Below are 49509 nucleotides of genomic sequence, written 5' to 3' on the forward strand. Positions count from 1 at the left end.
CAGCCCCTTTCTATTAAAAAGAACCTCTCAGAAGACGAAACGCTTCAGGAGGTTCTTTACCCAGTTTTATTACACTCTATCTGTTATTTACGAAGTACAATAATATTGACCCTTCGGTTGGCTTCTCTGTGTGCGGGTGTATCATTTGGATAAACGGGCTTATACTCACCATATCCTACGTAGCGAAGCCGGGCCGGATTGATCTGCTTGGTTTGCAGGTAATGAACAACGGATAATGCCCTTGCACCCGATAATTCCCAATTGGAAGGAAACTTTGCCGAGTGGATTGGCTGATTATCGGTATGTCCTTCAATGATAATAGGATTATCAATTGTTTGTAACATCTTGGCAATATTATCAAGGATCGGAAGGAAATTCGGTTTTAATTGCTCACTGCCCGAATCAAAAATAATCCGATCCTTTAACGTAATTTGGATGCCTTCTTGTAATTGGGTTAATTGAATCTCCGCGTTTAATTGATTTTGATCGATATAGGCCTGCATTTTTTTCATAAATTCCTGCAGTTTTTGCTCGTTTTCATTTACGGCGGTATTTTGGTTTGCATTTGGCAGTTGCTTCGGATTTCCGTTTGGATTATGTTGTGGTGATACTTTGTTCATCGTATTGGATGAACTGCTTGGCGTTTGTCCCCCACTGTTTGTATCAAAAACAGAAACCGTATTAAAAGCTTTGTAAAGGGATTCCATCAGGGCATCCATTTTGGCTTTATCCTCCACACGCATTGAAAATAATACAATAAATAAAGCAAGGAGAAGGGTAAGCAAATCAGAATAAGGGATCAGCCAAGTTTCATCAATATGTTCCTCTTCCTCATGATGATTATGACGTTTTCTCCTAGCCATGGGATTCCTCCAGTTGATGATCTGCTTGATTATTTTTCGCCTTTAGTTCGGCAGGACTCAAATAGACGGTTAATTTATGTTCTAACTGCCTGGAGTTCATTCCCTCTTGTAATGCTAACAGCCCTTCAACCATGATTTGCCGGATTTCAATTTCTTTTTTGGAAATTAATTTTAATTTGTTGCTCATCGGATGCCACAAGACATAACCTGTAAAGATCCCGAGCAAGGTGGCAACAAATGCCGCTGCAATGGAGTGTCCTAATTTTGCATAATCGGATAAATTTCCTAATGCCGCGATCAGTCCGACGACTGCTCCTAAAACGCCGAGGGTTGGAGCATATGTACCTGCCTGAGAAAAAATTAAAGCCCCTTTGCGGTGGCGCTCTTGCATTGCGCTTATTTTCTCTAATAATACATCTTGGGTAAATTCTGTATCAGTCGTATCAATGATGAGCTCTAATCCATCTCTTAAAAAAGGATCTTCAATATTCTCAAGCTCATTTTCAAGACCTAGTAAACCTTCTTTTCGCGCAAGCATCGCCCACCTCGAAAACATCTCAACGATTTCCGCTTTTGATGGGAGTTTCGGAGCACCGATGAAAATAATTTTGATTAACTTTGGGAATTTTTTTATTTCTGACATGGGAAAACTGACAAATAATGTTGCCGCAGTTCCTCCCAGAATAATTAAAAAGGCAGCTGGATTGATTAATGCAGTTAAACTGGCTCCTTTCAAAACCATTCCAACTCCAACAGCCAAAAGGGCCAGAATAATCCCTATGACCGAAGAAGGTTCCTTCATGGCAATTCCTCCCTAACTAAACATCTATGAAACTTGCATATGTATTATTGTATTGGATATTTAGACTATTGACAACGAAATGTTTGATGAAATGAAAATATTCATCAAAAAACAAGATATTTTGATCATAGTCGTTTTTTTGCATTAAACCATTCATCAAAATCTCCGAAAATAAATACATATCTATAAGTTTTTCAGAAATCTATGGTAAAATGGGAAAATTAGATAACCGTGCATTTGGTTTTCATATATTGGATTGGCAGGGGGAATCTTCATTGGATTTAAATCATTATTTGGAGCTGTTTATCGAAGAATCAAAAGAGCATCTCCAGACGATCAACGACGAGCTTTTGAAATTGGAGGCAGAACCGGAAAATCTAACGGTTATTCAAGAAATATTCCGTTCCGCTCATACACTGAAAGGGATGGCAGGTTCAATGGGCTTTGAAGATTTAGCTTCATTGACCCATCAGATGGAAAATGTATTAGATATGCTGCGGAATGCCAAATTAAAGATCACTTCTGAAATCATGGATTGTATATTCCAATGTGTAGATTTAATCGAAACGATGGTGGACAGTATAGAACAAGGCGGAGATGGGAAAGCGGACGTATCAGAAGTCGTGATGAAGCTTGAGCTTATTCAAGATCCATCGAGAGCTGGTCACCTTAATCCTATAAATCGTGAAGCAGCAGCAACACAAAAATTGTTGGTTGATGAATATCAATTATCTGTTATCGATGAAGCGAAAAAAACAGGCAATCATCTTTATCAAATGACGATCACGCTGGATGAAAAATGTATCATGAAATCGGTAAGGGCCTATATGGTTTTCCAAGCGGCGGAGGAATTTGGCGAGATCATTCAAACGCAGCCGGCTGTCGATCAAATTGAGGAAGAGAACTTTGAGCAATCTTTTACACTCTTGCTATTGAGCGAGAGCGGGATCCAAGATATTCAAAAACAGTTATTAAATATTTCCGAAGTGAAAGAAGTAATTGTGATAGAAAAAACAACACAAGAATTAGAGAAGAATAGAAAATCGGCTGCTAGAGATGAGGGAAACCCAACCCAATCAAACAACAATTCAAGTGGAGAAAAGAAGAAACCCCGTTCAAAATCAATCCGTGTGGATATTGATAAACTAGATCAGCTGATGAATCTTTTCAGTGAATTGATTATTGACAGAGGAAGGCTGGAACAGATTTCCCGCAGCTCACAAATTCTGGAATTATCAGAGACTGTCGAACATATGACCCGCATCTCCACTGATTTGCAGGGGCTGATTTTAAATATGCGGATGGTTCCGGTGGAACAGGTGTTTAACCGCTTTCCAAGAATGGTGCGCGATTTGGCGAAAGAGCTGGATAAGAAAGTACATTTGTCAGTTGCGGGCGAGGAAACAGAATTAGACCGTACGGTAATCGATGAAATTGGTGATCCGTTAGTCCATCTGCTCAGGAACGCTTTAGACCACGGTCTTGAAACGACGGAGGAGAGAATTGCCGCAGGTAAGCCGGAGGAAGGCAATGTTTTATTGAAAGCATACACCAGTGGAAATCATGTGTTTATAGAAGTGGCGGATGACGGAAAGGGAATAAACCGGGATAAAGTATTACATAAAGGGCTGGAACGCGGTATTGTATCACAAGAAGAAGCGAAAAAACTAACCGATCAACAAGTATATTCCTTGATTTTTTCTTCCGGTTTCAGTACTGCCGATACCATTTCCGATATATCAGGTCGAGGTGTCGGTCTCGATGTTGTGAAAACGAAAATTGAGTCTTTAGGGGGCTCGATTATGATTCAATCTACACCTGGTAAAGGTTCCATTTTTCGTATTCAGTTGCCGCTCACCCTATCGATTATTTTGTCCATGCTGGTGAAGGTCGAGGAAGAAACTTATGCCATTCCATTCAGCTCCATTGTGGAAATTACGAAAATTACCAAGGAGCAAATTGCAACCATCCATGGACAAAAAGTGATTCAATTCCGCGGACAGGTCGTTCCATTAGTCTTTTTAAAAGAAATCTTTCATGTACCGTCAGTGGAGAACCATTTTGCCGGTGAGGGCTTATTTATTGTCATTGTGAAAAGGGGAGAACAAACTGCAGGACTTGTGGTCGACTCTGTTCTCGGCCAGCAGGAAGTCGTGTTGAAATCACTTGGAGGATATTTAAATAACATCTATGCTATATCTGGCGCGACGATCCTCGGTAACGGAGAAGTAGCGTTAATCATTGATTCCAATCAATTTATTCAATAGAAAGGACGGGCCATAATCATGGATATGTTGAAAATAGTTGCGTTTAAAATTGGCAATGAAGAGTATGGATTTGACATCAACCAAGTCCAATCGATCGAACGGATCCAGCCAATCACAAGAGTTCCGAATGCCCCGGCCTTTGTTAAAGGTGTGATGAACCTGCGCGGGAATGTCACACCGATTATCGATCTCAGCAAGAAATTAAATCTCGGTGAAACCCAATTTACGGAATCAACCAGAATCATTATGACGAGATTAGAAGAAATCGAATTAGGCTGGATTGTTGATAAGACGAGTGATTGTCTAGATGTACCACAAGAAGCGTTGGAAACTGTTTCTTCCACGGTATTGAATCGTGAATATTTTTCAAGCATCGCTAAGTATGAAGGCCGATTGATCATTCTCTTAAAGTTAGAGGAATTGATGAAGCCTGAAATTACCTAGACAAAATCGGTGGAAAAAGAGGGAATCATATGATCGACGAAACCATTGTTGAAGACTATAAAGCACTTATTTTTAAAATTGGCAATGAAGAGTATGGCGTACATATCAACCAGGTAGTTTCCATTGAAAGGATGCAGCAAATCACTTCTTATCCTAACCGGCCACTGTATGTGCTGGGAGTTACCACCATTCGGGATGTCGTCATCCCTGTTGTCGATTTACGGGCAGCATTGACCGGAAAGGCTCAAGCTGATGCTGATGGGACGAGGATGATCATCGTTCAAGTACATGATCAAGAAATCGGCCTTGTCGTAGATGCGGCAACCGATGTGGTAGACATATTCCCGGAAACCATTCAGTACCCAAGAGTTTATGAAACGAAAACGATTTCATATTTACAAGGAATATCAAAATTACCAGACCGTTTGATTATTCTATTAGATATAGAAAAACTACTGGAAGATCTAACAAACTTGGATGAGTTGAAAGACATAATAAATGAACTATAAATCGAAGAGAGGATGTTACAATTGGCCAAAGCGTTGAAATTAATCAGCACAGTAAAAAAGAAGTCACAATTCATCACAATGGGGGCTAAATTATGGGGAAGCTTTATCATTATTCTAATATTCCTCACCTATGTTTCCGCTATATCCTTAAACAGTATCCAACTGTTACGCAAAGACATTGATCAAATCGGCAATACACAAGTGCCAAAAATCGAATTGATCGGTAATTTGCAAGCATCAATGGATAAGATAGGAATGGATACGACAAGGCATGCCTATAATCATGATGCAGATCAGAAGAATTTAATAGAGAAATCAGTAAATGATGAAATTGCTTCCGTCCGTAAAAATACGAAAAAACTGGACAGCCTGCTCACAACGGCAGAAGCCAAAAAAGAAATGAAAGAGTTTAATAAAAACTTTGATGCTTATACGGTGATCATTCCATCCTTGTTCGCGGATTCGAGAAACAATGATTATAATTTGATCATGTTGGAATTATCAGAATTAGATAATCTAAGTGCCAATGCCAATTATTCTCTTACAAAATTATCTGATAATATTTATAAAAATAATGAAACCATGATCAAAAACGCAGAAAACAATGCGACCAATTCAACAAACATGAATATTATTACTTCCATCCTAGCTGATTTGTTTGCCATCTTCATTGCTTTCTTTATGACAAGAATCATTAGACGCTCAGCGAATGGAATTATTAAAAATGCAGACATTACAGCATATGCTGTGACTGAAATTAAAAGATCGATCGATCAAGCCGCTGCAGGTTCCAAAGAACTTGATGCGTCTATGAATAAAGCAAAGAATTCCGTGAATGAGCTGGTTGCCTCTATTCAACAAGTTGCAGGAAACACGAATATTACCTCTTCTGGTGTGGACGAAATTTCTGCTGCTGTAGAAGAAATGAGTGCATCGATTAGCCTGGTAGCACAAAGCGCAGAGAATTTGGCCACTTCAGCAGAGGAATCTTCTTCTGCCATTGGGCAAATGATGTCTTCCATTGAGCAAGTAGCGATCCGAGTTGGGACCGCCAGTGAGAGTGTGGATGAAATTTCTGCAGCCATTGAAGAAATGAGCAAATCGATTCAAGGTGTCAGCGCATGCGCCGACAGTTTAACAGATAAAGCCGGCCAGACTTCCGCAACCGTTGAGGAAATGGTAGCCTCTATTAAGCAGGTCGCAGCCAGTGCCCAAACGGTGAATCAGCTGAGCAATTCTGTCAAAAGTGATGCCCAAGAAGGAATGAATTCATTACACGCAACATTAAATGGTATGAAAGCCATTTCTCATGTTTTCGATCAAGCAAGCAACGTAATGGAAGATTTGGGGAAAAGTTCGCAGGAAATTGGCAGCATTACCGAAGTGATTGATGATATTGCCGATCAAACCAATTTACTGGCACTGAATGCGGCAATTGAAGCAGCACGGGCAGGGGAACATGGAAAAGGCTTTGCTGTGGTGGCTGAAGAAGTGCGAAAGCTTGCAGAACGCTCTGCAAAAGCCACAAAAGATATTGCCATGCGGATCAAAGAAATTCAAAATGAAACGGCTGCAGCTGTTAAGTCGATCAAAGAAGGGGCCATCAAGGTAGAAGAGGGCAATCAATTGGCAGAAAAAACTAACCAGGCCATCGAGAAAATTTCAAATGGTATTACGCAAGTAACAGAGGAAATGAATCAAATTGCCAAAGCGACGGAAGATCAAACAAAAAATAGTGAATACTTTGCCCATGCCGTTGAAACGGTGAGCAAACAGGCAGCCGAAATGATGTATTCTGCAAAAGAACAAATATTGACAGCAGAGGAAATTGTGAAGAGCATTTTGAATATTAAAGATCAAATCCAGCATATCTCGATTGCGACGGCTGAACAAGCACAAGGAAGTACTGCCGTTGTCGCAGCAGTTGAGAATGTGACCAATCAATCCAATGCTGTCACCAACGCGACGAAAGAACAGGCACTCACAGCCGAAGAAATTGTACGAAATATTAACAAGATCAAAGAAATGGTTCAGCAGATTACCGTTGCAACAAATGATCAGGCCAAATTCGGCCATGTCATCGCACTGGAGGTTGAAAATGTGATGAAGCAAACCGAAGAAATGAATGCCAGCATTGAGATCCAATCAAAAGAAGTGGAAGAGGTCGTACAAGCGATCACGAATGTTAATAACCAAATTAAAAAATTAAAATAAGTTGCAACTAGCCTAGGTGTAAAGATTCATCTGTTAGAAGGAGTGTAAATATGACCCGTAAAGTGCCAATGAGTGTGAAACAATGGGGTAGCAATATCGTCATGATTCTATTATTCTTGTCCGTAACATTTGTTTCGTACAACAATATCAATCGCTTAAGTGAGCAAATGCAATACCTTGGGAAAGTCCAAAATCATAAAACGGCATTAGTCGTAAATCTGAAAGAAACATTTACCTTGATTCGTCTGAATGCAACCAAGTATGTTTATTCGTCCAATCCGGATGATAAAAGCGGATTAGAGCAAGCGATGAATGAAGAAGTTGCAGAAATTAAGAAAGACATAAATGAGTTTAACAGTTTGCCAAAATCGAAGAACGATCATCAATTATTAAACAATTTCAGCACAAGCTTTAATGATTACTTTACAAAATTAAACGCAAATATTTTGAAAACGACCATTGATCCCAAAGCGGTCATGTCCATAGGGATCGAATTGGAACCGATTAGAAATAAAGCCATAGCAAATTTGGATGCCCTTGTGAAAGAGGTAGATCAAAATTCGCAAAGTCTAGTAAATTCTGGAGAGCAAGATCGCATCAAATTTCTTACTGATATCGTTGCAGTGACCGTTATCGCATGCTTGTTTGGTCTAATTATTTCGTTTTATATGGCAAGACTGATCCGGCGCTCTGCCTTAGGAGTCATACAAAACGCTCAAACGACGGTGAAATCTGTCCAAGAAATTAAAAATACCATTGATCAAACAGCTGCAAGCGCCACCAGTTTAGATGCATCGATGACGAAAGCAAGAGATTCCGTTAATGATTTAGTAGCTTCCATTCAACAAGTTGCCGGGAATACGAAAGAAACCTCTTCAGGTGTAGATGAAATCTCTGCCGCTATTGAGGAGATGAGTGCTTCGATTCGTCTAGTGGCAGATAGTGCGAATGTTCTCTCGCATTCTGCTGAAGAAACTTCTTCCGCCATTCAGCAAATGCTTGTTTCCATGGAGCAAGTCTCAGGCAATACCGATAATGTCGGGGCCAGTGTGGAACAAATCTCTGCTGCGATTGAAGAAATGAGCAAATCGATTATCGGTGTTAATGAAAGTGCAGTTGGATTAACCGAGAAAGCGGAACAGTCCTCCAAAACAGTTGAGGAAATGGTTCAATCGATCAAGAAAATTTCCAACAGTGTACAAACAGTAAATGGTTTGAGCAATTCCGTTAAACAAGATGCACTCGAAGGAACAAATTCATTAAATGAAACACTGAATGGAATGAGGGAAATATCACAGGTGATTGAGCAAGCTAGTGAAGTGATGGTAAGACTTGGTCATAGCTCGCAAGAAATTGGCACGATTATTGGTGTCATTGATGACATCGCCAATCAAACTAATTTATTGGCGCTGAATGCCGCGATTGAAGCGGCTCATGCAGGTGAACATGGTAAAGGATTTGCCGTTGTTGCGGACGAAGTTCGTAAATTGGCGGAACGTTCTGCAGAGGCAACAAAAGAAATTGCTGGCCTGATCAAAGGAATCCAGGAAGAAACAGCTGCTGCCGTAACATCGATCAAGACAGGGGCCGATAAAGTAAAAATCGGCAACCAATTGGCAGATCAAACAAACAAAGCTATTCAAAAAATTTCACAAGGTATTTCTAAAGTAACAGAGGAAATGAACGAAATTGCCATCGCGGCAGAAGTTCAATCGAAGAACAGTGAAACTTTTGCGCAAACGGTTGAGAGTGTTGCTAAGCAAGCAACCGAAATGACGCATTCAACGAAAGAACAATCCATTACAGCAGAAGAAATCGTAAAAGGGATTATGTCGATCAAAGAGAAGGTAGAAGAAATTATGATCGCAACTTCTGAACAGGCTCAGGGCAGCCGTTCCATCATGGCAGCTGCCGCAAATGTGACGAATCAAGCGGGAGCCGTTACCAATGCAACGAAGGAACAGGCATTAACAGCAGAAGAAATCGTCCGCAATATTAACGCTATCAAAGAAATGGTGCAGCAAATGACCATCGCCGTGAATGATCAGGCGAAATATGGCGAAGAAATTGCACAGGAAGTAAGGAATGTCCATTTCCAAACAGAGACATTGAAATCAAGCACTGAAACGCAAACGAAAGAAGCAGATGAAGTCCTTTATGCCATCACGAACGTTAACGAACAAATCAAACATTTAAAATAATGGTTTCAAAGAAAACGCCTCTATCCAGTTATGGAGGCGTTTTTTAACTATTATCCTATTTTTATTTAATGTATAATAACTACATGATATTGATTGTTTTTGATTATATAGAAATTGTTTGGTCAACAAGAGGAGGTGATCCTATTTGAAAATCCAGGATATTCCAATAGTAAATCTGAACGATGTGAAGAAATCTACAACCGAGAAAATGACCGACACTCGAGCGGCTTTTCAAAAAATGATCAGCTCTTATACCAAAGATCTTACAGAAGATCGTCTTCAACAATTACTTGAAGACATTGACCAGCAAGGACAAGCCCTTAGTAAAAGCCCGACATTCAGCGAACTGCACAAATATAAAGATTTAGTGAAACAGTTTATGCGTGAAGTTACGAACAAGGGAATCGGTGTTTACCAAACGGAAACATGGGATCCGTATGAAGGCAGCAAGAGATTGCAAACGGTCAGAACGCTGGACCGCAAATTAATAGAATTGACAGACCATGTCATCCGTGGACAGCATAGCAGTCTATCGATCCTCGATCGGATTGGAGAAATTAAAGGTTTATTAATTAACCTCTATACATAATCAACGAATTAAAGGGGAAAAAGGAATGAAATTGTATGTGAAATCGCTTCTCATCATGGCGGGTATTACGGTCATTGGTGCTGGAGGGTTTTTTGCCCAGTATCACTTTGTCCATCAAGGAGAAAAATTGGTAAAAGCAAAGGACAAACAGCCATCGGTTGACGAGATCATTCATGAATCGGTCGATACGGATTCGATTACAACCAATTTTGCCGACGGCGGATATATCAAAACAAAATTTAAGCTGATCACCACATCGCCAAAAGATGCGGAAGAAATCAAAAAGCTTGAATTCCGAATACAAGATACTGTCATTCAAACGATCAATCAAATCAAAAAAGAAGATGCGGTCGGGCCAAATGGATTTACCTTGATTGAAAATAATGTTAAAAAGGACCTGAACAAAGCATTAGGCGGCAACTATATCACTCGTGTTTATTTGGTCGACAAATTAATTCAATTGTAGGAGACGAAAATGCTGACCATTCTTACGATATCACTTCTCGTTTTAAACTTTCTTGGAATGATTTTTTTGATGGTGAAAAACTTTTCGTCCAAAACATCACCGGATCATCGAAAAATACTTGAAACCCAAAAACTGCTGACCCGTGAAATGGCAGAGTTGACAATGGCAATCGACCATCTTCATCAGTCCATTCAGCAAGAGGCCGAACAATTGCGGACGGAAGTACAGTCGATCCAATCTTCTATTAAAGGGAATGTTCAGCAGGAATTATTATTGAAGGAGCGCTACAGGGAAATTTTTCAACTTGAAGAACAAGGATTATCAGCGGAACAAATCGCTGCAAAACTGAACAAAGGTTTAGGTGAGGTAGAATTCATTCTCCGACTTAAGAAAGGAGCATTACGATGATTAGAGGATTATATTCTGCTGCTTCCGGCATGTTTTCCTTGGAGAGGAAGCAGGAAACACTGGCAGATAATCTCGCTAATGTCCAGACACCTGGATATAAGCAGGATGACACACAACTAAGAGCCTTTCCGAAACTATTCCTCCAGCGAATACAAGATTTTCAAGAAGCGGGACATGCTCCTGCAGCTAGCTCGCGCGTTCCAATTGGCGAGCTGACAACAGGGGTATATGCCCAAGAGCGTGTCCCTAATTTTTCACAGGGGCCGGTAGTAGAAACAGACCAGCCGCTAGATCTTGCGATTGATGACCAAAATATCCCGGCACAGACAGTTGGCGGCCGCCAAGTAAAGCCAGCTGCCTTCTTTGCTGTTCAGCTTCCAAATGGGTCAATCGGCTACACAAGAGACGGGAAATTTGACTTGGATGCAGGTGGCAATCTCGTGACGGCTGACGGGTACCGTGTGCTTGGTGTTAACCACCAACCGATCAAAATAACGGACAGTATCAGTAAAGATCGTCTCAGGATTACTTCAGACGGTCAGGTGATCGTCAATGCAAATGATCCTGCGAGATCCAGAATTGCAGGAAAGATCGGGATCGCCGTCGTGCAAAATCCACTTCAACTTACGCGGATGGGAGCCAATGTTTATCAATCAAAAACTGTCGTTCCTTTTATACAGGACAGAGGGCAAACCAATCCGGGTGTTTCACTTAAACAGGGATATATCGAGCAGTCCAATGTCAATCCGGCTCAGACGATGTCGGATATGATGATGACCGTACGCGGCTATGAAGCGAATCAAAAAGTCATCAGTGCATATGACCAGTCGCTCCAGCAGTTGAATACTGTCGGGAAAATCAATGAATAAGGGGAATGAATCTTGAATACTTCATTATACATTTCATCAGGTGCTTTGCAGGCATTCCAGCAAAAAATTGATACGAGCGCAAACAATGTGGCAAATGTCGATACGACAGGCTTTAAACGGCGTGACCAAAGTTTCTCAGAACTGTTAGCCAATCAAATTAACAACCAGACACAAGCTAATCAAGAGGTGGGAAGGCTGACTCCGAATGGACTCCGGGTAGGCTATGGCTCTCGCGCCGGCCTGACCCAACTTGATATGACACAAGGTGAGGCAAAAGAAACCGATAATCCATTCGATTTGATGATCAATGGAAACGGCTTTTTTCAAGTAAGTGTTCCAGCTCAAAACGGTGTTCGCGAAATCCACTATACTCGTGACGGAAGCTTTCACTTAAGTCCTAATCTGAATCAGGCAGGGAGCTATTATCTAGTAAACGCAAACGGTGGTTATTTGCTGGATCAAAACGGCGCTCCGATTCAATTAGATGGAAAATATGACGTTCAAATACAACCAAATGGTCAAATTTTGTTGAAAAATAAAAACGGCCAAGGCGGCGCGTTTCTTTCAGCACAGCGAATCGGCCTTGTGGATATTCAAAACCCGAATATTTTAACAAACATAGGCGGGAATGAATTTGCAATCGACACAACTGTACTGCCTGCGGGAACAAATGCCGCAAGTTTTGTGCGCTATATGGCGCCGGGAGAAGTGCAAATTTCATCCGGATATTTGGAAGGTTCCAATGTTGATTTAACACAGGAAATGGCAGATTTGATGACCTCGCAAAGGAGCTATCAAATGAACGCCAGAGCCGTTTCTTACGCTGATCAAATGATGGGAATTGCCAACAGTATATTAAAATAGGAAGAATGGATAGAGACGAAACGGTGCGTCTCTATTTTTTTTGCTGAAAAATACTAAACCAATGGAGAATGCTGACGATAAAAAGAATATGAAAGTTGAACCATGAAAAATAAAAAAACGATTAAACTAAATTTTCCCGCTGCCGATAATTCATAATACCAGTGATTACCTTAGTAGTTAATCATTGAAAAATTATCGACATGCATAAGTGACCTTGGAGGAAAATGAATGCTGATCATTGGCAGGGAAATTGGTCAATACGTCATCATTAATGATGAAATGAAAGTAACTGTCGAGCAAAAGAATGCAAAACTGCATTTGGTGATCGATGCACCAAAGGACATCTCGATTACGAGAGTCAAACAAACGCCGATGAATTTGAGAAAAAAGACTCGGATCATTGGTGATACTATACAAATTGGCAGTTCCATTCAAGTCAGCATCCTCCAAACAGAATCAGGGCTAATTCGCCTTGCTATCGATGCACCAAAAGAAATTTCGGTCTATCGGGAAGAAATTTATCAAAGAAAAGAAACAAAACTTTGATCAAAACAAAGAAATGAGTAACAAACTTTGCTTAAAGAGCCAATGGCTTTTTAATAGATTTTAAACAATAAATCATAATGTAGGAGGAAATAACTTATGATTATCAATCATAACTCAATGGCATCCAATGCACTTCGTCAATTGAACATTAACAGTGCAGCTCAAGCAAAATCAATGGCAAAATTATCTTCAGGTCTTCGCATCAACACAGCTGCTGATGATGCGGCAGGTCTTGCAATCTCAGAAAAGATGAAAGGTCAAATCCGCGGATTAGACCAAGCTGCACGTAACGCACAAGATGGTCAATCATTACTTCAAACAGCTGAAGGCGGACTAAACGAAACTCATGATATCCTTCAACGTATGCGTGAGCTGGCTGTCCAAGCTTCAAACGATACGAATACAGATCAAGATCGTCAAAACATTCAATCTGAAATGTCTCAGCTTGAAACTGAAATAGATCGTATTGGTAATACAACACAATTTAATACTAAAAATTTATTAGATGGTTCAATGGGTAAAGCAGTAAATGCTGCTGTTGCAAATGTAAATACAAGTGCCGCTCTTCAAGGAGGAAGTGGTTCAGTAACAACTGGCGATTTCGTAGATGCATTAAAAGATGCAAATGGTAATAGCTTAGGCATTAGTACAGGTGATACAATTACCATTAATTATACAGTCAATGGTACAGCGAAGACTGCTAGTTTAACTGCCACAGCTGGTACAACTAAAGTTTCCGATATTGGAGCATTATTTGGTTCAGATGCAGCATTAACAGCGGATGCTAGCGGTCATTTAGTTCTTACGGCTGGAACAGCTGGAACAGCTGGTGCAGTTGAAGGTGTAACAATTACAGTTAAAGACTCTAACGGTGTTACGCGAACAGCTGCAACAAATGCACTTTCTTCTTTTGCCGAAACAACTGCTGCTGCAGATAAAAGAACTGATGGCTCTGCAACACTGTTAATTGGTGCAAATGGTGGGCAAACGTTGACTGTCGATATAAATGACATGCGTGCCCAAGCTCTGGGAGTAAGTGGTTTACAAGTTTCTACACAATCACAAGCCAATTCAGCAATTAAAGTTATTGATACTGCAATTCAAAAAGTTTCTGCTGAACGTGCTAAGATTGGTGCATTCGAAAACCGTTTAGATCATACGATTAACAACTTAAATACATCTAGCCAAAACATCTCTGACGCACAATCCCGTATTGCTGATGTAGATATGGCAAAAGAAATGATGAACCAATCTAAAGCCAGCGTACTTGCTCAAGCTGCTCAAGCAATGCTAGCTCAAGCAAACCAGCAGCCGCAACAGGTTCTTCAATTATTACGCGGTTAATTAACTTTGAAAGAGATTCTAGCTCTGCTGGAGTCTCTTTTAAATTTTTTAGAAGGTTAGCATAATACAAGATAACGAACAAATCTCCCTCAAGCTTGTTTTTCCATTTCAGCTTAACTATTTTTCATAACTTCCGATAAAATATACATTAAACGAATATGTTTATTCTTTTTCAAAATCATGATAGAAATTGATAGATCGGAGGAAAATTTCATGTCCATCGACCCATCTTCCATCACCAGAATAACAGGTCTTGCAAGTGGTTTAGATACGGATTCAATAGTAAAAAAATTAATGACCGCGGAGCAAGTTCCGCTTAATCAGTTAAAACAGAAGCAGCAAAAGGAATTGTGGCTTAGTGATGCGTACCGGCAATGGAATACGGATTTAAATACCTTTAAAATGACAACATTATTAAATGCAAAGATGTCTTCAACGTTTAATACGTTTGATGTGACGTCAGGGCAGCCGAATGCAGTTACAGGAAATGCAGGCGGTGGAGCCATTGCCGGAACTTATACTATTCAAGTAAAACAACTGGCGGATTCGGCGAGATTCACAGGAAATAATGTGACGGTTGATCCAACGAAGACGCTTGGTGATGCAGCACAAGGTGCGTTTCAATTGCAAAACAACGTGTCGATTACGATGACAGTGTATAACGACCCTAACAATCCAACAGCAGGCCAAACAGCTGTGCTGCCGATCACCATTAATACGACAGATAAAATTGGAGACGTTATCAGCAAGATTAATAGTGCGGTAGATGCTTCAGGTAAAAGCTTGGGGCTGCAGGCGATTTATGATCAAAACTTGCAAAAATTTATTATTCAGACAAAAAGTACTGGACAAAATGTTAAAATTGACTTAAGTGCCAATACAGATCAGGCAAGTCAAACATTTTTAAGTACCTATCTTGGCGTTACTTCAACGAATAATATTGCTCAGGGTCAAAATGCGGCTATTCAGTTTAATGGCACCGATGTTTCGCTTGCCTCAAACAATGCGACCATTATGGGCATTAACTGGACATTTAAAAGCAAAACGCTGGATGCAAACGGCAATTTAACAACGACGAGTGTCAGTGTGTCGAAAAATATCGATGCCGAAGTGAAAAATATTGAAGATTTTATTAATAAATATAATGATATGTTGGATAAGTTAAATAAAGCGGTAAGTGAACCGGTATATAAGGATTACCAGCCGTTGACCGATGATCAGCGGAGCCAGATGACGGATACGCAAATACAGCAGTGGGAAACAAAAGCAAAAAGCGGGTTATTGCATGGCGACAGTATTCTGAATACATTAATCAATAACATGAGAAATCATATGGTTTCTACCGTAAATAATGGTAGTACGTACAATTCACTTGCATCTATCGGCATAGAGTCGAAGAGTTATATGGACAAGGGGAAACTTTATGTAGATGAGACGAAGCTAAGAGCAGCCATTCAAGCAGACCCGGATGGTGTACAGAAATTATTTAATCAAATGGGGAGTACATCAAATGGGACAAACGGACTACTCAATACATTAAGTGATGATTTCCAGCAAGCGATCAAAAGCTTAACGGATAAAGCCGGAATGGTGGGGAGTTCGCAATATGATCAAAGTACGATTGGAAAATTGCTGAGTAATATTAGCACCTCCATCACGACGCTTACTGATCAACTCAATCAAAAAGAAAATCAATACTACAAACAATTTTCCGTTATGGAACAGGCGATGCAGAAATATACATCTCAAAGCAACTGGCTGCTTGCGCAAATGTCTTCCAATCATTAAGCCAAAGACGCACTTCTTGCCACAGTTTTTATAGCTGTGGCATTTGATTTCTGAATTAAACAATTTCTTCGTTTCTCCGATGATACAATAAAAACCAAATCAAAGAAGGGCTGAAGTTTATGATCGATAAAGTATCTAATGTGAATAATCAAATCCCTGATTTGAAAGTAAATCAAGTAGAAGGTGTACAAAAGCTTAAAGATCCATCACCTGACCAGCAAGACCAGCTAGAGAAAAAATTATCAAAGGAGCAGGTTGAAAAAGTCACGAAAAGTATGAATGACTTTCTAAATGCTTCGAATACCCAGTTAGTATTCAAGTTTCATGATAAACTAAAAGAGTACTATGTGGAGATCGTTGATGAAAATACCAATCAGGTAGTGAAAGAAATTCCGCCAAAGAAGCTTCTGGATATTTATGCTGCCATGAAGGACTATCTCGGACTGCTTGTCGATAAAAAAGTGTAAATCTCATTTTTTTCAAGCATTCAAATAGAGTATAATGAATTTACAGCGGAAGGTTTCCGCTGTTTTTCATTCAATAGTTAAACTTATTTTTGCATTGACCGATACTATTAAAAAAGTGTTCAAAGGAGTTCGGAAACGATGATGCGAATTAACGATATAAAGTACGGTATCAATCCTTATCAACATCAAATAAATCGTCACAAAACGAATCCGAATACCGCATCCGGCGGAGATGTGGTAGACATTTCGGCTAACGGCAAGGAAATCTATCAAGCGATGAAATCAGATCAAGCTGACCGGCAGAAACGGATTGAACAATTGAAACAGCAAATTTCTGCTGGCACGTATAAGATCGATAGTCAGAAGGTTGCGGATAAAATGATCGAGTTTTGGCAGAAGTAAACAGGTGTATGATTATGGAACCGATTATAAAGTTGAAACAAACATTGATAGCTATGGTGGGTGTACATGAGCAGCTGCTGGACTTGGCGTACCAAAAAAGGACGATTCTTGTGGAAGGAAAAACCGCAGAATTGCAAATGATCACGAGCAAAGAAACGAAATGTACGGAACTCATCAGTCAACTTGAAGACGAGCGGAAACAGGCTGTAAAGGGATTCTTGGCACAAAAAGGATTTATCCTGGATTCCATCACCATGGATCAAGTTCTGCATATGCTTGATGATTCTGAGGACAAGCAGCTTCTTTCGACAATGACCATACGACTCAAGAATGTCGTTGAGAAACTAAAATATATCAATCAAAATAATCAGGAACTCATTAAGATGTCGCTATCCTATATCCAGTATTCGATCAATATTTTCATGCCGAAAGAACCATCAGTTGGGTATGGGATGAAACAGCCTGCCCATTCTGCCAAACTTTTGGATGCGAAAATTTAAAGGACGGAGGAAAGAGAATGAGTTCTACCTTTATGGGGCTGGAGCTGGGGAAAAGAGCTCTATACGCCCAGCAGGCTGCCTTAAATACGACAGGACATAATATTGCAAATGCGAATACAAATGGTTACACCCGCCAGCGTGCTGAAATGCAGGCAACCCCGGCTATTCCTTACCCGGGAATGAATGCAGCAGCCGGACCGGCACAGCTGGGAACAGGCGTGGAAGTCAATAAAATTTCAAGATTAAGAGAAGATTATTTGGATGTACAATATCGCGGGCAAAACAAAGATTTAGGCTATTATGAAGCAAAGTCAGATACCTATACGAAAATTGAAGAACTATTCAAAGAACCGTCAGATACCGGCATTGCCAATGCCATGGATCAGTTTTGGCAAGGTTGGGAAGAACTTTCTAAGAGTCCCGATAGTTCGGCAGCCCGAGCGGTCGTTCGGCAGCGCGGTGTAGCTTTAACAGAAGCTTTTCAATATGCAAATGATTCATTGAACCAAATGACATCAGACATAAACAATGTCATTTCTGTAGATGTAAACAATATCAATTCCATTGCCAAACAAATTAGTGATCTAAATGATCAAATTGCCCGGCTCGTGCCAAATAACTATGAACCAAATGATTTGTATGACAAACGGGATGTCCTGATTGACCAATTATCCAAATTGGTAAATGTCGATGTCAAGCCATCAAGCGGAGGCAATGGTATGGTTGATGTGTTTGTCAGCGGACAGGCTTTGGTTCAAGGTCAGGCGTCCAATTCGATGAGTTATACATCAAATAATAATATCATCCAAGTTTCGATCGGTAATAACCCGATCGGTCTCCAATCCGGTGAACTGCTTGGAAGGATCGAGGCCGTAACGAAGATCATTCCCGGGATTCAAGATGAAATGAACCAGCTGGAGAATGCTTTTGTTGCAAAAGTAAATGAATTACATAAATCGGGGCTTACGATGGATGATATCGCCAATCAGACGAAAACCCCGCCTGTTACACAAACAGATCAATTGGATTTTTTCACAAAGGATAATGGAAACTGGGTTGTTAACCCGGCCATCATGCAATCACTCAATAAAATAGCAGCTGCTACAAAAGCCTCGGTTGGAGATGGAAGCAATGCGCAAGCGATTGCAGATATTAAATCCACGATATTAACAATCAATAATTCCAGTACAACCGCCGGTGATTTTTATCAAAATATCATTGGCCAGTTGGGAGTCGATTCACAGCAGGCACAGCGGATGCAGGAAAACACCCAAACCTTGCTAAATCAAGTGGATAACCGAAGGCAGTCTATTTCCGGAGTGTCAATGGACGAAGAAATGACGAATATGATCCGCTTTCAACAAGCCTATAATGCTGCAGCACGAATCGTTACGACCATGGATGAGGTGCTCGATAAAGTGATTAATGGAATGGGAGCAACCCGTTAATAAAAGTTAGTCTAAGGAGGTGCTTTTGATGAGGATTACCCAAAACATTATGAGTCAAACACTGCTCTCCAATTTGCAAACAAACTACCAGAAGCTGGAGCAAATCCAGGAACAGCTTTCTAGTGGGAAGAAAATTAATAAACCTTCCGATAATCCGGTTTCGACTGTAAGGGCTATGTATTATCAAACATCCTTAAATGAAATCGATCAATATAAACGAAATGTTAGTGACGGAACGAGCTGGATGCAAACCACTGATGATGCCCTAGATCAAGTGACACAGGTGCTGCAGCGGGTTCGTGAATTGACCGTCCAAGCCGGAAATAGTACGAATAACCCAAATGACTTAAATGCCATAGGTTCAGAAATTTCGCAACTGAAGGAACATCTCGGCGAAGTGGCTAATTCTGAAATTGGTGGAAGATATGTTTTTGCAGGAACAGATACGAAAACACCGCCATATGACACATCCAAGAAAGAATTTACCAATACGAATCAGCAGCCCATCAATTACCAAGTCGGAAAAGGGACATCTGTTCAAATAAATGTAAGCGGTGTGGATGTGTTCCAATATGACGGAGGTTTGTTTAACCTGCTTGAAACCATCGCTTCATCAATTAAAGCCGGTAACAATCCTGCGGATCAATTGAAAAATATTGATGATCAAATTGATAATGTTCTCACCCTTCGTTCGGATTTGGGAGCCCGAATGAATCGAATGGATTTAAGTAGCTCCCGGTTAGACGGTCTCGAGCAATCCACTGACAATTTAATGTCAAATGAAGTGAATGTGGATATTGCCAAAGCCTATACCGAATTTGCCGAACAACAAAGTGTCTATACTGCTGCCTTACAGGTCGGGGCGAAAATCATCCAGCCGAGCCTCGTCGACTTTTTGCGTTAATCGATGAACTGCCTATTTATAGCGCAGTTTTTTTTTTTTGAATTTTTTTAATCAAAAATAGTTATTTTTTACTATAATTAGGGTAGAAAACAAATGTGGGAAGGGGCAAGAATTTTGTATCCGAAGATCAATCAGAATATTACCATTCAATTATTCAACCAGGACCTGTTATGGAAGTCTATGGTTGCCGAAATAGGAGATGAGGAATTATTCATTAGTTTCCCGATGGATCATACTATAAATGGTCTGCTGCAAAATGGAACGATCCTTCAGGTCAGCTATACGGCAAATGAGAGCAAATATACATTTACTTCTGAAATCATCGGAAGGAAAATAGAAACGATTCCTTTGCTTAGGTTAAAGAAACCGCTTGAAACACAAATTGCAAAAATCCAGCAAAGAGAAAATTTTCGCGTCAATGCCAATTTGCGTCTTATTTTACAAGAAAGAGAAGTAAGAACGCTTAATATTAGTGCTGGCGGGTTGTTATGTTCTTGTCATATGGATTTGCCACTAGTAGAAAGAGAGGAAGTATCTGGGACCATCTTTGTTCCAAATGTTACAAATAACGAAGCCTCACCCCTTTCATTTAAAGGAGAGATTACCCGTATCCATTTGATAAAAGAGCTGGATCGACAGAATGTAGCGGTGAAATTTATTCGGCTGGATCCGCAAGATCAGAAGAAAATCGTCCAATTTTGTTTTGAAAAGCAACGGCAGCTAAGAATGAAAGAACGGGGGCTGCGAAGATAAAGCAATCAAATCCTCTTTTGCAAAAGAGGATTTTTTACAAGTCTTATATAAAATTATTTTGATATACCCATAAATAAAAACTACGAATCGAATGAGTATAATGGATAAACCTTGATCAAACATATATTTTAAAATTAGTGCCATTCGGATAAACTGTATATATTAGTAAACCAGGAGGAATCGTATGGGTTTGAAATCTGCACTCTTTGACATGAAAGAAGCGATGATGAATCAACAAGTAGAATTGGCAGATGAAGCTTTTATTCATGAGCTAGAAACGAAGTATCAACTAAGAGCTGGATCCTTGGTATCGTATTTTAATCAATTGATGATGATGAAAATGCAAAATCAAAATCGTGAAAACCAGCCGGGTGATCATACGAAAAAAATAAACCGCAAATGGACCAAAGTCGAAATTGAGTTCATGTTTCAATATATTACCGAACGGCAAGAAGAATGGGGTGCCAACATTACAGAAATCTTGGATGAAGTGGCTAAGCTTTTAGATCGCGGTTATCAGTCCGTCAATTATAAATATTACGCACTGATGAAGTCTAAAAATAAGACAAGCCATCATCAAAATGATCTTCAATTTACAACTATCAGTCAAACGGACCTTCCTGTTTTGTCTGCTGAAGTAATGGAGGATTCCTTGAGTTTACCAGAAAAGGCCTCAGAAGAGCCGTCACAAGAAGAAGATTTATTAGATATCTTGTCGGGATTAATAGCAAATGTTGAGAAGCTCCCAGGAATGAACCTGAATGAATTGTTAAGAAGTTTATATCAACTGACCAACATGGCATTACAAAATCAAGATGCGCTTCAGGAAATGGAGAGCATGAAATCGAAAGTTCATCAGGAGAAAGAGGCCCTGCAAGAAAAACTAGCAAAGAAAGAACAACAATTACTGCTGGAGAAAAAGCGCAATGATGAACTGCAGTCAGAGGTTGCCCAATTGGCGAAGGAAATCATGGCATTTAATCAGTTGGGAGATGCAGCAAAAATTCAAAACTTGAAAGCCTATAATCAAAGACTTAACTATATTATTGATGGATTTGGATTGGTTCTCAAAATTGGCAGTTAAAAATGCGCTTAACTTTTATATCTTTTACCCGATAATATCTATAAAACCGGCTAAAAGGAGAATCATGCATGGCTTTTGGAAATCCGTATCAAACCTATCAAAAACAAGCAGTTACTACATCAAAACCTGAAGAATTAACATATATGTTATATCAGGGATTGGTTAAATTTATTCGCTTGGCGAAAATATCCATACAAAACAAGAAATTGCCAGAATCCCATCATTATAATATAAAAGCACAAGATATTTTGACTGAATTAATGGCGACTTTAAACAAAGATTATGACGTGGCCGATTCCTTGTTTCCGCTATATGATTATATGAAACGTCGCCTAATTGAAGCCAATATGAAAAAGAATGTGGAAATATTAGAAGAAGTAGAAGGATTTGCGAAAGAGCTATCAGAAACATGGGCAGCTGCCATGAAGCTAAGCACGAAGGGTTAACCAACATGATCGTTCAATTGTTAGAAACCATCCATCAAGTGACCCTTTCAATGGAAATGGCGATAAAAGAAGGAAATATTACAGAATTTGATCGGTTCATTAACTCGCGTCAAGAATTAATGGATCAAGTGGATGAATATCGTTTAAGCAATCCTAACCATCAATATTCTCCAGAAGAGAGAAAAATCCTAGAAAAAATCTTGCGCATTGATCAAAATTTAACACCAACAATAGAAGAGCAGCTAAACGAAACCTATTCGGTTTTAAATCTAATAAGGAAATCAAAACAAGTTTCGAAGTATCGGCCTTACATGAAACAACTAAACGGGGCTTTTATCGATCGAAAAAAATAATCAAATCTGAATGCGTGTGTCCGCTAACCGATTGTGAGACCACGCTTTTTTTTATGACTAGAGTTTCTTGAAATGTAAGTAATATAATTATAATGTTTCAGTAAAGTTTGTAAATAGGTTTGTAGAAAATTATCAAAATTTAAATTTTCATGTGTGTTATTGCAAAAAAATGTTGAATTATGTAATACTTATAGAGATGCCATTATTTATATGGCATATTTTACTATCTAAGAATTCAGAAAAGGGGAAACTAAATGAAATTCACAATTTTCCTTAAGACTTCTTTTCAAAAAGCTGGATGGCAGTAAATCCGATTTCTTACTTCTATGAGGGCTTTAATTTTATGCTGATCCAATTAGGCTAGTAACCTAAAATTATTCATATAGCAGAGAGGAAGATCGATATGGCCCGACAAAAATGGAAGCCAAAAGAAACTATAATTGGTAATGTTTACGATTTCCTGGCATATAAACAAAGGAAACCCTTCTTCCAAAAACCGATGAAAATAACGGTGAAGACACCTGCAAATGACACCTATTATATGTTGAAAAATGTCGTTTATAAGGATAAACAAATTCTTGCGTTGAAGAAAGAAACGGATCCTGACAGCATTATTTTAGTAGAAGCGAAAATAAAAGATGGTCAGCTCAAATATATTTCCATGCTTCCTGATGATGATTTGGGTGATTTAAGTGGGATGTTGAAAGGAACGATTTAGCATTCAAAATTGAAGTGGAGAAAGGGGCATGTTTGATGAAAATTATTGACGATTCCTTCATCAAAACAGGACAAATTCATACGTTAAACCGGAATCTGCAAACAGCAAGCACATCTCAGACAGGCAGCCTATTTGCATCCATATTAAATCAACTGCTGCTTGAAACAGAAAATGCGGCATCCAGCCAATCTTCATTCCATACATACACACCTATTTCAGAAAATTTGTTTGGCGCAAATACAGGGCTTGGCTCTATGCTCGCCAATATTGGTTTCATGATAGACAATTCGGATTTGGACAGTATTTCTGCAGTTCCTACCCCGTCTGAACAAGTCAGCGACACTTCACCGCCAAGCATTGCTGCTTCCGATACATTGAATGATATGCCCATCAATGGTAGTCAAGATCTTCATTTTCGTTCGATCAGTCCGAAAGAATTGAATCAAGTACTAGATGGGAAACTCGAAGGAATGGGGCAGGTCTTCATTCAGGCAGGAAAGCTTTATAATGTCGATCCGGCTCTTCTTGCTGCTATTTCTCAGCATGAAACGGGTAATGGTAAATCACATACGGCCTATGAAAAGAATAATGTAGCCGGCATGATGGGAGCAAATGGGTTAAAATCCTATTCATCAGTAGAAGCCAGCATTATGGATATGGCTCGTAATATTAGCAAGAACTATTTGCAAAAGGGATTAACAAGCATCGCGAAAATTGGTGCCAAGTATGCTCCAATTGGTGCTGACAATGATCCGACAGGTCTCAATCATGATTGGGTAACAGGAGTCACAAAGTACTATCATCAATTGAGAGTATAAAATTTAAAAATGGTAGATACATCAGTCCTATTTATAGTATAGTTTAATAGTATGTCAACAAATTTGATGTATTTTGAACCAATCAAACACGTAAAAGAAATACGATGGAGGGATCAGCAAGATGAACACTATTAATCTCTTGCAATTGGCATTAGATGCTTCAAGTTTGCGTCAACAAGTCATCTCCAATAATTTGGCGAATGCGGAAACGCCGGGATATAAAGCGAAGCAAGTTGTTTTTGAAGACATTTTGAGACAAAAGCTCGCTGGACAGTCAAATTTCACTGGGAAACAAACAGATCCCCGTCATATTCCGATTGGCAGCCCACCTGCGATCCCGTCGGCCCAAATTGTTGCCAACAATGATACCGTCATGCAAAATAACGGGAACAATGTGGATGTTGACCAAGAGATGACCCAAATGGGGAAAAATGCTCTTTGGTATTATGCATTAATTGAACAGTTAAATAGTCAGTTTCAGCAATTATCGATCGCCATCACAGGAAGGAGTTAAAGAAGATGTTTGATTCATTAAATATTAGTGCATCAGCTTTAACAGCCCAGCGACTAAGGATGGATGTTGCCTCCTCCAATATTGCCAATGCCCAAACAACCCGCGGAACATATGTGAACGGGAAATGGGAGCCATACCGCCGTAAAATGGTGGTTATGGAGCCAAGAGGGAATTCATTTGATCAAATTTTGCAAGGACATTTCGAAAATCAGTCCCAGTCTGCTTTGCAAGGAGTAAGAGTGACGGGAATCGTTGATGATCCAACCCCATTCAATAAAGTATATGATCCGACAAATCCCGATGCGGATGCTAGCGGATATGTGTCTATGCCAAATGTCGATATATCGAAGGAAATGGTCGATTTATTAGCTGCTTCCAGATCATATGAAGCAAATGTTACTGCTTTTAATACAGGAAAATCGATGATGGTAAAAGCATTAGAAATAGGTCGTTAGGAGGAAATTAGATGAATATTGCTGGAATAGGTAATGGAACTATCAAAATCAATCAAAATCCATTTCAAAAAGTCCAAACTAGTAACTCCAATACTTCGTTTGCAAATGTTTTGCAAGGTTATTTGCAAAATGTGGATAGTACCGTTAAGCAGGCAGATGACTTAACAACGAAATTGGCAGCTGGAGAAGTAGATAATCTTCATGATGTGATGATTGCGTCAGAAAAAGCAAAGTTAGCTTTGGAACTCACGGTCACCATGAGAGATAAAGCAGTTGAAGCATATCAAGATATCATGCGGATGCAGATTTGATAGAAAGCGTGGCAAGGTGAGAAATGAATCGATCATGGACAGATCAATTGAAGAATATGAAAGAGCGCTTCAGTGATTATTGGAAGGCTCGCAGTTCAAAACAAAAGTGGATGATTATCGGGACCTTTTTATTTCTGGTTGTTGCCCTTTCAATCTTTACATATATCATGTCCCGACCGCAATATGTCCCATTGTATACAGGACAATTGTCACAACGGGAAGTGGGGGACATAAAGGCTGAATTGGATAAGGAAGGATTTACGAATTATCAAATTTCCAACAACGGTACGATGATCCTTGTGCCGCAAAAGAATGCAGCCGATTTGGTAGTCAGTCTTGCTTCAAAAGGCTACCCGAAGGATAACAGTATCAATTACGATGTTTTTAGCAATAATCTTACATTTGGTGCAACAGACAGGCAATACAATATTCTGGAACGACAGGCTATGCAAAACCAAGTAGCAGAAGTATTGAAGCATGTTGACGGGATCAAAAATGCAGATGTGATTTTGACATTACCTGAGAATTCCGTTTTTGTGCGCCAAGAAGACCAGCCAAAAGCGACTGCTTCTGTCATGGTTGAAGTGGAGCCTGGCACCCAATTAAGTGAAGGACAAATTCGTGCATTGTATACATTAGTTTCCCGCAGTGTACCAAATCTTCCGGTACAGAACATCTCCATTATGAACCAATATAGTGAGGAGTTAACGCTAAAAAGTTCAAGTGATGATGATGGTACACTGAGTAAATATGACGAGCAGCAGAAGATTCAGCAGAATGTCCAGCACGATATTCAACAAAATCTGCAAAATTTATTAAGTACAGTTCTTGGTACGAACAAAGTATATGTACAGACATTTGTCAAAATGAATTTTGATAAAGTCAAAACAGAAGAAAAATTAGTCCAACCGACCGATAAAAATAATAACGGGATTGTCATCAGTTCGGACAAACATAAGATTTCTTCAAAAGGGACTGGAATAAATACAGGCGGTGTAGTCGGAACCGGCTCAAGCGATGTCCCAGGCTATACCGGAACAACTGCAGGCGGCAATAATACGTACGATGAAACAGAAGATAAAGTGAACTATGAAGTCAATCATATCAATAACACGATTATTAAAGCTCCGTACGAAATTCAAGACATTACCATCAATGTTGGGGTTCAGCCTGATGATCCTAAGGCCAATACATTATCAAAAGCAACAGAAGATAATATTCGAAATATTGTTGCCAACACAGTACGAACCGCACTAGGACATCCCAATTTATCACAAAATGATATCGATCAGCGGGTTACGATCTTCCCGCATACATTTGCAGCAAATCAGCTTGCAGCAAGCTCAGGGCAGCAGAATGTGTGGAAAGATCATTGGCCTCTTATTGCTGGCTGTATTGCCGGAGGTGGACTGCTATTAGGCGGTTTGATCTGGTTTTTGAAGAAGAGAAGAAGAAAAGACGAAGCAGAGGAAGCTTATGAACCCCTTCTAGCGCCAGTTTCGAAGCCGATGGAAGAACCGGATTATTTCGCCGAACAAGATCTGTCGGTTGAAAAACAATTAAAGAAATTGCTGGATCAAAGACCTGAAGATTTCTCCAAAGTCATTCGAACTTGGATTAATGAAGAGGAGGTGTAATACCTATGGGTTCATCATTCAAGTTAAATGGCAGGCAAAAAGCTGCGATTTTGCTGATTTCCATGGGAAAGGAGGCTTCTTCAAAAGTCTTCAAGTATTTGCCGGAGGATGAAATTGACCAGCTTACCCTTGCAATCGCCAATATCCATAAAGTGGATGTGGAGGAAAAAGAAGCAGTGTTAAAGGAATTTCATAACATGTGTATTGCCCAGGATTATTTGGCGATCGGCGGCATTCAATATGCCCAGGATGTGTTGGAATCAGCACTTGGGAAGGATCGGGCAAAAGAGATTATTCAACGGCTGACGACCCAGCTTCAGGTGAAACCATTTGATTTTGCCCGCCGTATTGATGCAATGCAAATCTATCACTTCTTGCAAAATGAACATCCTCAGACCATTGCGCTTGTGCTGGCTCATTTAGAGCCACAACAAGCTTCCATGATTCTCTCTTCACTTCCAAGTGAACTTCAATCAGATGTGGCAAGACGAATTGCCCAGTTGGAACAAGCGTCTCCAGAGGTTATTAAGGAAGTAGAGATGATTTTGGAAAAGAAATTAGCCACAACCATCCGGCAAGATTTTACTGTAGTTGGCGGTATCGATTCCATTGTTGGTATTTTAAACGGTGTCGACCGCAGTACGGAGAAGAGCATTTTAGAACATTTGGAAATGACAGATCGAGATTTGGTAGAAGAAATCAAAAAGCGGATGTTTGTCTTTGAGGATATTATTAATTTGGATCGCCGGGCGATTCAGCGTGTCATACAGGAAGTCAGCAATCAGGATCTGCTTCTTGCATTGAAAGCAGCCAGCCCAGAAGTCAAGAAAGTGATCATGGAGAACATGTCCAAACGGATGTTCGAAACGTTCGAAGAAGATATGCAATATCTTGGACCGGTCCGTGTGAAAGATGTGGAAGAAGCGCAAGGACGAATTGTTTCTGTTATCCGACGCTTAGAGGATATTGGTGAGATTGTGATTTCCCGAGGTGGCGCAGATGAAATCCTACTCTAAAGTATTTAAAGCCTCCAACGTTTCCCAAGTGAAGGACGTGAAAGTCATCAGTCATCCCCTTATGGACCGAAAGAAAAGGGATGCTTGTGAAGAAAATGGAAACGGTGAAGCTGTAATAGGTGGTCCTGTCATGGAACAAGCGGGATCCATCATTGCACGAACGGAGGAAAAGGTTCGTTCCATGGAAGCTGCCGCTCGTGAAAAGATCAATCAATGGTGGGAAGATAACTACAAGAAATTAGAAATCCTGTCAGAAGAAGCGAAACAGCACGGATATGAGGAAGGGTTTGCGATTGGGAAACGGGAAGCAGAAGAGCAAATGAGGTTGAACTATCAGGCAAAAATCGCTCATGCTACACAGCTGATTGACCAAGCCTTTGAAGAGAAAGAAGCCATTATTTCCGAAGCTGAACCATTTTTACTCGAGTTAAGTACCGCCATTGCTTCGCAAATTATTAAACAGGAATTAACAGACCATCCCAATAAATTTGTGGAGGTGATCAAACAGCATATTCTTCGCTTTAAAGAAAAAGAGTATATTACTGTCTGTGTTCATCCGGACGATTATGAATTTATTCAAAGCCAAAGATTCTCTTTCGTTGAAGTCGTTAATGGCGAAACAGAGATCAAGATTATTCCGGACCATTCCGTAACGGAAAAAGGATGCATCATCCGAACAGCCTATGGCAGTATCGATGCAAGAATCGATACCCAAATGGAAGAAATTAAAAAAATCCTATTAGAAGCAAGAAGAAGGGAACAGGAAAGTGGAGTTCACAGCTGAAAAATATATCAAACTAATTCGGAATATAGATCCCGTCAGAGTCAATGGGAAAATTACACAAATTATCGGCTTAACGATTGAATCACAGGGTCCTGATGTTAGAATTGGCGAGTTGTGTTCCATTTATCCTGCTCAATCACAGGTTCCGATTCAGGCAGAGGTGGTCGGAATCAGGGAGAATAAAGTGTTGCTCATGCCTCTTGGCGAGGTACGCTCTATCGGTCCCGGCTGTGATGTAGTGGCAAGTGGCAAGCCAATGGGGGTAAAGGCCGGATTCCAATTACTAGGAAGAATCTTGGATGGGTTGGGACGCCCAATGGATGGCAAGCCTCTGCCGTTCGGATTAGAAGAAGTGCCCACTTATTCGAATCCTCCAAACCCGCTGCAAAGACCTAGGATTCATTCTCCTTTAAGTGTGGGCGTTAGAACGATTGACGGTTTATTAACCATGGGCAAGGGGCAAAGAATTGGTATTTTTGCCGGAAGCGGTGTTGGTAAAAGTACGCTGTTAGGGATGGTTTCCCGCAATACGGCCGCAGATGTCAACGTCATTGCATTGATCGGTGAGAGGGGCCGGGAGGTTCTTGACTTTATAGAACAAAACCTTGGGGAAGAAGGGTTGAAAAAATCAGTCGTCATTGTCGCAACTTCTGATCAGCCCGCGCTGATCCGCATAAAAGGGGCTTTAACAGCAACAGCGATTGCTGAATATTTTCGCGATCAAGGGAAAGATGTCTTGCTAGTGATGGATTCCGTAACCCGCTTTGCCATGGCCCAGCGTGAAATCGGCTTGGCTATTGGGGAGCCTCCGACAACAAAGGGCTACACTCCGTCCGTCTTTGCCATGCTTCCTCAACTGTTAGAGAGAGCAGGGACCGGACCGAAGGGGTCGATCTCGGCCATTTATACAGTACTTGTCGATGGTGACGATATGAATGAACCGATTGCCGATGCGGTTAGAGGCATTTTGGATGGGCATATTGTCCTAAACCGCAGCATTGCCGCTAAAGGGATTTTTCCTGCTATCGATGTGTTAAACAGTGCAAGCCGGGTCATGACAGAAATTACATCGGATGATCATCAGCATGCTGCCCGTGTATTCAAACAATTATTGGCTTCTTATCATGAAGCGGAAGATTTAATTAATATCGGAGCTTATAAAAAAGGTGCAAGTCGTGAAATTGATGCATCCGTTCGGCTTAAACCCATCATGGACAATTTTTTGCGCCAGGGGATTTATGAATCGTCTCAATTAGAAGAAGCCAAATCCTATTTAATTTCACAATTTGGAGCGATGATGTGATGAAATTTCAATTTCCTTACCAAAAAGTGCTGGATGTGAAAGAAAAAGAGAAAGTATTAGCGGAGCAGGAATTTAGTAGTATTAAAGCGCGTGCAATGGAACTACAAGAGCAGCTTGAAGGTCTCGAGCAAGTAAAGGAACAGACCTTTCATCAATATAATGAATTTCAACGAAAAACCGTATGGGAAATGATCGAGTTTCAACAAGAAATTGAATTTTTAAATCAGCAGACAAAACGTCTGGAACACGAGTCACAGAAATTGTTGAAAGAAGTTGAACAAAAACAGCAAATGCTGATCGAAAAAACACAGGAAGCTAAAATGTGGAATCAATGGAAATCGAAAACGCTAAAGGCTTTTCAAAAGCAAATGGAACAACAAGAGCAAGCCATATTTGATGAAATGGCTGTGATCCGCCATTTCCGCAAGATTTAATAAAATTTTTTTGATAGAAACATAGATTGTAAAGCAAAGAACGTACTCCAAGGAAGGAGAAAATCATGAAACGCTTCATCTCTTTATTTGTATTGGTATTCTATTTATTTTACTTTCAACCTTCTATATATGCTGCGAGTAATGCAGCTGACCCTTCCGTGTATGACACAATACATAAAAGTGAGAAAACGGCATCGGATGTTTCTCGAGCAGCGACGGGTTCATCACCATCCATATTTCCCTTATTTCTTAAATTTCTCGTCTCTTTTGTCATTGTGATTCTTTTATTGTATGTGGTTTTAAGATTTCTATCAAAAAGAAATCGGATCATGCTATCAAACGGACCGATCCTTTCCTTGGGTGGCCAGTCCCTTGCGGCCAATAAATCTGTTCAAATCCTCTTAATTGGCCAAACCATTTATATTGTCGGTGTGGGCGAATCGGTAACCTTACTTCGGACGATTTCTCAAGGGGAGGAGGAATATCAGCGACTGTTGAAAAGTTTTGAAAATCAAGGAGAAGGACGATCCCCTAGCATTTCAATTGATACGAAAAAACTCTGGGATTCTGTTTTTCGCAAACACTTGCAAAATGTGAAGCGGGAAAATGGAGGGGAGTAAACATCGATGGTACGTAAATTGGCATTCCTTGTTCCGCTTATGACATTTGGCTTCCTTTCTGTTGCAAATGCTCAAGAACCGGCCGGCACCCTTTTATCGGGGATTGATTTAGGATCTTCAAAAGGGATCACGAATACATTAAGCATTATCCTGTTGATCACGGTATTGTCCATTGCGCCGGCTATTTTAGTATTGATGACCTGTTTTACAAGAATTATTGTCGTGTTAGGGTTCGTTCGCAATGCACTTGGAACTCAATCCACACCGCCGAATCAAGTGTTGATTGGTTTGGCCTTATTTTTGACTTTGTTTATTATGGGACCAACGTTTTCCGAAATTAATCAACATGCACTGCAGCCTTATTTGGCAGGGAAAATCTCACAGCAGGAAGCCTATAGAGAGGCCACTTCTCCATTAAAGGAATTCATGGCAAAACAAACGAGAGAAAAAGATTTAGCCTTGTTTATGGATTATGCAAAGATGAAAAAGCCGAAAGAGGTGACAGATCTCCCGCTTCGAGCTTTAGTGCCCGCTTTTGCGATCAGCGAGTTGAAAACGGCCTTCCAAATGGGCTTTATGATCTTTATTCCGTTCCTTGTGATCGACATGATTGTTTCCAGCGTCCTCATGTCGATGGGGATGATGATGCTGCCGCCGGTCATGATTTCACTGCCATTTAAAATTCTATTATTTATTTTAGTTGATGGCTGGAATTTAATTGTGAAATCATTGCTGATGAGCTACTAAGAAGGGATGGTTTGTCATGACAGCAGAAACGATTTTGCGAATCGCTCAAGATTCTGTTTATACCATATTATTGGTGATCGCCCCTGTTGCTGGGGTGGCACTGGTTGTCGGGATACTCGTCAGTATTTTTCAAGCGACCACCCAAATTCAGGAACAGACCCTTTCGTTTGTTCCGAAAATTGTCGCAGTGTTGCTTTCCATTTTATTATTCGGAGCTTGGATGCTGCAGCATGTTGTGGATTTCACCCAAAATTTGCTGGGAAATCTGACTCATTATATCGGGTAGGTGGGCATAATGGCTGATTTCCATTGGTGGACGCTTTTTTTAATCTTTGTCCGGATCACCACCTTTATGCTGACGGCACCTGTGATATCTGGCCGGCAAATACCTGCCCCTTTCAAAATTGGCTTTAGTGTGATGCTAACGGCACTTTGTGCTTCTGTAGTAAAAGACCCCATCCAGTCTGTGTCAAATGGAACTTTGGTTTTATTAATACTGAAAGAATTTTTTGTCGGGCTTGTTCTAGGAATGATGGCAAATGTTATGCTTCACGCTGTACAATTTGCAGGTACTTTGATAGATTTGGAAACTGGCTTTTCCATGGCCAATTTATTTGATCCGACATTCGAAACAAATATGCAGCTGACAGGGCAGCTGAAAAATATGTTAGCTATTCTTTTTTTCTTTGCAACAGATGCTCATCATCTGTTGATTCAAGGGATTCTGGCGAGTTTTGATTGGGTATCCGTTCATTCTTTCGTCCCGGCTTGGATGGATGGCCGGATTTCAACTTTTTTCTTAGTGTGTATCAGGCAGATGTTTATGGTCGGCTTTATGATGGCAGCGCCGATTGTGGGCACTCTTTTTATTGTCGATATTTCGTTCGGTATTATCGCTAGAACAGTTCCGCAAATGAATATTTTTGCCGTAGCACCGCCTCTAAAGATTCTATTGTATTTTTTGATTTATATCTTTATTTTGCCAAGTTTCTTTTATCTATTAAAAGTTCTTTTTGAAAATATGTTTGATTCGATGGATACAATTTTAAAAATTATGGGGGCCTAAGATGCTTAGGTTTGATTTACAGTTCTTCGCTGGAGAGAAAACAGAAAAAGCAACACCAAATAAAAGAAAAGAAGCCAGGAAAAAAGGGCAGACCGCCAAGAGTCCTGAAGTATCTTCGGCTATCACATTGCTGTTTTCTTTTGCCTTTTTATTGGTCGGGGGAAAAAGTTTGGTAGAGGGATGTATGTCGATCTTCCGTCACTCGTTCCAGGAATATTTATTGTGGGATGTAACGATGTCCAATACCGAGGTTTTATATAAACAATTGTTATGGGAAGCGGCCAAATTGATGGCCCCTATTTTTGCCGTTGTTCTTGCAGCAGGCCTGATTGCAAATTTTGCTCAGGTGGGATTCATGATCAATCCGGCAGGCTTAAAAATGAAATTTGGAAAAATCAATCCGCTTCAAGGCATGAAAAATATTTTTTCACTCCGGTCTGTTGTAGAATTCATCAAATCTATTTTAAAGATTGTCATCACTTCAACGGTAGTGTTTTTGCTTATTTGGAATCAAAAGACCGAATTATTTGCCCTTGGCAGCAAGAATATTTGGGATGCAGCCGGGGTGATCGGCTCCCTTTTCTTGAAAGTCGGGATTGCGGCTTCTGGCTCTCTGGTTGTCTTGGCAGTCGCCGATTATTTTTATCAAAAATTTGAGTATGAGAAGAATCTTCGCATGTCCAAACAAGAGATTAAAGAAGAATTTAAGAAAATGGAAGGGGATCCTGTCATTAAAGGGAAACGGAAGGCAAAACAGCGGGAAATGGCGATGAACCGTATGATGCAGGAAGTGCCAAAGGCAGATGTGGTCATTACCAATCCGACCCACTTTGCTGTAGCCATCCGTTATGATTTTCAAACGATGGATGCACCACTAGTGATTGCAAAAGGACAAGATTACATCGCGTTAAAAATCAAGGAAATTGCTAGAAACAATCAAATTATGACGGTTGAAAATAAGCCGTTGGCGCGGACGCTGTTTCATTCCGTTGAAATCGGGGAGACAATCCCTGAAGAACTGTTTCATGCAGTGGGTGAGATCTTGGCTTATGTATACTATCAGGAAGGCCGGTATAAGGGGATGATGAAATGAAAATAAAAGATTTGTCAGTATTAGTTGTTGTGATCCTCGTTGTAACGATGATGATCATTCCCATGCCGACGATATTATTGGATTTTTTATTAATTATTAATATTTCTCTTTCCGTCTTAATCTTATTGGTTGCCATGAATACAAAAGAAGCGCTGGATTTTTCGATTTTTCCGACAGCACTCTTGCTTACGACATTATTCCGCTTGGCGCTGAATGTCTCGACAACCCGGTCGATTTTATCGAAAGCAGATGGCGGGAAAGTGATTGAGACCTTTGGTTCCTTTGTGATCGGCGGCAGCCCGGTTGTCGGTTTTGTTGTCTTTCTGATTCTAGTCGTGATCAATTTTATTGTCATCACCAAGGGATCGGAAAGGGTGGCGGAAGTGGCAGCCCGGTTTACATTGGATGCCATGCCCGGTAAACAAATGAGTATTGACGCTGATATGAATGCGGGACTGATTAGTGAACAGGAAGCCCGCATGCGCCGGAAGAAAATCGAGCAGGAAGCCGACTTTTACGGCGCCATGGATGGTGCAAGCAAATTTGTGAAAGGTGATGCGATCGCTGGCATTGTCATTCTCGTCATCAATGTAATTGGCGGTTTTGCTATCGGGATTGCCATTCATAAAATGGGATTTGCCGAAGCGGCTAATACCTATACATTATTGTCGGTAGGGGATGGCTTGGTCAGCCAGGTGCCGGCACTCTTGATTTCGACTGCTACTGGTATTACTGTGACTCGTGCTTCTTCAGAAGGCAATTTGGGTACAGATATCTTGCAGCAAATTTTTAAATATCCGAAACTGCTCTACATTGTGGCGGGTACGATCTTTTTGCTGGGCATTTTTACTCCGATCGGACTGATTTTAACGATTCCTGTTTCCGGTTTGCTGGCATTTGGTGCCTATACGATGCAGAAATCGTTTAGAAATGCGGATCTTGCGAAAGAAGAAACGATTAAGGCAGAAGCGGAAGAAGAGATTCGCAGCCCGGAAAAAGTTATCAATTTACTGCAGCTTGATCCACTTGAATTGGAAATTGGGTATGGCTTAATTCCGCTGGCGGATCAGAAGCAAGGCGGAGACATTCTCGATCGGATCGTGATGATCCGAAGACAATTTGCCATCGAACTTGGCCTGGTGATTCCAACGATTCGCATTCGCGACAATCTGCAGTTAATGCCGAATCAATATGTGTTAAAATTCCGCGGCAGCCGCATTGCGTCAGGAGAAGTCTACCTTGATCATTTCCTTGCCATGAATCAAGGAATGGATGGGGGAGAAATCGACGGAATCCAAGTAACAGAGCCAGCGTTCGGGCTTCCTGCTGTTTGGGTGAATGTAGAAGAGAAACAAAAGGCAGAACTGCTTGGCTATATGATCGTCGATCCATCATCCGTGATTGTTACGCATTTAACCGAGGTATTAAAAAAATATGCATACCAATTGCTCCGCAGGGAAGAGACAAAAGAATTGGTGGATCATTTGAAAGAAACGCATCCAAATCTTGTGGAAGAGCTTGTTCCAAACCTCTTGACGATTGGAGAAATACAAAAAGTATTGCAGAATTTGCTTCGTGAACAGATTTCTATAAGGGATTTGGCGACGATTTTTGAAACATTGGCGGATTATGCGGGGTTTACAAAAGATCCAAGAGTGTTAACTGAATATGTCCGCCAGTCTCTGACTCGACAAATTACCGAGCAATACGCGGAAAATGGAGTGATTCATGTCCTAACGGCAGGGGCTACATTGGAGAGAGGAATTTCTGACAGTATTCAGCAAACAGAAGCAGGGGGTTATTACCTCTCCATGGACCCGCAAACATCGAAAAGAATTACGGAAGAACTGCAAAGACAGATTGAACGGGTGATCAAAGCGGGCGGCCAGCCGATCTTTCTGACGTCTCCATCCATTCGCATGTATTTAAAACAGTTTGTCGATAAAATTATGCCGACGGTGCCAGTGCTTAGCTATACGGAGCTTGAACCTGATGTTGAAATCCAAAGTATTGGAGTGGTGAACATATGAAAACGAAGAAAATCGTTGCTGAAACAATGCCGCTTGCGTTAAAAATGGTCCGTCAGCAATTGGGGGAAAATGCGATCATCGTCAATACGAGAACGATCAAAACAGGCGGCTTGTTTGGTTTATTTGCCAAACAAAAATATGAAGTGACGGCTTATTCAGTTGAAGATACAGAACCGAAATTTACCTTGGATGTGAAAGATAAATCGGTAAAAACATTTCCGAATAAAAATTATCTACATGACAGCAGGATAGAGGAATCGAATCGCTCAATTATTCATGCCAGACCGCAAAAACTATATCATTATTATTCACAGCAAACGCAAGAAAAGGAACAGCCACAAAAAACAATGATTCAACCATCAACTCAGTCTAAAGACAGTGAAAACCCGCTTTTAGGTGAGCTGCAAGATATGAAGAAAATGATGATGACTTTCATGATGAATAGCAAAAACGGCCAGGATGTTCCTTCCGGGCTGGCGAAGTGGGCGGACCGTTTAAAAAGACAGGGTGTGGACGTGGCGGTTATTGAAATGATTGTTGACCGCATCGTCAAGAAATACGAATCTTTGGATGGTTTGACTGACAAAGATATCGAAGGTGACATATTTTCGATTGTGAAAGAAATCATCAAAAAACAAGTGCCGGAATCTAATAAAATTCCTAAACAAACCCGGATCATTCATGTCATTGGTCCGACTGGTGTTGGGAAGACGACCTCGATTGCCAAACTTGCAACTGAACAAGTATTAAAGCAAAAACGCAGGGTAGCCATGATTACGACGGACGTCTATCGAATTGCAGCAGTGGAACAGCTAAAAACCTATGCCGGAATTTTAAATGTACCGATTGAAGTAGTACGATCCATAGAGGAGCTTGAACAAGCGCTCGCGAAGCTTGAGCACTATGATTTAATCTATATGGATAGCACGGGTAGAAATTACAAAGAAGCCGAGTATCGCAAGTCGATCAGCGAATATCTAAACTATCCGGTAGCAAGCGATCATTATCTAGTATTAAGCTTAACATCAAAATATGAAGATATGGAAATCTTACTGAAAGAATTTGTAAACAGTCCGGTGAAAAAGCTGATCTTAACAAAATATGATGAGACATCCAGTTACGGTGCGATTCTGAACATTGCTTATCATTATCCATATCAATTAGCGTATATAACGAATGGGCAAAGTGTCCCGGAAGATATCATGACGATCGACGCGGCAATGATTGCAAGAGGTTTAGTAGGGGTGGAAGAGTAATGGATCAAGCCCAAAGTTTAAGAGAATATATGCAGCGTTTCCAGGTTCAAAAGCAGAAACAACCTCGTGTCATTACGATTACAAGCGGCAAAGGCGGTGTTGGCAAATCCAATTTCACGATTAATTTTGCATTGGCGTTAAAAGCGGCGGGTAAAAAAGTAATTGTACTCGATTTGGATTTAACGACCGCCAATATTAATATCCTGATGGGAGTAATTCCTAAATATAATCTGGCAGATGTTCTGATCAGCAATAAAAGTATATGGGATGTATTGGAGATTGGCACAGGGGGAATCGAATATTTGGCAGGCGGCATCGACCTGCACGATGTACCGAATCTGGAGCAAAATTCACTTGGCTTTTTTATGAATCAGATTCAAGAACTGCAGCATTATGCCGATTTTATTTTGCTTGATACAGGTGCAGGAATCTCGAAGGAATTAGTTGAATGCATCGCAGCCTCGGATGAAACGATTTTAATTACGACACCTGAGCCGACTGCCATTGCCGATTCATATGCTGTGTTAAAGACAATAGTCCGTTATCATAAACAGTCTAACGATGTCCGTTTAGTTGTCAATCGTGCCCAAAGCTACCGGGAAGCGGTTGAAACATCCCGGACTTTGAAAAACACATGCAGTAAATTTTTGAAAATGAATTTGCCTACACTAGGATTTGTTATGGAGGATCCGCACGTCCGTCAGTCGGTAAAAATGCAAATGCCCTTTTATTTATCCTATCCTAAATGTGAAGCATCAAAAAATATAGAAGAAATGATCCATTTTTATTTACCCGGTTATGAAGATCAGCTTTCAGCCACATCAAAAGGATTACGTGGATTTTTTGAAAAAATTTTTTCAAAAGGTATATCGTTGTAAGGGGAGTAAACCATATGGCAGCAACATGGCTGGTGAATTTACTATTGGGAGTCTTTGCATTCTTGTTCACTTTTTTCTTTTCAGCACAGAATAACACATGGCAATTGGCGTTATTTAGAGCTGGAATTGGGTTTCTCCTGTTCTTTCTATTAGGCTTTCCTTTACGGATTCTATTGCACGAAATTGCATCAAAGAAAATTCCATACATTGAACCGAAACAAAAAGAACAAATCCATAATCATCAAGAGCCAGAAACCTATGAGGATCATTTGCAAGACGATGACGCATTGTTCCAGCCTACCCCGTTGTCCTCGTTACATAATAGGGTAGAGGAACATCATTCGAATTAAGTTAATAGATTCGAAAATGTAAGACCAGGAGGGATACTCGGTGAAACCTGCGATCAAAGAAACCATTCCGCATCATATATGGAAAAAATATCAGGAGAAAAAAGATTCTGAATTACAGGAAAAACTGGTGAAACAATATGCCCATCTGGTTGAGCAAATGGCAAATAAGCTTTCGGCAAGTATTCCTTCACGGATCATTCCAAGGGAAGACCTAATTGGATTGGGTTATATCGGTTTACTTGAAGCAATTCAAAAATTTGATCATCAAAAAGGGTATCAATTTGAAACTTTTGGACTATGGCGAATCAAAGGTGCCATGCTGGACGGAATTCGCAAGACAGACTGGGTTCCAAGGGGATACAGGGAAAAGGCGAAAAAAGTAAATCAAGCGTTAAGAGATTTAGAACAAAAACTCATGAGAGAGCCAACGAAAGAGGAACTTTGCCGATTTTTGGGGTTTTCTCCTGAAGAAGTCGAACAGGCAATGTCTGTCTTATCCTTATCCACCCTTCTTTCACTCTATGAACCGATTAAAGCCGATGAGGGAAAAGGAAAAGAGCAAAACAGGCTTGATCAAATTGTCGATATCGATGTGATCTCCCAAGATAGGCAAATGCAAATGGCGGAATTCAGAAGTATAATGGCAGATTGTATTGATCAACTGCCGGATAAAGAAAAGCTTGTTATATCACTATTATACTATGAAGGTCTCACGCAAGTAGAAATTGCTGAAGTGCTGAATCTTACAAAAGGACGGATTTCGCAAATACATTCCAAAGCCATTCTTCGATTACGGAAATGTTTTGAGTCAAAAGGATACAGTTTTGATTCTTTTATTTAGGGATCTTTTTCCTTCAGTAATAGTAAACAAATAATGGTTTTTGTCGATAAAATATAAAAATCGTTATTTCGTTTGGCTAAGTAGCTCTTCGATCACGTTTTGATCAAAATAATAGCTCATCCATAGTCAAAATAATTACTGGAGGAAGTATGGTGTCGTAATGAATTCACTAACTAAATCATCGCCGAAATTTGAATTCTCTAAATCTCAAAAAAACAGACCATTTTCAGAAATTCTTGATAGTATTGTCTATTTAGTAGAAAAGGCTTCCAATGGCGGCATATGTTCCATTCTTCTTGCAAACGAATCAAATGAAAGCTTAACAGTTAGCTCGGCACCGAATCTGCCAATAGAATTCAGTCAAATGATAAATGGCATCGCCATTTGCCCATCTGTCTTTTTTAACCGTCCCGTCCTAGTTTCAGATATTCACAACGATTCATTGTGGGATGGCTACAAGGAAATGGCGACTGAAAATGGAATTAGATGTTGCTGGTTTGCACCGATTGGCGATTCCCAGCAAAAACTGTTAGCGGTCTTTTCCATATTTTTTGATAAACCGTGTTTCCCAACTGAAGAGGATCTGCAGTTGATCGAAATGGCGGTCCGTCTTACCGATATGGCAATCCAGCATTATCAAACAGAAGAAAAAATCAGTTTTATCGCTTCGCATGATGAATTAACCAATTTGCCGAATAGAAGGCTATTTGATGAGAAAGTTAATAACGCTATTCGGGACCATACAAATGTGAAAGACAAAATGTTAGGTGTCATGGCTTTAGATTTAGATCGCTTTAAGCTGATCAATGATACGCTTGGGCACAGCATTGGCGATTTACTCATCCAAAATGCAGCGCAAAGATTGAAAAGCTGCCTGAGGGAAACAGATACAGCCTCAAGGCAGGGTGGGGATGAGTTTACAATTTTAGTAAATGATGTTTCCGAATATGAAGCAGCGAAGATCGCAGAAAGAATACTTGAGAAATTATCAAAACCTTATTTTATAAAAGGACATGAGATATTTACTACCGTCAGTATTGGCATCAGTTTATATCCGATTGATGGGCAGCATTCAGATGATCTGCTTAGGAAAGCCGAAGTTGCCATGTATCAGGCGAAGAAAGAAGGCAAAAATAATTATCAATTTTATGATGCAAAATTTGATCAAATGACGTATGATCGATTGGAATTAGAAGCTGAATTGAGAAAGGCTTTAGAGAAGAATGAATTCACCCTTCATTATCAGCCGATTATCAATCTATCAACAAATAAAATTTCCGGAGTAGAAGCCTTAATCAGATGGCCTCATCCTAAGCTTGGATATGTCTCGCCAAATCGGTTTATCCCAATTGCAGAAGAGACTGGGATGATTGTTCCTATTGGCGAGTGGGTGCTAGAGACCGCATGCCGTCAATTGAAACAAATGCAGGCAGATGGTATATCGATGGTCTCGATCAATATATCGTTCCGCCAATTTTATGAACCTAATCTCGTTTTAATCGTCAAACAAATTATAAAGGAAACGGGTATAAATCCGCAAAATGTAACGATTGAGATCACGGAAAGCATGACGATGGATATTGAAACGGCTTCGGCTATTATAACTGAGCTGAAACAACTGGGGGTCAAAATTTCCATTGATGACTTCGGCACAGGGTACAGTTCGTTAAGTTATTTAAAAAAATTCCCAATCGATTATTTGAAAATCGATCAGTCTTTTATTCGGGATATTAACAAAAGCAAATACGATAAAAATATCGCTACCACCATTATTATGATGGCCCGCAACTTAGGTGTCCAAGTAATTGCTGAAGGTGTCGAAACAATAGAACAGCTTGAATTCTTAAGACACCACCGCTGTAATGAGGCGCAAGGATATTTATTCAGCAAGCCGCTTTCAGCAGAACAATTAAAACGTTTTCTAGAAAACCATCCCAGTGAACTGGAGAAATCATTATTATTTGACAACAGGAAATAATATTTTTTTTGAAACATGAAACGGTTTAATATATAATTTCCGATAGGGACTGATTTTTCAGACTTGTCCTTACATAATTTTACATGAGTAGGAGTCGTAAAATGGAAAAAATACTTATTTTCGGTCATAAGAATCCTGATACGGATTCCATTTGCTCTGCACTTGCATACGCAGATTTAAAGAAACAGCTTGGTGTGGACGTTGAACCAGTTCGCCTTGGCGAGATCAACAATGAAACCCAATATGCCTTAACAAAATTCAATGCTGAAGCACCTCGATTGGTTGGAACAGTAGCAAATGAAGTCAACTCGGTTATTTTGGTTGACCATAACGAGCGCCAGCAAAGTGCTGATGATATTGCGGATGTCCGCATTTTAGAAGTAATTGACCACCATCGTATTGCCAACTTTGAAACAAAAGATCCATTATATTACCGCTGTGAACCTGTTGGATGTACAGCAACGATTCTAAATAAAATGTACAAGGAAAACGGCAAAGAAATCAGCCCGCAAATTGCCGGGTTAATGTTATCAGCCATTATTTCTGATTCCTTATTATTCAAATCACCAACTTGCACGGCTGAAGATGTGGCCGCTGCCAAGGAACTTGCCCAAATTGCCGGTGTGGATGCACAAAACTACGGCCTAGAAATGCTGAAAGCAGGCGCTGATTTAAGTGATAAAACCGTGCCGCAATTATTAAGCCTTGACGCCAAGCAATTTGATATGGGCACAAGCAAAGTGGAAATCGCACAAGTGAATGCAGTTGATCCAAATGATGTCCTCTCCCGCAAAGAGGAAGTTGAAGCAGCAATTGCCAAACGGATTGAGGAAGAGAACTTGGATCTGTTCTTGCTTGTCGTAACAGATATTTTAAATAACGATTCCGTTGCCATTGCTCTAGGCAGCAAAGCAAAAGCGGTTGAAAAAGCCTATAACGTTACCCTTACAGACAATCAGGCAGTATTAAAAGGTGTTGTATCCCGCAAAAAACAAATTGTTCCTGTATTAACAGAAGTTTTTACAAATGGTGAATTTTAATTTGAGAAACCGTTCAAGCCAATTTGGTTTGAACGGTTTTTCATTGAGCTAAATATTTTTCATTTAGAAAGTTAGAAGAAAGGTGTGGCATTATACATTGAACGATCGGATTCAAAATAAAACATATGAACCGATTTCCTTTGAACTGCATATGATGCACTACCTGAGGTAGGAAGGAAGCTTTATTTATGGTGTTGTTCATATGCAAGGAGGTTCATCCTGATGTTAATGCTTTTGTCAGCATTATTGTTCAGTATATCTTCTAACCTAGACAATGTAGTCGTAGGCACTGCTTACGGAATCAAGAAAATAAAGATCGGAATCATTGCCAATTTCATTATTGCAGTTGTCTCGACAACAGGAACCTTTATATCGATGTCACTTGGTTGGTATATTGCAAAATTTATGCCTCCATCAGTGGCAAACATTTTAGGCGCCGGGATTATTGTGCTAATGGGATTATATTTTGTCATCCAAAACCTGATAAAAGTTTTCCACACAACTAATTCTAAGGAACTAGCATTAAAAGACCTTAAGGAAATGGTTGAGTATGCCGAAAAGTCAGATGCAGATCAATCAGGTCATATTGATCATAAAGAAGCATTTATCTTGGCATTAGGGTTAACATTTAACAATTTAGGTACGGGTGTGGCGGCGAGTATTACAGGAGTCAATATTTTCTTCACCGTCATCGCGACCTTTATCATCAGTATATTGACAATCATCCTCGGAGTATCAATAGGTAAAAATGTATTCGGAAGGTTTTTTGGTAAATATGCGCCATTTATTGCTGGTGTTTTGCTCATGATCCTTGGGTTTATTGAAATGTTTAATTAAAACATGCAGTTCAAATAAAAAAGCCAGGATTTCCTGGCTTTTAACGATAAGTCTTGCTATACAAGGTGAATTTATTTATTTTATCCATATCTGGTTCATAGCCAATTCCTGGGGAGGTTGGCACCGTAATCATGCCATTTTCAACGATTACTTCAGGACAGATAATATCTTCTTTCCAGTAAAGTGCAGATCCGGCGGTGTCACCCGGCAGCGTAAACCCAGGAAGAGCAGTCAAGGCAATGTTGTGGGCCCGGCCGATACCAGCTTCGAGCATGCCGCCGCACCATAACGGAACATTCTGCTCCACACAATAATCATGTATTTTCTTTGCCTGAGTCAACCCGCCAATCCGGCCGATTTTCATATTAATAATTTTGCAGCTGCCCAATTTTATTGCTTTGCGAGCATCTTCAAATGAATGGATACTCTCATCAAGGCAAATTGGGGTTTTCAGCTGTGCCTGCAAATCGGCATGGTCAATAATATCATTATAGGCCAATGGTTGTTCAATCATCATTAAATGGTAATCATCAAGTGCTTTTAACAGGTCAATGTCCTCTAAGGTGTACGCTGAGTTTGCGTCGGCCATGAGCGGGATGTTAGGGTACACTTTGCGAACCTTATCCATTAATTCTACATCCCAACCTGGTTTGATTTTAAGCTTAAAGCGCTTATATCCCTCGGCTAGCCGCTCGCCGATCACCTCTAAAGTCTCTTCAATCGAATCTTTAATGCCGATGCTGACACCAACATCGATTTGATCTTTCGTTCCGCCTAGTACAGATGCTAACGAACGATTTTGTTCCCTTGCATACAGATCCCAGGCAGCCATATCTAAACAAGCTTTCGCCATGTAATTACCGCGAATATGAGCGAAAAAGTTTTCCGTTAACTCATCAGGATGCTGAAACTCTTTGTTTAAAATAAGTGGAAGTAAAAAATCCTCCAGCAGATGCCAATTCGTTTTGACGGTTTCTTCATTGTAATAAGGAGTGGGCATGGCGACATTTTCTGCCCAGCCAGTGAGCCCATCTTCTGTTTTGGCTTCAACCAGGATAAAATCCTTATCATATTCAGTTCCGAAGCTGGTTGTAAACGGGTAAAGCAAATCCATTTTCATGTGTCTTAATGTTACTTCTGTGATTTTCATCTACATCGTCTCCTTTGTCAAAACATAGAAATTAACTGGGAGGTCAGGATGGTTATTTTTAGAAAATCCACTTGCTTGCCAACCTTGTTGAAAGACTTGTGAAAAAATCTCTCTTGTATGCAATCGCCACTTTAGGGCCACATCGAGACTTGCTTCCTTTATTACGCGGAAATTCTTTGGAATCGCGACAAAGGCAATTGAATCCTGAGTAACCGGAAGAAAAGCAGCTGGAATGGGATCGCCATCTTTATGTATTTCCCATTGATTAAGTGCATTGTTCATTAAAAAATCTAATTCATATTCCGTTTGAGGCTTTAGATCCTGTTCATGACGAATATGCCACTCCACGAGGAAACGGTCGGAAGGAATGCCTTCGTTTAACAAATCATCCATTTCACCGTAACAATTTTCAATATAGGTAGAACTGATCCCGCCAAGTTTGGCAATATTTAAATACCCATTGACACTTTCTAATGGATCGTATGTCCATGTAATCAGCGAATAGCCGAGTTTCAGTGCTTCCTCACGCTGAGCTTTTTTCAGTCTCTCGCCAATTCCTTTGTTCCGATAATCATCATCAGTCGCTAAAATATGAGAGCAAAGATAAGCAGTTTTACCGTTAAAACCTGGGAAACTGTATTGAAATCCGACTAATTTCTCCCCGACAAATGCCCCCAAAACCAAACCGCCGTTTTTGACGGCGGTAATGGTTTGGTGGGTGGGAATAGAGTCGGTTTCGCCCCAAACTTTCCTTTCGAGCTTTCTTGCTTCTTCCAGCTCATGAATCTGATGAAGGGAACGAATTTGAATGTCATCTACAGCTTGCACTCTCAATCCCCTCTTGTCAACATTTATTCTCTGCTGAAATCACATTCTTCTAATGGCACCATTTTGGACCGTTTTACTATTTTATAACTTAAATAGCCTAAAATAAACAGCGGCAGGCCGATATAGGAAACCGCAATTCCATACCAGTCAATTTTGCTGCCGATAAAGGCCTGGTAATTCGTACCTAGCATCGCAATTAAACATAGTGTAGTTGCTAAGATCGGACCTAACGGGAACCATTTTGCAACATATGGCAAATCGTTCATATTTCTTCCTTGTTGTTGATATGCTTTTCTAAACCTTAGATGGGTTATCGAAATACTTAACCATGAGAGGTAACCTGCCAGCCCGGCAGCATTTAACAGCCAATTATAAACGGTTCCGTCCCCGAAGAATGAGGTCAAGAAGCAAAGCATGCCGATCAGCGTCGTTCCCAAAATAGCATAAGTTGGAACACCGCTTTTACTGACTTTCCTTAAAAACTTTGGTGCTTTGCCTTCCTCGGCTAATGTCCAGAGGACACGCGAACCGACATATAATGATGAATTTCCTGCTGAAAGAACAGCTGTTAGAATGACCGCATTCATTGCAGCAGCAGCAAAAGCGAAACCTGCATGTTTAAATACCAATGTAAATGGACTTACGGCAATATTGGTAACATCTGAACTTAATAGGTTAGGATCTTTATAGCTAATTAAACAGCCAATCACGAAAATCGCCAAAACATAGAATAAGAGAATCCGCCAAAAGATTTGCCGGATCGACCGCGGCATATCTTTCTCTGGATTTTCACTTTCACCGGCGGCAACGCCAACCATTTCCGTTCCTTGGAAAGCAAAACCTACGACCATAAATACGCTAAAAATGGATAATAAGCCGCCTTTAAATGGCGCTTCCCCTTTGGTTAAAAGCTCAAAACCGCCTGTATGACCTTTCATAATACCAAAAATCATTAATAAACCGACCACAATGAAAATAATAATGGTGGCAACTTTAATAATGGAGAACCAAAATTCGCCTTCACCATAGCCTTTAACAGATAAAATATTCAAAGCAAAAATAATGACAAGAAAACTGGCACTCCAAATAATTCCCGGTACGTGCGGGAACCAGTATTTCATGATAAGTGAAGAGGCCGATAATTCAAGAGCGAGAATAATCGCATTATTATACCAATAGTTCCATCCGACAGCAAACCCTAATGCCGGGTCAACAAATCTGGATGAATACGTACTGAAGGAACCAGAAATAGGGATAAAGGCTGCCATTTCTGCCAAGCTTGTCATAAGGAAATAGACCATGATACCGGCAATGAGGTAAGCGGCAATAGCCCCGCCCGGACCGGCATCATGGATGGTGGTACCGCTGGCCAAAAACAGCCCGGTACCAATTGTACCGCCGATGGCAATCATGGTTAAGTGCCGTGTTTTCAACTTACGTTCTAAATGTTCTTTTTCAGTGAATAAGCTTGGAGTATTTGCATCAGGTTTGCGGATCGTATTTTCCATATAACACCTCGAACTTATTTTTCTAGAGCCAATAGGACGGATTTGGTTAAAATTTTTGCACCATATACTAATGCTTCTTTGTTAAACTTCATTTGCGGGTGGTGAAGGCCTGGTCCCAGGCCGCAGCCTAATCCCAGCATAGTTGCTGTTAAATTGGGATTCTTTAAAGTGTAGAAATGAAAGTCCTCACCTCCTTGAGAAATGCATTCAGGGATCACTCGTTCTGAACCAAGAACTTCTTTGACAGCGCTTGAAATGATGTTTATTGCCTCTTGATGTTTGATGGCTGCTGGGACAAATTCTTCCAAAGAATAGGTAACGGAAGCTCCAGTTTCAGCCATGGTTTCATTCACTATTTGATGGGTTCTTGTTTTTAATTCGTCCATCAGTTCATTGGTTTGGGCTCTGGCATCAATCGTAAATTCAGCTGTTTCCGGAATGACGTTCGAAGCAGTATTGTCAGTTGTCAGCTGTGTCATTTTGATGGAGTAAGGGACGTCTGTTTCAGGGCGGATCTGCTTTAATTTTTGGACGATCAGAGCAGCTGCTTCGATGGCATTGATTCCATCTTGCGGGCGGGCTGCATGTGCCTGTTTTCCTTTGATAATGCCTTTAATCGTGCCGGCAGAGCCGTGAATGATGACTGGAGCTGCATGACCATAAGGAACTTCAAACTCCGGCCTTACATGGACACCAAATAAGTAACGGACATTTTCAAGAGCTCCCTCATCAATCATTTTTAAAGCACCTTCGCCTTTTTCTTCAGCAGGCTGAAATATAAAGCGGAGGGTATATTTCGGCATGATACCGCTCTCGGCAAAACCCAAGGCAGTATAGAGAACCATTGTGCTATGGGCATCATGTCCACATGAATGATTCGCTTTGATAACACCATCAACTTCTTGCAATAAGGCATCCAAATCGGCACGTAAGGCAATAACATGTTCGGATTGTCCGGGAATTTCGGCAATAAGGCCATAATGGTCTGTAAATGTTTTGACGGCAATCCCGGCATTTCGAAGCCGTTTGCAAATGTATTTGGACGTATATTGTTCCTCCCAGCTTGGTTCTGCCAGACTATGGAGTTTGTCGTATGTTTGCAAAATGGAGTCTTTGTTTTGCTCAATAAATTCAAGCGGGTTCATTGAGTACACCTCTTGCTGTATGATTATTCATGGAAAACATGAAACTTTGAATACATAGTTTCTAATTTTTCCTGATGAATTTGAATGCGATCTTGATCTTTTTCATAAATGCCTTCAATAATTAAATCGGATAAAGTAATCATCGAGGCAATGGAGTTGCTTCCCGTATCGGCATTTTCTTCTGTTGTTAACGTAATATCGGCAATTCTGCCGACTGGAGAGAGAAGCCGGTCCGTGATCGCAATTAAGCAATACCCGTTTTCGGCTGCATACTCGGCTAATTGAATGGTCGTGTTTGCATATCTGGGCAGAGAAAATACCACTACTACTGAGTTTTCTGTAAGATTCATGAATTTTTCTAAAAAGTTGTCATTTGAGGGGCATAATATTACGTGATTTCTGATGGTACCTAGCATATACGCGAACCATCCCGCAGCCGGAAAGGAATGCATATGGCCGGCGATAAGAACTTGGTCTGCGTGAATAATTTTATCAACAGCTTTCCAAATCTCCTCAATATTTGTCCGGTTAATTAATTGCTTTAAAAGATGAATCTCGTTTAAAATGACTTTCTTGAATGGATCGCTTGATCCGACTTGCGTAATACCGGCATTACCGGATTCAGCTTGATTTTGAACGAGCAATTCTTCTTGAATGATATGCTGCATTTCACTAAAGCTGTCAAATCCTAAAGCGTAGGAAAGCCTGATGACCGTAGTTTCGCTGACAGCCGCATGTCGGCCGATTTGAAAAGCGGTTTTAAAAGCAGCTTGATGTAGGTTTTCCATCAAGAATCTTGCTACTTTTTGCTGACCTGCTGATAGATCAGGAAATTTTTCTTTCACTAATTGTTTAAAAGGAGTTTGTTCCATTTCATCATCCTTTGAAGGAAATCCTTCACTTGTAAACTATGTTGCAGGAAAAACTTTATCTGGTTTTACAATATCACACTTTGGACAAAAATAGAAGAAGAATTTATACTTTTTAGATAATTAATATATGGAATGATGTTCAAACTGGGAACTACAATAGGAGGTAAATATGAACAGATGCGGCTGGGTGAATCAAGATCCATTATATATTCATTACCATGACCATGAGTGGGGAGTGCCGGTTTACGACGATCGGTTGTTGTTTGAGTATTTAAATTTGGAAGGAGCACAGGCTGGCTTAAGCTGGTACACGATTTTGAAGAAACGGGACAATTATCGGAAGGCGTTTGATCACTTTGAGGCAGAAAAGATTGTCAAGTATGATAACACTAAAATTGAGGAACTCCTGCAATATGAAGGGATTGTCCGAAATAAGCTAAAAATTCATGCAGTGATCACGAATGCAAAAAGCTTTTTACAGATTGTCGATGAATTTGGTTCATTTCGTGAGTATATTTGGTCATTTGTCGGGGGGAAACCAATTCAGAACCATTTTCAATCATTGGCAGATGTTCCTGCGAAAACGGAGCTTAGCGACCGATTAAGCAAAGATTTAAAAAAACGAGGCTTTAAGTTTGTCGGCTCAACGATTTGTTATTCCTTTATGCAAGCTGTCGGAATGGTGAACGACCATATTGTCACTTGTGACTGTTATCAGCGGATTAGAGATTTGTCAAAATAAAAAGGGG

The 49509-nt window shown here is 40.3% G+C and carries 53 protein-coding genes; 46 read left to right on the plus strand and 7 right to left on the minus strand.

Annotated elements, in window-relative coordinates; genetic code table 11:
• Window positions 1-83 precede the first annotated feature (83 nt).
• Complete coding sequence (locus BFU02S_RS03960) at window positions 84-863, minus strand: OmpA family protein (RefSeq protein ID WP_066366921.1); 780 nt, start codon at window positions 861-863, stop codon at window positions 84-86.
• A complete protein-coding gene (gene motA, locus BFU02S_RS03965) occupies window positions 856-1665 on the minus strand; it encodes a flagellar motor stator protein MotA (protein ID WP_066366922.1) in 810 nt (269 codons plus the stop codon). Before motA ends, BFU02S_RS03960 begins: the two co-directional genes overlap by 8 nt.
• 275 nt (window positions 1666-1940) lie before the next feature.
• Between motA and BFU02S_RS03970 the strand changes: the two genes are divergently transcribed.
• The 45 genes from BFU02S_RS03970 to ytaF all read left to right on the plus strand — a co-directional run bounded on the left by BFU02S_RS03970 (window position 1941) and on the right by ytaF (window position 43257).
• Window positions 1941-3932 (plus strand): chemotaxis protein CheA, encoded by a 1992-nt coding sequence (locus BFU02S_RS03970; protein WP_066366925.1) that lies wholly within the window; start codon window positions 1941-1943, stop codon window positions 3930-3932.
• A gap of 18 nt (window positions 3933-3950) precedes the next feature.
• Complete coding sequence (locus BFU02S_RS03975; protein WP_066366927.1) at window positions 3951-4376, plus strand: chemotaxis protein CheW; 426 nt, start codon at window positions 3951-3953, stop codon at window positions 4374-4376.
• 29 nt (window positions 4377-4405) lie between these two features.
• Complete coding sequence (locus BFU02S_RS03980) at window positions 4406-4885, plus strand: chemotaxis protein CheW (RefSeq protein WP_066366928.1); 480 nt, start codon at window positions 4406-4408, stop codon at window positions 4883-4885.
• A gap of 21 nt (window positions 4886-4906) precedes the next feature.
• Window positions 4907-7099, plus strand: coding sequence for a methyl-accepting chemotaxis protein (locus BFU02S_RS03985; protein ID WP_066366929.1), 2193 nt, complete (start codon window positions 4907-4909; stop codon window positions 7097-7099).
• A 50-nt stretch (window positions 7100-7149) separates the two neighbouring features.
• Window positions 7150-9300, plus strand: a complete 2151-nt coding sequence (locus tag BFU02S_RS03990) for a HAMP domain-containing methyl-accepting chemotaxis protein (RefSeq protein WP_066366931.1) — start codon at window positions 7150-7152, stop codon at window positions 9298-9300.
• 145 nt (window positions 9301-9445) lie between these two features.
• Window positions 9446-9889 carry a YaaR family protein gene (locus tag BFU02S_RS03995; RefSeq protein WP_066366936.1) on the plus strand — a complete coding sequence of 148 codons (444 nt, stop codon included), beginning with the start codon at window positions 9446-9448 and terminating at the stop codon, window positions 9887-9889.
• A gap of 25 nt (window positions 9890-9914) precedes the next feature.
• Entirely contained in the window at window positions 9915-10355 is a 441-nt protein-coding gene (locus BFU02S_RS04000; RefSeq protein ID WP_066366938.1) for a flagellar basal body-associated FliL family protein, read from the plus strand.
• A 9-nt stretch (window positions 10356-10364) separates the two neighbouring features.
• Entirely contained in the window at window positions 10365-10763 is a 399-nt protein-coding gene (locus tag BFU02S_RS04005) for a DUF6115 domain-containing protein (RefSeq protein ID WP_066366940.1), read from the plus strand.
• A complete protein-coding gene (locus tag BFU02S_RS04010; protein WP_066366942.1) occupies window positions 10760-11632 on the plus strand; it encodes a flagellar hook-basal body protein in 873 nt (290 codons plus the stop codon). The genes BFU02S_RS04005 and BFU02S_RS04010 overlap by 4 nt, the downstream gene beginning before the upstream one ends.
• 12 nt (window positions 11633-11644) lie before the next feature.
• Window positions 11645-12496 (plus strand): flagellar hook-basal body protein, encoded by an 852-nt coding sequence (locus BFU02S_RS04015; RefSeq protein ID WP_066366945.1) that lies wholly within the window; start codon window positions 11645-11647, stop codon window positions 12494-12496.
• A 228-nt stretch (window positions 12497-12724) separates the two neighbouring features.
• The gene (locus tag BFU02S_RS17130) at window positions 12725-13042 is read left to right on the plus strand and encodes a carbon storage regulator (RefSeq protein ID WP_066366948.1); all 318 of its coding nucleotides are present in this window, start codon (window positions 12725-12727) and stop codon (window positions 13040-13042) included.
• A 96-nt stretch (window positions 13043-13138) separates the two neighbouring features.
• Window positions 13139-14386 (plus strand): flagellin N-terminal helical domain-containing protein, encoded by a 1248-nt coding sequence (locus BFU02S_RS04025; RefSeq protein WP_066366950.1) that lies wholly within the window; start codon window positions 13139-13141, stop codon window positions 14384-14386.
• Between the two features lie 213 nt (window positions 14387-14599).
• Window positions 14600-16174 (plus strand): flagellar filament capping protein FliD, encoded by a 1575-nt coding sequence (gene fliD / locus BFU02S_RS04030; protein WP_066366952.1) that lies wholly within the window; start codon window positions 14600-14602, stop codon window positions 16172-16174.
• A gap of 119 nt (window positions 16175-16293) precedes the next feature.
• Window positions 16294-16641: a flagellar protein FlaG gene (gene flaG, locus BFU02S_RS04035; protein WP_066366955.1), complete on the plus strand. Its 348-nt coding sequence runs from the start codon at window positions 16294-16296 to the stop codon at window positions 16639-16641.
• Between the two features lie 138 nt (window positions 16642-16779).
• Window positions 16780-17043, plus strand: a complete 264-nt coding sequence (flgM, locus tag BFU02S_RS04040) for a flagellar biosynthesis anti-sigma factor FlgM (RefSeq protein WP_084360979.1) — start codon at window positions 16780-16782, stop codon at window positions 17041-17043.
• Window positions 17044-17057: 14 nt separating this feature from the next.
• Complete coding sequence (locus tag BFU02S_RS04045; protein ID WP_066366957.1) at window positions 17058-17543, plus strand: flagellar protein FlgN; 486 nt, start codon at window positions 17058-17060, stop codon at window positions 17541-17543.
• Between the two features lie 17 nt (window positions 17544-17560).
• The gene (flgK, locus tag BFU02S_RS04050) at window positions 17561-18991 is read left to right on the plus strand and encodes a flagellar hook-associated protein FlgK (protein ID WP_066366959.1); all 1431 of its coding nucleotides are present in this window, start codon (window positions 17561-17563) and stop codon (window positions 18989-18991) included.
• Between the two features lie 28 nt (window positions 18992-19019).
• A complete protein-coding gene (gene flgL, locus BFU02S_RS04055; protein WP_066366961.1) occupies window positions 19020-19895 on the plus strand; it encodes a flagellar hook-associated protein FlgL in 876 nt (291 codons plus the stop codon).
• Window positions 19896-20009: 114 nt separating this feature from the next.
• Window positions 20010-20648, plus strand: coding sequence for a flagellar brake protein (locus BFU02S_RS04060; protein ID WP_169797570.1), 639 nt, complete (start codon window positions 20010-20012; stop codon window positions 20646-20648).
• Between the two features lie 184 nt (window positions 20649-20832).
• Window positions 20833-21732, plus strand: a complete 900-nt coding sequence (locus BFU02S_RS04065; protein ID WP_066366964.1) for a hypothetical protein — start codon at window positions 20833-20835, stop codon at window positions 21730-21732.
• A gap of 68 nt (window positions 21733-21800) precedes the next feature.
• Window positions 21801-22178, plus strand: a complete 378-nt coding sequence (gene fliS / locus BFU02S_RS04070; RefSeq protein WP_066366966.1) for a flagellar export chaperone FliS — start codon at window positions 21801-21803, stop codon at window positions 22176-22178.
• Window positions 22179-22183: 5 nt separating this feature from the next.
• Window positions 22184-22531 (plus strand): flagellar protein FliT, encoded by a 348-nt coding sequence (fliT, locus tag BFU02S_RS04075; RefSeq protein ID WP_066366968.1) that lies wholly within the window; start codon window positions 22184-22186, stop codon window positions 22529-22531.
• Window positions 22532-22934: 403 nt separating this feature from the next.
• A complete protein-coding gene (locus tag BFU02S_RS04080) occupies window positions 22935-23249 on the plus strand; it encodes a hypothetical protein (RefSeq protein WP_066366969.1) in 315 nt (104 codons plus the stop codon).
• Window positions 23250-23284: 35 nt separating this feature from the next.
• Window positions 23285-24067, plus strand: a complete 783-nt coding sequence (locus tag BFU02S_RS04085) for a glucosaminidase domain-containing protein (protein WP_066366970.1) — start codon at window positions 23285-23287, stop codon at window positions 24065-24067.
• A 121-nt stretch (window positions 24068-24188) separates the two neighbouring features.
• Window positions 24189-24581, plus strand: a complete 393-nt coding sequence (gene flgB, locus BFU02S_RS04090) for a flagellar basal body rod protein FlgB (protein WP_066366971.1) — start codon at window positions 24189-24191, stop codon at window positions 24579-24581.
• A 5-nt stretch (window positions 24582-24586) separates the two neighbouring features.
• Window positions 24587-25036, plus strand: a complete 450-nt coding sequence (gene flgC, locus BFU02S_RS04095; RefSeq protein WP_066366972.1) for a flagellar basal body rod protein FlgC — start codon at window positions 24587-24589, stop codon at window positions 25034-25036.
• A gap of 11 nt (window positions 25037-25047) precedes the next feature.
• Window positions 25048-25347 (plus strand): flagellar hook-basal body complex protein FliE, encoded by a 300-nt coding sequence (fliE, locus tag BFU02S_RS04100; RefSeq protein WP_066366977.1) that lies wholly within the window; start codon window positions 25048-25050, stop codon window positions 25345-25347.
• 23 nt (window positions 25348-25370) lie between these two features.
• Complete coding sequence (gene fliF / locus BFU02S_RS04105) at window positions 25371-26984, plus strand: flagellar basal-body MS-ring/collar protein FliF (RefSeq protein WP_066366978.1); 1614 nt, start codon at window positions 25371-25373, stop codon at window positions 26982-26984.
• A gap of 5 nt (window positions 26985-26989) precedes the next feature.
• Window positions 26990-28000 (plus strand): flagellar motor switch protein FliG, encoded by a 1011-nt coding sequence (fliG, locus tag BFU02S_RS04110; RefSeq protein ID WP_066366979.1) that lies wholly within the window; start codon window positions 26990-26992, stop codon window positions 27998-28000.
• Window positions 27984-28784 carry a FliH/SctL family protein gene (locus tag BFU02S_RS04115; protein WP_066366981.1) on the plus strand — a complete coding sequence of 267 codons (801 nt, stop codon included), beginning with the start codon at window positions 27984-27986 and terminating at the stop codon, window positions 28782-28784. The genes fliG and BFU02S_RS04115 overlap by 17 nt, the downstream gene beginning before the upstream one ends.
• Complete coding sequence (gene fliI / locus BFU02S_RS04120) at window positions 28768-30087, plus strand: flagellar protein export ATPase FliI (protein WP_066366983.1); 1320 nt, start codon at window positions 28768-28770, stop codon at window positions 30085-30087. Before BFU02S_RS04115 ends, fliI begins: the two co-directional genes overlap by 17 nt.
• Entirely contained in the window at window positions 30087-30521 is a 435-nt protein-coding gene (locus BFU02S_RS04125; protein WP_066366984.1) for a flagellar export protein FliJ, read from the plus strand. The genes fliI and BFU02S_RS04125 overlap by 1 nt, the downstream gene beginning before the upstream one ends.
• Before the next feature lie 65 nt (window positions 30522-30586).
• Entirely contained in the window at window positions 30587-31141 is a 555-nt protein-coding gene (locus BFU02S_RS04130) for a flagellar biosynthetic protein FliO (protein ID WP_066366986.1), read from the plus strand.
• Window positions 31142-31147: 6 nt separating this feature from the next.
• Window positions 31148-31888 (plus strand): flagellar type III secretion system pore protein FliP, encoded by a 741-nt coding sequence (gene fliP / locus BFU02S_RS04135; protein ID WP_066366988.1) that lies wholly within the window; start codon window positions 31148-31150, stop codon window positions 31886-31888.
• A 16-nt stretch (window positions 31889-31904) separates the two neighbouring features.
• Window positions 31905-32174, plus strand: coding sequence for a flagellar biosynthesis protein FliQ (gene fliQ / locus BFU02S_RS04140; RefSeq protein WP_066366989.1), 270 nt, complete (start codon window positions 31905-31907; stop codon window positions 32172-32174).
• 9 nt (window positions 32175-32183) lie between these two features.
• Window positions 32184-32954, plus strand: coding sequence for a flagellar biosynthetic protein FliR (gene fliR, locus BFU02S_RS04145; protein WP_066366991.1), 771 nt, complete (start codon window positions 32184-32186; stop codon window positions 32952-32954).
• A 1-nt stretch (window position 32955) separates the two neighbouring features.
• On the plus strand, window positions 32956-34047 hold the full coding sequence (flhB, locus tag BFU02S_RS04150) for a flagellar biosynthesis protein FlhB (RefSeq protein ID WP_066366993.1): 1092 nt from the start codon (window positions 32956-32958) through the stop codon (window positions 34045-34047).
• The gene (gene flhA, locus BFU02S_RS04155) at window positions 34044-36077 is read left to right on the plus strand and encodes a flagellar biosynthesis protein FlhA (protein WP_066366995.1); all 2034 of its coding nucleotides are present in this window, start codon (window positions 34044-34046) and stop codon (window positions 36075-36077) included. Before flhB ends, flhA begins: the two co-directional genes overlap by 4 nt.
• A complete protein-coding gene (gene flhF, locus BFU02S_RS04160) occupies window positions 36074-37333 on the plus strand; it encodes a flagellar biosynthesis GTPase FlhF (RefSeq protein WP_066366996.1) in 1260 nt (419 codons plus the stop codon). The genes flhA and flhF overlap by 4 nt, the downstream gene beginning before the upstream one ends.
• The gene (locus tag BFU02S_RS04165) at window positions 37333-38211 is read left to right on the plus strand and encodes a MinD/ParA family protein (RefSeq protein WP_066366997.1); all 879 of its coding nucleotides are present in this window, start codon (window positions 37333-37335) and stop codon (window positions 38209-38211) included. Before flhF ends, BFU02S_RS04165 begins: the two co-directional genes overlap by 1 nt.
• Before the next feature lie 14 nt (window positions 38212-38225).
• Entirely contained in the window at window positions 38226-38561 is a 336-nt protein-coding gene (locus tag BFU02S_RS04170; protein WP_066366998.1) for a hypothetical protein, read from the plus strand.
• 40 nt (window positions 38562-38601) lie between these two features.
• A complete protein-coding gene (locus BFU02S_RS04175; RefSeq protein WP_066366999.1) occupies window positions 38602-39402 on the plus strand; it encodes a sigma-70 family RNA polymerase sigma factor in 801 nt (266 codons plus the stop codon).
• Between the two features lie 160 nt (window positions 39403-39562).
• Window positions 39563-41380 carry a sensor domain-containing phosphodiesterase gene (locus BFU02S_RS04180; RefSeq protein ID WP_066367000.1) on the plus strand — a complete coding sequence of 606 codons (1818 nt, stop codon included), beginning with the start codon at window positions 39563-39565 and terminating at the stop codon, window positions 41378-41380.
• A 101-nt stretch (window positions 41381-41481) separates the two neighbouring features.
• On the plus strand, window positions 41482-42420 hold the full coding sequence (locus BFU02S_RS04185; RefSeq protein WP_066367001.1) for a manganese-dependent inorganic pyrophosphatase: 939 nt from the start codon (window positions 41482-41484) through the stop codon (window positions 42418-42420).
• 222 nt (window positions 42421-42642) lie between these two features.
• Window positions 42643-43257, plus strand: coding sequence for a sporulation membrane protein YtaF (gene ytaF, locus BFU02S_RS04190; protein ID WP_066367009.1), 615 nt, complete (start codon window positions 42643-42645; stop codon window positions 43255-43257).
• 40 nt (window positions 43258-43297) lie between these two features.
• Here ytaF and menC read toward each other — a convergent pair whose 3' ends face one another.
• The 5 genes from menC to BFU02S_RS04215 are packed head-to-tail and all read right to left on the minus strand — an operon-like array spanning window position 43298 to window position 48760.
• On the minus strand, window positions 43298-44407 hold the full coding sequence (gene menC, locus BFU02S_RS04195; RefSeq protein WP_066367012.1) for an o-succinylbenzoate synthase: 1110 nt from the start codon (window positions 44405-44407) through the stop codon (window positions 43298-43300).
• Window positions 44408-45235: a GNAT family N-acetyltransferase gene (locus tag BFU02S_RS04200; RefSeq protein WP_066367015.1), complete on the minus strand. Its 828-nt coding sequence runs from the start codon at window positions 45233-45235 to the stop codon at window positions 44408-44410.
• A gap of 23 nt (window positions 45236-45258) precedes the next feature.
• Window positions 45259-46743: an amino acid permease gene (locus tag BFU02S_RS04205; protein ID WP_066367018.1), complete on the minus strand. Its 1485-nt coding sequence runs from the start codon at window positions 46741-46743 to the stop codon at window positions 45259-45261.
• Window positions 46744-46757: 14 nt separating this feature from the next.
• Window positions 46758-47888, minus strand: coding sequence for an amidohydrolase (locus tag BFU02S_RS04210; protein WP_066367020.1), 1131 nt, complete (start codon window positions 47886-47888; stop codon window positions 46758-46760).
• 23 nt (window positions 47889-47911) lie between these two features.
• Window positions 47912-48760 carry a MurR/RpiR family transcriptional regulator gene (locus BFU02S_RS04215; RefSeq protein WP_066367022.1) on the minus strand — a complete coding sequence of 283 codons (849 nt, stop codon included), beginning with the start codon at window positions 48758-48760 and terminating at the stop codon, window positions 47912-47914.
• A 169-nt stretch (window positions 48761-48929) separates the two neighbouring features.
• Here BFU02S_RS04215 and BFU02S_RS04220 point away from each other — a divergent pair, with 169 nt between their 5' ends.
• Window positions 48930-49502, plus strand: coding sequence for a DNA-3-methyladenine glycosylase I (locus tag BFU02S_RS04220; protein WP_066367025.1), 573 nt, complete (start codon window positions 48930-48932; stop codon window positions 49500-49502).
• The last annotated feature ends 7 nt before the right edge of the window (window positions 49503-49509 follow it).

Origin of the sequence: Neobacillus fumarioli NBRC 102428 (genome assembly GCF_001591485.1) — a bacterium.
Lineage (GTDB): Bacteria > Bacillota > Bacilli > Bacillales > Cytobacillaceae > Neobacillus > Neobacillus fumarioli.

Bases quoted from the DNA above. Each gene is read 5' to 3' on its own strand.
- BFU02S_RS04115 (WP_066366981.1), top strand. From the start codon at position 27,984: ATGAAATCCTACTCTAAAGTATTTAAAGCCTCCAACGTTTCCCAAGTG.
- BFU02S_RS17130 (WP_066366948.1), top strand. From the start codon at position 12,725: ATGCTGATCATTGGCAGGGAAATTGGTCAATACGTCATCATTAATGAT.
- flhF (WP_066366996.1), top strand. From the start codon at position 36,074: ATGAAAACGAAGAAAATCGTTGCTGAAACAATGCCGCTTGCGTTAAAA.
- BFU02S_RS04185 (WP_066367001.1), top strand. From the start codon at position 41,482: ATGGAAAAAATACTTATTTTCGGTCATAAGAATCCTGATACGGATTCC.
- BFU02S_RS04215 (WP_066367022.1), bottom strand. From the start codon at position 48,760: ATGGAACAAACTCCTTTTAAACAATTAGTGAAAGAAAAATTTCCTGAT.
- BFU02S_RS03975 (WP_066366927.1), top strand. From the start codon at position 3,951: ATGGATATGTTGAAAATAGTTGCGTTTAAAATTGGCAATGAAGAGTAT.
- BFU02S_RS04130 (WP_066366986.1), top strand. From the start codon at position 30,587: ATGAAACGCTTCATCTCTTTATTTGTATTGGTATTCTATTTATTTTAC.
- flgC (WP_066366972.1), top strand. From the start codon at position 24,587: ATGTTTGATTCATTAAATATTAGTGCATCAGCTTTAACAGCCCAGCGA.
- flhB (WP_066366993.1), top strand. From the start codon at position 32,956: ATGCTTAGGTTTGATTTACAGTTCTTCGCTGGAGAGAAAACAGAAAAA.
- ytaF (WP_066367009.1), top strand. From the start codon at position 42,643: ATGTTAATGCTTTTGTCAGCATTATTGTTCAGTATATCTTCTAACCTA.
- flhA (WP_066366995.1), top strand. From the start codon at position 34,044: ATGAAAATAAAAGATTTGTCAGTATTAGTTGTTGTGATCCTCGTTGTA.
- BFU02S_RS04085 (WP_066366970.1), top strand. From the start codon at position 23,285: ATGAAAATTATTGACGATTCCTTCATCAAAACAGGACAAATTCATACG.
- BFU02S_RS04170 (WP_066366998.1), top strand. From the start codon at position 38,226: ATGGCAGCAACATGGCTGGTGAATTTACTATTGGGAGTCTTTGCATTC.
- flgB (WP_066366971.1), top strand. From the start codon at position 24,189: ATGAACACTATTAATCTCTTGCAATTGGCATTAGATGCTTCAAGTTTG.
- fliP (WP_066366988.1), top strand. From the start codon at position 31,148: ATGGTACGTAAATTGGCATTCCTTGTTCCGCTTATGACATTTGGCTTC.
- BFU02S_RS04065 (WP_066366964.1), top strand. From the start codon at position 20,833: ATGGGTTTGAAATCTGCACTCTTTGACATGAAAGAAGCGATGATGAAT.
- BFU02S_RS04125 (WP_066366984.1), top strand. From the start codon at position 30,087: ATGAAATTTCAATTTCCTTACCAAAAAGTGCTGGATGTGAAAGAAAAA.
- BFU02S_RS04005 (WP_066366940.1), top strand. From the start codon at position 10,365: ATGCTGACCATTCTTACGATATCACTTCTCGTTTTAAACTTTCTTGGA.
- fliS (WP_066366966.1), top strand. From the start codon at position 21,801: ATGGCTTTTGGAAATCCGTATCAAACCTATCAAAAACAAGCAGTTACT.
- BFU02S_RS03990 (WP_066366931.1), top strand. From the start codon at position 7,150: ATGACCCGTAAAGTGCCAATGAGTGTGAAACAATGGGGTAGCAATATC.
- menC (WP_066367012.1), bottom strand. From the start codon at position 44,407: ATGAAAATCACAGAAGTAACATTAAGACACATGAAAATGGATTTGCTT.
- BFU02S_RS04045 (WP_066366957.1), top strand. From the start codon at position 17,058: ATGGAACCGATTATAAAGTTGAAACAAACATTGATAGCTATGGTGGGT.
- BFU02S_RS04080 (WP_066366969.1), top strand. From the start codon at position 22,935: ATGGCCCGACAAAAATGGAAGCCAAAAGAAACTATAATTGGTAATGTT.
- fliT (WP_066366968.1), top strand. From the start codon at position 22,184: ATGATCGTTCAATTGTTAGAAACCATCCATCAAGTGACCCTTTCAATG.
- fliQ (WP_066366989.1), top strand. From the start codon at position 31,905: ATGACAGCAGAAACGATTTTGCGAATCGCTCAAGATTCTGTTTATACC.
- fliR (WP_066366991.1), top strand. From the start codon at position 32,184: ATGGCTGATTTCCATTGGTGGACGCTTTTTTTAATCTTTGTCCGGATC.
- BFU02S_RS03980 (WP_066366928.1), top strand. From the start codon at position 4,406: ATGATCGACGAAACCATTGTTGAAGACTATAAAGCACTTATTTTTAAA.
- fliF (WP_066366978.1), top strand. From the start codon at position 25,371: ATGAATCGATCATGGACAGATCAATTGAAGAATATGAAAGAGCGCTTC.
- motA (WP_066366922.1), bottom strand. From the start codon at position 1,665: ATGAAGGAACCTTCTTCGGTCATAGGGATTATTCTGGCCCTTTTGGCT.
- fliD (WP_066366952.1), top strand. From the start codon at position 14,600: ATGTCCATCGACCCATCTTCCATCACCAGAATAACAGGTCTTGCAAGT.
- BFU02S_RS04000 (WP_066366938.1), top strand. From the start codon at position 9,915: ATGAAATTGTATGTGAAATCGCTTCTCATCATGGCGGGTATTACGGTC.
- flgL (WP_066366961.1), top strand. From the start codon at position 19,020: ATGAGGATTACCCAAAACATTATGAGTCAAACACTGCTCTCCAATTTG.
- BFU02S_RS04165 (WP_066366997.1), top strand. From the start codon at position 37,333: ATGGATCAAGCCCAAAGTTTAAGAGAATATATGCAGCGTTTCCAGGTT.
- BFU02S_RS04210 (WP_066367020.1), bottom strand. From the start codon at position 47,888: ATGAACCCGCTTGAATTTATTGAGCAAAACAAAGACTCCATTTTGCAA.
- BFU02S_RS04025 (WP_066366950.1), top strand. From the start codon at position 13,139: ATGATTATCAATCATAACTCAATGGCATCCAATGCACTTCGTCAATTG.
- BFU02S_RS04205 (WP_066367018.1), bottom strand. From the start codon at position 46,743: ATGGAAAATACGATCCGCAAACCTGATGCAAATACTCCAAGCTTATTC.
- fliE (WP_066366977.1), top strand. From the start codon at position 25,048: ATGAATATTGCTGGAATAGGTAATGGAACTATCAAAATCAATCAAAAT.
- BFU02S_RS03960 (WP_066366921.1), bottom strand. From the start codon at position 863: ATGGCTAGGAGAAAACGTCATAATCATCATGAGGAAGAGGAACATATT.
- flgM (WP_084360979.1), top strand. From the start codon at position 16,780: ATGATGCGAATTAACGATATAAAGTACGGTATCAATCCTTATCAACAT.
- BFU02S_RS04180 (WP_066367000.1), top strand. From the start codon at position 39,563: ATGAATTCACTAACTAAATCATCGCCGAAATTTGAATTCTCTAAATCT.
- fliG (WP_066366979.1), top strand. From the start codon at position 26,990: ATGGGTTCATCATTCAAGTTAAATGGCAGGCAAAAAGCTGCGATTTTG.
- BFU02S_RS04220 (WP_066367025.1), top strand. From the start codon at position 48,930: ATGAACAGATGCGGCTGGGTGAATCAAGATCCATTATATATTCATTAC.
- flaG (WP_066366955.1), top strand. From the start codon at position 16,294: ATGATCGATAAAGTATCTAATGTGAATAATCAAATCCCTGATTTGAAA.
- BFU02S_RS04010 (WP_066366942.1), top strand. From the start codon at position 10,760: ATGATTAGAGGATTATATTCTGCTGCTTCCGGCATGTTTTCCTTGGAG.
- flgK (WP_066366959.1), top strand. From the start codon at position 17,561: ATGAGTTCTACCTTTATGGGGCTGGAGCTGGGGAAAAGAGCTCTATAC.